Annotated in this window: 39 protein-coding genes and 4 pseudogenes (2 of these 43 only partly in view); 25 read left to right on the top strand and 18 right to left on the bottom strand. The window is 51.9% G+C overall.

Annotated features, from left to right (window positions below; genetic code table 11):
- The 4 genes in view from AA098_RS29350 to AA098_RS29345 are tightly spaced (at most 4 nt apart) and all read right to left on the bottom strand, a layout consistent with a single transcriptional unit that may run on beyond the window.
- On the bottom strand, nucleotides 1-2,485 hold the 5' portion of the coding sequence (locus AA098_RS29350) for a zinc ribbon domain-containing protein (RefSeq protein WP_155737843.1). It extends 20 nt beyond the left edge of the window; only the first 2,485 of its 2,505 coding nucleotides appear in the window; its start codon is at nucleotides 2,483-2,485; its stop codon lies beyond the left edge, outside the window.
- Nucleotides 2,482-3,435: a TniB family NTP-binding protein gene (locus AA098_RS21565; protein ID WP_169725160.1), complete on the bottom strand. Its 954-nt coding sequence runs from the start codon at nucleotides 3,433-3,435 to the stop codon at nucleotides 2,482-2,484. Before AA098_RS21565 ends, AA098_RS29350 begins: the two co-directional genes overlap by 4 nt.
- A gap of 4 nt (nucleotides 3,436-3,439) precedes the next feature.
- Nucleotides 3,440-5,353 (bottom strand): DDE-type integrase/transposase/recombinase, encoded by a 1,914-nt coding sequence (locus AA098_RS21560; RefSeq protein WP_063424745.1) that lies wholly within the window; start codon nucleotides 5,351-5,353, stop codon nucleotides 3,440-3,442.
- 1 nt (nucleotide 5,354) lies between these two features.
- The gene (locus AA098_RS29345) at nucleotides 5,355-6,005 is read right to left on the bottom strand and encodes a hypothetical protein (protein WP_155737842.1); all 651 of its coding nucleotides are present in this window, start codon (nucleotides 6,003-6,005) and stop codon (nucleotides 5,355-5,357) included.
- Between the two features lie 398 nt (nucleotides 6,006-6,403).
- Between AA098_RS29345 and AA098_RS21550 the strand changes: the two genes are divergently transcribed.
- The 3 genes from AA098_RS21550 (at nucleotide 6,404) to AA098_RS29595 (ending at nucleotide 8,904) form a co-directional block, all read left to right on the top strand.
- On the top strand, nucleotides 6,404-7,282 hold the full coding sequence (locus AA098_RS21550; protein ID WP_063424741.1) for a hypothetical protein: 879 nt from the start codon (nucleotides 6,404-6,406) through the stop codon (nucleotides 7,280-7,282).
- Nucleotides 7,283-8,421: 1,139 nt separating this feature from the next.
- Nucleotides 8,422-8,610: an antitoxin Xre/MbcA/ParS toxin-binding domain-containing protein gene (locus AA098_RS29655; protein ID WP_081237981.1), complete on the top strand. Its 189-nt coding sequence runs from the start codon at nucleotides 8,422-8,424 to the stop codon at nucleotides 8,608-8,610.
- 135 nt (nucleotides 8,611-8,745) lie between these two features.
- Nucleotides 8,746-8,904, top strand: coding sequence for a hypothetical protein (locus tag AA098_RS29595; RefSeq protein ID WP_169725158.1), 159 nt, complete (start codon nucleotides 8,746-8,748; stop codon nucleotides 8,902-8,904).
- A gap of 90 nt (nucleotides 8,905-8,994) precedes the next feature.
- On the opposite strand, the gene AA098_RS21540 is transcribed toward AA098_RS29595, so the two are convergent.
- Both AA098_RS21540 and AA098_RS21535 read right to left on the bottom strand, forming a co-directional pair.
- On the bottom strand, nucleotides 8,995-9,423 hold the full coding sequence (locus AA098_RS21540; RefSeq protein ID WP_064614985.1) for a hypothetical protein: 429 nt from the start codon (nucleotides 9,421-9,423) through the stop codon (nucleotides 8,995-8,997).
- A 335-nt stretch (nucleotides 9,424-9,758) separates the two neighbouring features.
- On the bottom strand, nucleotides 9,759-10,736 hold the full coding sequence (locus tag AA098_RS21535; protein WP_063424735.1) for a DNA-binding protein: 978 nt from the start codon (nucleotides 10,734-10,736) through the stop codon (nucleotides 9,759-9,761).
- Nucleotides 10,737-10,909: 173 nt separating this feature from the next.
- On the opposite strand from AA098_RS21535, the gene AA098_RS21530 reads away from it, so the two are divergent.
- The 3 genes from AA098_RS21530 (at nucleotide 10,910) to AA098_RS21520 (ending at nucleotide 14,798) form a co-directional block, all read left to right on the top strand.
- Nucleotides 10,910-11,818: a site-specific integrase gene (locus AA098_RS21530; RefSeq protein ID WP_063424733.1), complete on the top strand. Its 909-nt coding sequence runs from the start codon at nucleotides 10,910-10,912 to the stop codon at nucleotides 11,816-11,818.
- 412 nt (nucleotides 11,819-12,230) lie between these two features.
- The gene (locus AA098_RS21525) at nucleotides 12,231-13,217 is read left to right on the top strand and encodes a sensor histidine kinase (protein WP_063424731.1); all 987 of its coding nucleotides are present in this window, start codon (nucleotides 12,231-12,233) and stop codon (nucleotides 13,215-13,217) included.
- A 162-nt stretch (nucleotides 13,218-13,379) separates the two neighbouring features.
- Nucleotides 13,380-14,798 (top strand): GrpB family protein, encoded by a 1,419-nt coding sequence (locus tag AA098_RS21520; protein WP_063424729.1) that lies wholly within the window; start codon nucleotides 13,380-13,382, stop codon nucleotides 14,796-14,798.
- A gap of 148 nt (nucleotides 14,799-14,946) precedes the next feature.
- Here the strand turns inward: AA098_RS21520 and AA098_RS21515 are convergent, their stop codons facing one another.
- Entirely contained in the window at nucleotides 14,947-16,596 is a 1,650-nt protein-coding gene (locus tag AA098_RS21515) for a hypothetical protein (RefSeq protein WP_063424727.1), read from the bottom strand.
- Between the two features lie 553 nt (nucleotides 16,597-17,149).
- Here AA098_RS21515 and AA098_RS21510 point away from each other — a divergent pair.
- Nucleotides 17,150-19,963, top strand: a complete 2,814-nt coding sequence (locus AA098_RS21510) for a TrlF family AAA-like ATPase (protein WP_063424725.1) — start codon at nucleotides 17,150-17,152, stop codon at nucleotides 19,961-19,963.
- Nucleotides 19,964-20,076: 113 nt separating this feature from the next.
- Nucleotides 20,077-20,952: a hypothetical protein gene (locus AA098_RS21505; RefSeq protein WP_063424723.1), complete on the top strand. Its 876-nt coding sequence runs from the start codon at nucleotides 20,077-20,079 to the stop codon at nucleotides 20,950-20,952.
- A gap of 849 nt (nucleotides 20,953-21,801) precedes the next feature.
- On the opposite strand, the gene istB is transcribed toward AA098_RS21505, so the two are convergent.
- The 5 genes from istB to AA098_RS21480 form a co-directional block, all read right to left on the bottom strand.
- A complete protein-coding gene (gene istB, locus AA098_RS21500) occupies nucleotides 21,802-22,602 on the bottom strand; it encodes an IS21-like element helper ATPase IstB (RefSeq protein WP_013970780.1) in 801 nt (266 codons plus the stop codon).
- Nucleotides 22,595-24,094 carry an IS21 family transposase gene (gene istA, locus AA098_RS21495; protein WP_169725187.1) on the bottom strand — a complete coding sequence of 500 codons (1,500 nt, stop codon included), beginning with the start codon at nucleotides 24,092-24,094 and terminating at the stop codon, nucleotides 22,595-22,597. The genes istB and istA overlap by 8 nt, the downstream gene beginning before the upstream one ends.
- Nucleotides 24,095-24,358: 264 nt before the next feature.
- A complete protein-coding gene (locus tag AA098_RS21490; RefSeq protein WP_024087626.1) occupies nucleotides 24,359-25,105 on the bottom strand; it encodes a hypothetical protein in 747 nt (248 codons plus the stop codon).
- 580 nt (nucleotides 25,106-25,685) lie between these two features.
- Nucleotides 25,686-26,084: a nuclear transport factor 2 family protein gene (locus AA098_RS21485; protein WP_024087625.1), complete on the bottom strand. Its 399-nt coding sequence runs from the start codon at nucleotides 26,082-26,084 to the stop codon at nucleotides 25,686-25,688.
- Between the two features lie 284 nt (nucleotides 26,085-26,368).
- Nucleotides 26,369-27,085, bottom strand: a complete 717-nt coding sequence (locus tag AA098_RS21480) for a TetR/AcrR family transcriptional regulator (protein ID WP_024087624.1) — start codon at nucleotides 27,083-27,085, stop codon at nucleotides 26,369-26,371.
- Between the two features lie 1,203 nt (nucleotides 27,086-28,288).
- Between AA098_RS21480 and AA098_RS28815 the strand changes: the two genes are divergently transcribed.
- Both AA098_RS28815 and AA098_RS21475 read left to right on the top strand, forming a co-directional pair.
- Nucleotides 28,289-29,389, top strand: a complete 1,101-nt coding sequence (locus AA098_RS28815) for an AraC family transcriptional regulator (protein WP_082916920.1) — start codon at nucleotides 28,289-28,291, stop codon at nucleotides 29,387-29,389.
- Nucleotides 29,299-30,327, top strand: a complete 1,029-nt coding sequence (locus tag AA098_RS21475; RefSeq protein ID WP_011911495.1) for an IS30-like element ISPsp7 family transposase — start codon at nucleotides 29,299-29,301, stop codon at nucleotides 30,325-30,327. The genes AA098_RS28815 and AA098_RS21475 overlap by 91 nt, the downstream gene beginning before the upstream one ends.
- Before the next feature lie 739 nt (nucleotides 30,328-31,066).
- Here AA098_RS21475 and AA098_RS29945 read toward each other — a convergent pair.
- Nucleotides 31,067-31,555, bottom strand: a pseudogene (locus AA098_RS29945) (IS5/IS1182 family transposase); the annotation flags it as partial.
- A gap of 1,194 nt (nucleotides 31,556-32,749) precedes the next feature.
- On the opposite strand from AA098_RS29945, the gene AA098_RS21470 reads away from it, so the two are divergent.
- The 7 genes from AA098_RS21470 to AA098_RS29335 all read left to right on the top strand — a co-directional run bounded on the left by AA098_RS21470 (nucleotide 32,750) and on the right by AA098_RS29335 (nucleotide 40,190).
- On the top strand, nucleotides 32,750-34,156 hold the full coding sequence (locus AA098_RS21470) for an FAD-binding oxidoreductase (RefSeq protein WP_013973884.1): 1,407 nt from the start codon (nucleotides 32,750-32,752) through the stop codon (nucleotides 34,154-34,156).
- Between the two features lie 11 nt (nucleotides 34,157-34,167).
- Nucleotides 34,168-34,515, top strand: a complete 348-nt coding sequence (locus AA098_RS21465) for a cupin domain-containing protein (RefSeq protein ID WP_013973883.1) — start codon at nucleotides 34,168-34,170, stop codon at nucleotides 34,513-34,515.
- Between the two features lie 108 nt (nucleotides 34,516-34,623).
- The gene (locus AA098_RS21460) at nucleotides 34,624-35,796 is read left to right on the top strand and encodes an aromatic amino acid transport family protein (protein WP_371914707.1); all 1,173 of its coding nucleotides are present in this window, start codon (nucleotides 34,624-34,626) and stop codon (nucleotides 35,794-35,796) included.
- Between the two features lie 61 nt (nucleotides 35,797-35,857).
- Complete coding sequence (locus tag AA098_RS21455; protein ID WP_047934606.1) at nucleotides 35,858-37,354, top strand: PucR family transcriptional regulator; 1,497 nt, start codon at nucleotides 35,858-35,860, stop codon at nucleotides 37,352-37,354.
- A 630-nt stretch (nucleotides 37,355-37,984) separates the two neighbouring features.
- Nucleotides 37,985-38,497, top strand: a complete 513-nt coding sequence (locus AA098_RS21450) for a RidA family protein (protein ID WP_024087621.1) — start codon at nucleotides 37,985-37,987, stop codon at nucleotides 38,495-38,497.
- A gap of 60 nt (nucleotides 38,498-38,557) precedes the next feature.
- The gene (locus tag AA098_RS28805; RefSeq protein WP_013973880.1) at nucleotides 38,558-40,006 is read left to right on the top strand and encodes an NAD(P)/FAD-dependent oxidoreductase; all 1,449 of its coding nucleotides are present in this window, start codon (nucleotides 38,558-38,560) and stop codon (nucleotides 40,004-40,006) included.
- 31 nt (nucleotides 40,007-40,037) lie between these two features.
- Nucleotides 40,038-40,190: a hypothetical protein gene (locus tag AA098_RS29335; protein ID WP_156747530.1), complete on the top strand. Its 153-nt coding sequence runs from the start codon at nucleotides 40,038-40,040 to the stop codon at nucleotides 40,188-40,190.
- Here the strand turns inward: AA098_RS29335 and AA098_RS21440 are convergent.
- Both AA098_RS21440 and AA098_RS21435 read right to left on the bottom strand, forming a co-directional pair.
- Complete coding sequence (locus AA098_RS21440) at nucleotides 40,179-41,207, bottom strand: IS30-like element ISPsp7 family transposase (RefSeq protein ID WP_011911495.1); 1,029 nt, start codon at nucleotides 41,205-41,207, stop codon at nucleotides 40,179-40,181. The two genes, AA098_RS29335 and AA098_RS21440, sit on opposite strands and share 12 nt — an antisense overlap.
- A gap of 441 nt (nucleotides 41,208-41,648) precedes the next feature.
- Entirely contained in the window at nucleotides 41,649-42,677 is a 1,029-nt protein-coding gene (locus AA098_RS21435; RefSeq protein ID WP_011911495.1) for an IS30-like element ISPsp7 family transposase, read from the bottom strand.
- Nucleotides 42,678-42,721: 44 nt separating this feature from the next.
- Here AA098_RS21435 and AA098_RS30290 point away from each other — a divergent pair.
- The 3 genes and pseudogenes from AA098_RS30290 to AA098_RS28800 form a co-directional block, all read left to right on the top strand.
- Nucleotides 42,722-42,814: pseudogene (locus AA098_RS30290) on the top strand (twin-arginine translocation signal domain-containing protein); the annotation flags it as partial.
- Between the two features lie 21 nt (nucleotides 42,815-42,835).
- On the top strand, nucleotides 42,836-44,191 hold the full coding sequence (locus AA098_RS21430) for an NAD(P)/FAD-dependent oxidoreductase (protein ID WP_256544964.1): 1,356 nt from the start codon (nucleotides 42,836-42,838) through the stop codon (nucleotides 44,189-44,191).
- Nucleotides 44,184-45,608, top strand: a complete 1,425-nt coding sequence (locus AA098_RS28800) for an aldehyde dehydrogenase family protein (protein ID WP_013973878.1) — start codon at nucleotides 44,184-44,186, stop codon at nucleotides 45,606-45,608. Before AA098_RS21430 ends, AA098_RS28800 begins: the two co-directional genes overlap by 8 nt.
- Nucleotides 45,609-46,725: 1,117 nt before the next feature.
- On the opposite strand, the pseudogene AA098_RS21425 reads toward AA098_RS28800, so the two are convergent.
- The 3 genes and pseudogenes from AA098_RS21425 to AA098_RS21415 form a co-directional block, all read right to left on the bottom strand.
- Nucleotides 46,726-47,181 (bottom strand): annotated as a pseudogene (locus tag AA098_RS21425) (IS5-like element ISPa41 family transposase); the annotation flags it as partial.
- Nucleotides 47,182-47,253: 72 nt separating this feature from the next.
- Nucleotides 47,254-48,759, bottom strand: a complete 1,506-nt coding sequence (gene ltrA / locus AA098_RS21420) for a group II intron reverse transcriptase/maturase (protein ID WP_035834956.1) — start codon at nucleotides 48,757-48,759, stop codon at nucleotides 47,254-47,256.
- 604 nt (nucleotides 48,760-49,363) lie between these two features.
- Nucleotides 49,364-49,888 (bottom strand): annotated as a pseudogene (locus AA098_RS21415) (IS5-like element ISPa41 family transposase); the annotation flags it as partial.
- 206 nt (nucleotides 49,889-50,094) lie between these two features.
- Here AA098_RS21415 and AA098_RS21410 point away from each other — a divergent pair.
- The 5 genes from AA098_RS21410 to AA098_RS21400 all read left to right on the top strand — a co-directional run.
- A complete protein-coding gene (locus AA098_RS21410; RefSeq protein ID WP_080956995.1) occupies nucleotides 50,095-52,500 on the top strand; it encodes a xanthine dehydrogenase family protein molybdopterin-binding subunit in 2,406 nt (801 codons plus the stop codon).
- Nucleotides 52,500-53,333, top strand: coding sequence for a xanthine dehydrogenase family protein subunit M (locus AA098_RS28795; RefSeq protein ID WP_080956996.1), 834 nt, complete (start codon nucleotides 52,500-52,502; stop codon nucleotides 53,331-53,333). The genes AA098_RS21410 and AA098_RS28795 overlap by 1 nt, the downstream gene beginning before the upstream one ends.
- A complete protein-coding gene (locus AA098_RS28790) occupies nucleotides 53,330-54,508 on the top strand; it encodes a 2Fe-2S iron-sulfur cluster-binding protein (RefSeq protein WP_082916918.1) in 1,179 nt (392 codons plus the stop codon). The genes AA098_RS28795 and AA098_RS28790 overlap by 4 nt, the downstream gene beginning before the upstream one ends.
- A 112-nt stretch (nucleotides 54,509-54,620) precedes the next feature.
- The gene (locus AA098_RS21405; protein WP_013973875.1) at nucleotides 54,621-55,955 is read left to right on the top strand and encodes an MFS transporter; all 1,335 of its coding nucleotides are present in this window, start codon (nucleotides 54,621-54,623) and stop codon (nucleotides 55,953-55,955) included.
- 494 nt (nucleotides 55,956-56,449) lie between these two features.
- Nucleotides 56,450-57,671, top strand: partial view of an OprD family porin gene (locus AA098_RS21400; protein WP_064614984.1) — the 5' portion only. It continues 44 nt past the right edge of the window; 1,222 of the gene's 1,266 nt are visible here — the first part of the coding sequence; it begins with the start codon at nucleotides 56,450-56,452; its stop codon lies beyond the right edge, outside the window.

The following is a 57,671-nucleotide window of genomic DNA, read 5'->3' as shown; positions in this document are numbered from 1 at the left end:
AAGATTGAAAACGCTTGATTTGAATGGCGACTGCCCGTTTGCTGATGAATATCCCAGCCGCTAATTGGGGCGGAAGCTTGGTTGCGATGCGTATTGCACCTATGTCTATGAGATATTTAAAACGCCCTTTGGCACCTGCGCGTGAATCTGCCATGGCTAAAGTGCAGTAGGCTTTCAGAAACTGACGAACCTTGTTGTGATCTTCATGAGAGATCCAATCCTTGTCCCTTGCGCGGATGGTGTTCACGTACCCCGTCTTGGTGAAATGCTTGGTAAAATCTTGAAGGGAAATCTTAAGTTTATTGCATGCATCTGGTAGTGATACGAAACCATCTAGATATGTTTCATTCGAACTGTTGGTGACGAGCTTGAAGCCTAGCTGTTGAAGATCTCTGAGAAGAAAAAAAGTTTCAGACGCTTCGTTGGGGTTTCTATGTGTTGGTAATATATTTCTATTTTTTAAAAAGGTTTGTATTTTTGAAGGGCTGATACCAATCATTTTGGAGGCTTCGGTGGCACTGATATGATTGATTAGAAATTCATCTGCCTTCGATTTGTCGATGAATAAGTTGCTCGGTGCACCATTGCAATCGGCAGATATCTCACGAGTTATCAATAGTGTTGTTACAGTGCTTACCGAAAGCTTAAGGTAGCTGCTGGCTTCAAGGATTGTCATCGTTTCGTTATTATGGCTTGAGTTTTTGCGGACTATTTCTTCAATGTCTTCACGGTGAAATATTGTAGTATCACCGCAGCCAGCAAATGGACCTGCTAACGGCTTCAATCCCAAGCTTATAAGCAGCTTGGTTGCTAAATTATGGACGGTGCCAATAATTCTTGCGAATTCCTCCGCTTTTAAGAAATCATATTTTGCTGCCTCAACATCCGTTTTTAGCAAGTATAAAGAGTTCCCCCTCCGTTTTCTTCGTCGAGCGATGAGCCAACCATCTCTAATAAGCTTAGCGATTGTGCAAGGTGAGAGGTTTGACAGCTCTGAGGCTTTCTGCGAACGGCAATACTTATCGATTTCTGCCTCATCAATAAACGCCAGTTGAGCTCTTTGAACTCTTGGGTGCTTTTCATGCGGCACTCGTGCCTCCAGATATGCACCGAGCCGATCGGTAACAGAGCGTTCTAGAGGGACCGCATAAGTGAATTGCTGTGCTGGAAGGGGGATTATATCGAGGGCCTGCATAGCCAATATCACTGAATTTCTATCCGTATTAGTCCTTGAGCAGAACTGCGCTAAGGTTTCGTACCTATCTTCAAAATTTCGAATCTGACGCTCGTTGACGCTATAGGAATTGTCGCCATGAACTGTAACCTCAAGCAGACCCTCTTGGATGATTCGATTAAGCCTATGCCTAGTTACACCGAGTCGTTGTGCTGTAGACCCTAGAGTCATTCCTTTTCTTTCTGGCTCCTTCCTGATTGGGCGATTTCTGAATTCATCAGCTTTTTCTACCAACTCAAGGATAAGGTTTTCAGGAATCATACGTTGGCGGCCAACGCTTTTCCAAATGTGCTGAGTTTCTTTGTAGAGGGCTAGCAGCACACTTCGAGGTAGGTTTAAGAGTTTTCTAATTTGTGTTCTAGCTAAGGAAAACGTTTCTCCTGGTTGTCTGTAAGGTGTGCTGGATGAACCAGAGGTATCGGGATGGCGTGCGTCTTTGTTATCCAAGAACGATTCAACCACCTTTCTTGAAACTTCAGTTTCTACATTGGATAATGCCGCTGCAATGATGCGGCGCTCCAAATGTGGATGGCAGGAGTGAAGCGTGTTGAGAAATTCACTCAGTGTTTTTTGATCATTTTCAACTATCGCCACTGCAATAAGGAGCGTAGCCCTATTAGGGTCACCGCTTGAAACAGGATAGGTGTAATTTAGAGCGTGGAGCGCATGCTCTAGCAAATCAATATTTTCTTGCTTCGACCCACGAAACCAGTTAAGTAGTTTCTGTTCTAGATTTGTATCTTCGATAGTGCATGGTGGAGAGATCAATTCATTCTCGCAGGCTCTGCAGTGTAGCGTCAGTGCATCAAACCACGAGATGAGAGCGCCGCAATGCGGGCAATTAAATAAATAAGCTCTGGTGTGGAGGGGGCAATGGAAGCAAAATCGAATGTCCTTAAGAAAGTGCTCCATGCCTTCATGCCAGCAGTCGGAGCACAATCCTCGTCCCGACCAGCGTATCATCGAGTTCTTGATCAGAAGGTTGTTAACAGAGTAATGCCTATTTGATCGAAATGCAGTTAAAGGGGCATAAAATCCTGATAGTACTTTATCTTTATAAATGCCGGACCTGTCGGCGAGCCATACTGCCGGTTCCCCATTGCGGCTGAGTGCATTAAATACAGATAATGGGATGCCGAGACTCGAAAATTGAGCGCGTGTAACGCAGCCGTGCTTTAAAGCGAATCGTTTCAATAAGCTTGTCGGGCTTTCCTCAGGCAAGGGAAACGGCAAGTAAAATACTTCATTCATGGTGAGACCCTATACGATTTTATTTTTTCTTGAACCTCTTTTGATTCTATAAGTCGAAGATTGCTCACTAGATCTGCTGCGAATGGGTTGCGAGATGACAGCTTGGTATCTAAGCTGAGGTGTTCACAGGAATAATGCAGATCGGCTAGCTTTAAACCCTTGCCATCATCGCGTAAGAGACATCGCTTCAGCGCAACGAAGAGGATCTTCCTGAGCCAGCCAAGATTACCTGCTGTTGCTATGAAAAGGCCCAAAGCAATGGACGGGTCATGAAGGTTAATGTCACTGGAAAGGCCTGTGACCGTGAAAAGAGCCTCATTGAGCTTTTCTAATGTGCGAGCGTAATCTGAGTTTGGATCGTCACTGTAGGTGAAGAACTCCAAAGTTACTTGATATGGGAAGCGTGTCGCGAATGCGCCGAGATGCGACCGTATGTCAACACATTCTTCGGTGCCGCTAATAATTACTGGCTTACCTAGCTTCGTAGTAAAAGATGCTATCCAACCAAGAGTTTGCGGGCGTATTTTTTGGGCGGCGCCGATACAAAGGCGGTTGATTTCATCTAAGAATACAAGCTCTACACGTAGTTGTTTTAGGAGGCTCACAAGTTGCTGTGTCATTTCCTCAAGACTGCCTCTGGGTTTGCTAATGCCTAGTGCGATTAACATCTGTCGCGGCATGCCCTTTACAGTCACGTCGCTAGGGACTTCGAAGTAGATGACGGGCTTGCATAGGTCGACTCCACCTTCGACAAAGCTTGCATACCTTTCTACGTATTGTTCCATAGCACTAAAACATAGCGTTGTTTTTCCTGTGCCCGTCCTGGCGCACAATATTGCCCCATAAGGTTCTTCTGATACCTTAGTATCCTCGATTGCATCCAGTAGAACCGAATGCGCAGCATTGAATCGTGGGAAGTGAACCCTACAATGCTTGAAGGCATTGAGCATTGAATTAATCCGTGCGGTCTCCATTTCGACGGCCCCCTATTGAAAGCGTAAAGTCTTCAGGAGTTGCAGTGTTGTATTCGTGACAAGGCACTACGTTGTCCAATGGCAATGATGGTTGCTCATAAATTTCTGTCACTTGCTGCGTACTCAACTTCCCATCCTCTAGCGCTGTCAAGAGTGTTTGGTAGCCCTTTTTGTTGGCCTTTGCAATCTTCCAGAGTAGTTGTGTTCGCGCCTCCAGTGCTTTGCAATAACACTGCGTCTTCCTGATAGCCTTTTGCTGCGCTTGGATCAGATGATGAAAATGCAGCGTTAGACCGTTTTGGTATTGAGGGTGCATCGGGATTAGCGGCTGGATATCATGCGGATAGCTCGGGTGGCAGATCCAGGCTTGGCTTACGTCGCCAGCATCAAAATAAAGAATGAGCTTCTTTACTAGGGGGTGCTTTGTGGCTAGATAACTAACCGCAGGCCCATACCAGTGCAGATTCTGATGGCGTACCCGTCCGCTTGGATTTCCCGTTACTTCCGCAGATCGCCAAAAACAGCGACGCAGATCCTCGTCTGAGAATCTTTGAGGCGGAAATTGGTTAGTCACGGCTAGTGACCAAGCTTCGTTGGGGGACATTTCCAACGAACTGTGTTTGTCAGCATGATACGTATCAAGCCATTCGGTGAAAATGCTTTGGACTTGTTCGAGCGTATACATCGCTTGCCCTTCAGAGTCGTAGTCACCTCTCGCCACAATACTTTTGTGGGTCGTGCCGCGCATCATGTGCTCTATTTCACAGGCCCAGGTCTTAAAGAAAGCTTCGATATGCGGTTTCTGATTCGGTTCGTCTTGCTCGCAAAAAGTGACCGCTGAGCCCAAGAAATGAAGAAGTTTTCTCAGGGTTTTAGCGATAAATTCGGCACCGTTATCAAAAATGTATAGTTCAGCCAAGCCACCTCGCGGATTGTTGGAACTTAACGATCTCTGTAAGACATTGATGGTAGTGTCCAAGGACGCCGGATTAAGTGAGATCAGCCATGCGATAATATAGCGGGTCTTAACTTCGATAAAGGCAGTAAGTACAGGCTTTCCTACTGGCTTGCCATGTTTATCCACTACTATGACGTCCAAGGGGCGTGAGTCGGCCTCTACACGCTCAAATAGTCGATCAGGCTCAGGTATCGGCGCTCCCCAGTAATGAGTTTTCTTGGCAGCTTTTCGGCCGCGCTGATGAAGTATGGTCTCGTGGGCGTTAACCTCGTTGATGATTCTATAAAGAGTTGATACGGATGGAACGCGAAACTGCTCAGTGAGCCGGCGCCGTTCATTCAATGCTTTCAGCATCAACCTAATGCTGGAGATTAGGGCTGTTTTAGTAAAGGGGGTTGGGTTCCAGAAAAGTGTGGCGATGTTGGACTTTATCAGTTGCTGTACTTCCAGGGGTTGATGAGAAATGTGCTTGTTGATTGGCCTGAAAGTATTAGGTATTAGGGCGATAAAGTTCCTGCCAGCATTTAAAAATTCCCGTTTCCATTCCCATAAAGTAGTGTAACTGGGAGCCTTGTGAGGCCCGATTTTTTTGATCATGATTTCGACAAAATCATGATGAGTCCGGCGTGTGACCCACCCGCAGTCCCCTAAGAAGGCTTCGACATAGGCGGCGCGAGTTTCGAGAGCACGAGCTTCCCTCTTGGGTAAGCGGGAAATTATTAAGTGGGGATCAGTTTTTATTGGTGCTTCCTGCAGTTTAATCATCTTGCCCTGGTCAATGGCTCGACGAAGGGTGGTGACATATTGATAAACAACTTGAGCAGGCCCGTAGATCGTACGTAGTTGGACGCGTTCACCGTCAACTTCCATTACCTGATAATCTTTGCCGCTGTAGTGGTAACGCTCTCCCGTCCGAATTTCAATCAAGGCGCGCATGTTAAGAACTACGCAGGCGGGTATCGAGGTTGAATGGTTGGCTGAGATTGACAGAGGTCATCTGGTAGAAAATTGAATAAGCAATGTCGTTAGCCGGATGGCCACTGCTGAGCAGATGCTGGACTGATACCTCATCAGAATCGAAATTATTAATTGTTGCAACTACCCGGCGCGCGCCTTCTGATGTGCCATGCAGGGCGTGATGGTAAAGATGCCTAAGGTTATGAGTTTTCGGGGATTGGCTAATGCTGGCGAGCATGATTATTTCCAGGTTTAGCCCCGCTTCGCTAAAGAGTGCGCGGAGCCCGCTCTGCCTATCTTTTTCTACTTGAAGAATGACAGTTGTAGGCTTCAACAGTTCGTAGAAGACCATATGCCCTTCGTCGAACAAGGCGCAGAAGTCAGGGCTGTAGCACTGATTAGTTTTTTCGAAACGAATTTTTCCGGGCCGACTGCAGTAGCCTGTGACTCTGGGTTCATATTCTAAATGAATACAAAAATCGGAATGCTGCAGTACCGTGCAGCCCACAGCGGACTTGTTTTTATTCGATGGGAAGTGGGTGATTCGCCTATGGTGTTGACCAGTCGTTAATTCAGCACGCGCAGTGATCGTAACCGTGCCTGGCAGATGGCGTTTCAGATCAAGTTCCATAAAGTCTCCGTATAGACGGGCTTTGGGCTCTCTAATCAAAACTGTGATCTTCCCCTGCCTCAGGCACTGACTGTGGGCTTGACGCGGGTCAGCGGGGAAGGCATCCCCGTTGACTCAATTTTCACCCGGCTCGGCTCTCCTTGACAGACCATGATATGAATAAAATCTATTGGTCTGACGTAGGCAGTTTTTCGAAAAATCAATAGGTTAACAAATGCGAAAACTTCTGCATTTGTGAATAGGGACGGCAATGACCGCTCCTTGTAGTGCCGCAAGTCCGTCATGTAGTGGTAAGGCTTGATGTGTAGTGCTGCTACATTTTTTGTTGCGACACTACATTCAGATGCGATCCGTGTCCTCCTCATGGGTTAGGGCGACACTGGAAAGGAGTTCTTGTTATGAGGGATAGCCGGTTGGATTTGCCCGAGCTCAGACGTGCTCGAGGCGTCGCTTTTTCCGTTTCGGTGGCTGAATGCTATGGGTGTCAAGACAGTGCTGCAGCGGTAGCAGCCTGTGAAGCTGCCCACGACATCACAGTTCTCCCGCAAACGGGAACACCTCTAGAACTGCTCAAGCTTTGGCGACGCCGATTCAAGGGCGCCGTTGCGTCTGAGATAGCTCGAGTGAGTTTGTATGAGCGCTTTCCCGACCTCCGCAGCGTTTTTGATTCCTCCTTGTGGAGCTTGCTCAAGCCAGATTTATTGCCCACACGCGCTGAAGAGTTAGCGCAATCGGTGCGCGTGAATGGCAAGCAGTTGGCAGGCTTCAGCCCGAAGTCATTGGCAATACTCTCTGGCTGCCCTCATTGGCAGCGGCTCGCACCGCTGCTCGCGATCCTTCGCTCGAAATCGAGCACGTTCCTTATGCAGCGCTGCTGGTTGAGAAAGTCCTTTGCCGCTTTTTGCTGCTTGATGTGTGTGCGACCAGGTCATAGAAAACTGGCAGTACCGCTTTGGAAGGCAATTCATTCACTAGAGGCCCAGGGCAAGCTGGGTGACATAGCGTTTTGGCCGGCGGATGCTGGGTGGTTCGAGCGCCTCTTGGTGAAGCAGATCAAACTGGGTGATCGGCTGATTAGTAACGGATGGGTCGATGGTTGGGATGATGAGTGTCTGCTTTGGCTTTGGTCTTTGGCTCAACCGCAACACACTGAGTTGGTGGAAACGCTGCTATCCGCGGAGGTCTTCCCGCACGGGATGAAACCGCCTGCGTTAACCATCGAAGTGCAACGGGCGTTAGTCAAAAGGGCACGATTTGTTGTCACGCTGTCGATGTGAATAAGGATCAGATTCTCCAAATCACAAAATGATCGCCGAGCGATAGGCTCAGCTCGGTCAACCTTTGTTTGCTGTGGATACCGGCCCAGTAGCAACACTTCGGGCCCTGCCAATATTCCCGCTTGCTCTGGCGTTGATCCATCTACTGGACGAGTCAGTGGTCATCTGCCCCAGACGTAAATGCTAAGCGTCAGTGGCGTGGAGTACATGTGTACTCTAGTCGGAATGTCAGGATGATAGTCTCGTGCCGGCAGATGCAGAGGATTTCTTGACTGGACGGTGTGGGAGGACCGCTTGTGGTACCTGTGAGGCATCGTTTGCCGGTATCGAAACCCGGAGATGGGTCAACAACTCTGCACATTTTTCTGCATAAATTCCTATCCAACCTGAATCAGATAACGCGGGGCTTTCCTCGCTTTCTCATCGGTTGAACATGGCTGTTTTCTACACATTTTTTTGCAGACATTTTCGGACATATCTACGCGCATTACCGCGGCAGTCGATCCGGAGCAAGGGGCCGGCCGGCCTTCGGATGAGTTGAATTTTATCGCCCATTGAAAGGCTGGCCGAGGGACAACTTCACTGAGTCCAGGATGCCACGGGGCTGGACGGATTTTCTCCAGCCTGGATACTTCCGTCAATTTCATCAATGCGCCACGCTACGAGTCAATCGCTCACCCGTTGGTGTCTTCATTGCCGTAGCTGCTCAACGATCTCATAGGAATTGCAAGATTAGCGATCAAATACCTTCTCAGAGCTCCCCTGGCGCAAAGCTCGTTTTCCACTCTTGTTATGCAACGGTGCTCAGAGCAGCTGATGCCCGTTACGATGTTCGTGGCTACGTGTTATCAGAGCTGGTCAGCCTGTGCTTAGGCAATCGCGCTACTGTACCGCTTGTATATCGTGCCCATTACGAACGCTACGTGCAAAGGGAGGCGATGGCGTTCGTGGAGTCTTTCACCGCTCAGTTATTGTTTGGGGCAGGAAGATTCTCTCCTCACGAATACCGTTACAGACCAGAGGCATCCGCAGCGCCTGTGGTCAATCACCAACCGGAGCCGCGCATGACGGCATTTAGAGTTCTCGCACTCAGCTCGCCTTTTCCTAACAGGTGTTGGAGTCTGAACCATCACTGCTTCATGAGACGACGCCATGAGATTTTGATAACCGGTGAGCAGGTGTTTGGAAATCGTGAGCTGGCTGAAGCATGGTTCACCAAGCCGGCGATCGGACTTGGCCGGCGTCTGCCGTGCATGCTGTTGAAAACCAAGAACGGTTATACGGAGCTGGCGGAGTTCCTCGTCCGGCTCGATTACGGTGTTTATTGATCGTCACCCGGCTTCTAAGTAGCACGCCTAGCGTGCTCCGGACTGATACTGTCGAGTATGATGCGAGGACGCGTCTTGTCATCGCCACCGCCCAGCAATCCTATCCACCCGAAGGTCACGACACACGAGGTGTCTATGAGGCAGATCAAGCAGGAACCCAAACCCCTGATGGCCGCCCGCTTTCAAGCAGAAGCACGCGAAGCGCTGGCCAAGCGCAGTAGCCAGGGCCGCTTTATCGATATTGCCGCCTCTAAAGACCGGAGTTGGGAGCCAGTAGGGCGCTTGGCTGGTTGAGTTGTCAGGCGAAAAAATATTGCTTAGGGCTTCATGGGCAGATATGCCCACAGCGTTGGCGACGCTAACGCGAAATGTACAGGCAATTTGTCACCCATGCAGCGCTCCGTACGCCTCACTTCGGGCTGCATCCAGTACCCGCGCGGGGTCGTCCGCCATTACATCCTTCGGCATCTGGCCTCCCAAGTAGCTATTGGATGAGCTGAACCAGAGCGCCATAGCCCAGTCAGGCTTGCTGAAGCCGAGCGTCGCGATGATGGCTGTCAATGACGAAAATGGGCGGAAGCTCGAAGCGGGATCAAAGGCGTAAAGGGGAAAGTATTCCTTGTCCTCATGAACCAGCGAGAAGATGTTGCCCGCGCGTTTCCACTCCTTGAGTTCAGCCATGGATTGCTCTGTGCCCAGCTGAGCCAGCACGGCGAACGCTTCGGCTGTCAAGAAATCACCGCTTCTCAGGAGACGCGCTTTGCCCTTCTCCAGCATGGCCGCTTCACGGGAAAAGGTGGGGCGCGTAGACATGGATATCCGTCCGGTGATCAGTGGCCGCTTACCCTTCCATTCTACGGTGTGATCCAAGGGTCCAACAATCTGGGCTGGGCGGGCAGGACCCCGCTCCGAGCGTAGGGACCGCCAGGTCGCTGTGGCAGGCTAGCCTAGTGCTTGAGTGGCATGAGGCTATCCGGGAATTTTCTGTTCAAACAGACTCAGTCGTCAGTTTTTTCTTAAGCGGCCCATGAAAATCTTCAGATTTGGCGTTTTTCTACATTTTTTCTTAACTTTCCTGCCCCGCATGCGCTGGAAGTACACGGCGACGCTCGCGTGAGGTGGGACGACTCCGCGCCAAGCTCGATCCATCATCGAGGAAGTGGACTGTCGGATGACCCCGGTCCGACCACGCCTTGCAGGCGTGCCAGTTGTTGCGCCTGCGCACGCAGGAGGCGCTGGTCATGACGGTGCACGAGGAGGTAAGACTTGGACTTCTCACGAAGCAAGGTGATCTCACTCGCCATTATTTCTGCCTGCTGATGCGCCTGGTTCATCTGCAGCTTCTCGGCCGCCAAGTGCTGCTGCGCGGCGTTCAATTCCCGCTCGAGCTGACGGAGCTGTTGCTGCTGGTAGCCCTGCGTGCTGGTCGAGCGTTCCAGGTCTCGGTACAGCTGTGTCAGTTCTTCCTGGCGGACAGCGAGTTGTTCACGCAATCCCCGCACCTCGGCTTGCAACTGACTCAACTGCTGATCATGCCGTAGCAGCTCTTCCTGGCGTTGCAGTTGATGCTGTTGGCGAAAGTGCTCCAGAGATTCACGCGCTTGCTGGTGTTTGGTCTCGAGCGACTGAATCGTCGTCGCACGCTCCTCGAGCAGCTGAAGCTGCTGTCGGCACGCTTCCTCAAGACGCTTTCGCTCACCTTCCGCCAGTTGCAGTTGACCCGTCAACTGCACTTCACGCAGACGCAACAGCCGATGGGCCTCCATCTCTGCGGTGTGCGCCACTTGTAATTGCTCGAACCGCGCGGCTTCCACCGCACGCTGCTGCTGATAGGCCGCTTGTTGCCGTTCCAGGCGGGCACGATCGACGGCGACCGTGGCCTGCGCTTCGTTCGCCAAACGCTCAGCTAGACTCTGCAGCAGCGCCTGCAATTCTTCCGACAGATTCACCTGTGGCGGATGGGGTTCTGCTACGTCCAGTTCACGCAGGTAGCGAAGGATGGTGGTCTTCGAGCCCGTGTGGCCGAGTTCTGCACGCACGGCCTCGATACTGGGTGACAGACCACGGGCTAGGAGGGCATCGCGGGCGCGCTGCACGAGGGCTTTATTGATACCGGCGCGGGCCATGCTGATGCTCCCACTTTTTCATACTGTTCAATCAGTATGGAAGTACACGTGTACAGGCGCCTGGTCCGATCCGAATAATCGGACAGACTGACGTTTGAGAAGCCAAGTTTCTCGCACGTGATAGCGCTTATAGCGGTGTTTTGCCGCGTGCGGGGGTACAGACGGAGGCGGTGGTGGACACTTCGCCCGATCGTTATCTCCGGGCGGCGCGTCGCGCCAGTACCGAGCGGCGCTACGCCCAGGCCATCGCGCACTTCGAAACGGAGTGGGGCGGCTTGCTGCCTGCCTCCAGCGAAAGTGTGGTGCGTTACCTCACGCATTACGGCGAGCAACTCACGAGCCGTACCCTGCGCGTGCACTTGGCCGCTTTGGCGCGGTGGCATCAGCAATTGGGCTTTACCGACCCCACCAAATCCTATCGGGTGCGCGATACGTTGAAGGGGATTCAAGCGCTGCACCCGCAGCCGGTGCAACAGGCCGAGGCCCTGGCACTGAACGAGCTGGAAACCTGCATCGCCCAATTGGCCGCTGAACTCGCGGATCCGCAGCCGGCCGTGAGGCTGCGCGCCGCGCGTGACCAAGCGCTGATCCTGCTCGGTTTCTGGCGGGCGTTGCGCAGCGATGAACTGAGCCGCTTGCGCATCGACCACATCCAGATACGTCCAGCGCAGGGGCTGGAGCTGTTCTTGCCGAGTAGCAAAAGTGATCGCAGTAACCGCGGCCGGGTAATAAAGGTGCCGGCGCTCAAGCGGCTGTGCCCGGTCGCGGCGTATGATGTGTGGTTGCAAGAGAGTGGCCTCACTGAGGGCGCGCTGTTTCGTTCCATCGACCGCTGGGGCCATCTCGGGACGCAGGCGCTTAATGCCAACAGCCTTTCGCGTTTACTGCGCCAGGTTTTTCTGCGCAGTGGCGTCGACCCCGAGGGGTATTCGGCTCACTCGCTGCGCCGCGGTTTCGCCACCTGGGCGAGTGAAAATCAATGGAGCAGCAAAGCGTTGATGGACTATGTCGGCTGGCGTGATGTGCAGACGGCTGCGCGGTACATCGAAAGTGACGCTCCGTTCGGCGAGTGGGTGCGCTGAGGGCGCAAGATGGCGAGGGGACAGGCACAGTCCAAGGGTGACTTCAGCTTGCCTACTCAGACAAGCGGATCACAGGTCGCGATAAACAACCCCCACCCTCTACAGGGCAGAGGGGTGGTGGCACACGGCCACGCTTCTGTGCAAGTATCCGCTTGCACAGGGCGCCCCCGGCGCGCTCACCGCCGAATAACAGTGAACGCGGTTGGCCGTCGAGCCCATGCGATGATTAATCTCAAGCGCGAGGCCGGTCCTCGGTGCGATCGTGGCGGGCGGATAAATGTGCCTGACGGTGCGTCGCAACGGCTTTGATTGCTTGCGCTCGGCTGAACCAGGTGATGACGCTGGGTGGCAACCGTGAAACCTATAGTCTGTGGGGATTTGAGCTGCCGCAGCAGGATAAGGAAGGGACACCATGAAAATCGATTTTCCCAAACAACTGGACAAGGATTGCCTGGGTGGTTTTTTTGCTCAGTTGGCCGAGGCTAAGGACCATCCAGAGCGGGTAACCATAAATTTTGGCAGCCTCGAATTTTCCACACCAACCTCAATGCTCGTTGTCGGTGTGGTGTTGCGTAATTGGGTTACTTACCGAAAATCGCGAGGTTTAGAGGTTTGGCGGTCTGAGCTTAACGATGCCAATGGCGCGCAAACTTACTTGATGCATTTGGGCTTCTTCGATTTCATTGGTGTCCAACAGGGTAAAAAAGTCGGTGAGGCCCAAGGCTCGCAGACGTATCTGCCGATCATCGCGATCGAAAAGCCTGCCGATGCAGCGCAAGCGGGTGAATTGGCGGCCTGGTACGATTCGATCCAGACGGTGTCTAGGAAGCTGGCAGGCGTTTTGGCAGGCTCGCACGATGACAGTAACGAACTACGCCTGTACACCTACGCCATTCGTGAAATCATACGGAATGTGTTTGAGCACTCTGGAGCTACCGAATGTTTCGTTTGTGGTCAGCGCTGGTCCAACGGCGTCGCTGAACTGGTAGTCGTGGACGAAGGGATCGGCATCAGTCGTTCGTTGCGCGCGGCCTACGAAATTGCCGATGATCAAGAGGCGCTAAAACAGGCGATCCGACCGGGTGTGAGTCGGACCGCGAACCTGACGGCCGAACAAAATATCTACGATAATTCAGGTTTTGGACTGTTTGTCCTAAGTGAAATCGGTAGTCATTTCGGCTGGTTCCTGCTGGGCAGTGGTCAATCCAAACTGCTTGGAGAGAAAAAAGATTTTTCAACGTCGGTCTCTTCATTTGATGGCACTTATGTCGGCCTGCGCGTGAATAAAACTCCATCTGATATGGCGGGGCTTCTGCAAGATATTATTAGGGCGGGTGAAGAAGAGGCTGCGCTCCAGGGTATTGCGCAAAAAGCTTCTGCTATGTCTAAGTTGGGGTGATTCGATACTGGCTGGTAGCGCGTCTGTGTGTCGGCGCAAAAAATTCTGCGTCTGATTTTCAAGCACGATTGAAGGCCTGGTTCTCAAGTGTAAGAGTCGCTTGCAGCGGTACAATGCGTCACTCCTAGAGTTGACGCTAGGTGAGGTTTAAGGATCGAGATGATGAACACAGTCAGCATCGCTGAGCATAGCGCCTCTTGGAAGCAGCAGTATGCTAAAGAGTATAGTTTGATACGTTCAGTCGTCACTGCCACAACCGTGTATGTTGATCATGTAGGCTCCACCTCTGTAATTGATCTTTCTGCCAAGCCTATCGTGGATATTCTCATCTCGGTGGGCGATTGGGCTGAGGTGGATAGGCTAATTACCCAATTGCAATCGATTGGCTATCGCCTGAGCGAACGATGTGACAGTACGCCGCGATTTTTTTTGACCAAATATACCTATGACGGCACGGGGTCATTCCATGCGCATGTGTGTGAACCACACAGTCGATGGGGCCGTGACATGTTAGTGTTCAAAAGTGAGCTGATGTCTGATGCACAGCTGGCCAAAGATTATGCCAATTTGAAGAAGCATTTGGCGGGTATTTACCATGATGACGTTCAAGCGTATGCGGCAGGAAAGAAAGACTTTATTGAGAGTAGGTTAAAGAAAGTGGGTGGCGAGTTTAGTATTAATGGTCTGCTAACGCGCCAGCGGGCCGAGTCTAATAAATCTGAAAAACTGCAAATTGCCATGATGGTTGTTCAGTTTCTGATTGCGGTGTTTGCAGCGGTTTCTGTATATTTTAACAACAATGCGTATCTGTTTGGGTTGGCTGGGTTAGGGTTTGCCCTAATGTTGATTTGGGTGTGCTTGAGTCAAAAGCAGCTTTCGCATCGAGCCGCGGGGGATCAAGCGCGTCGAGCGGTGCTTTTAATGAGTGGGCTGAAATTAGAGCTTACGGCCGGACAGCAGCTGCGAATTAATGAAGGGTTCAAGGTGCCGCCAACCAGTGGGGAGTCTAGGCGCGAAGAAGAGCACTTTGCGACTCGGGAAGCGCCTGGATTTAAACGTCTCGCTGAAATGATTGAAGAGTCCTCGTACTGGACACGCGACCTACAGACGGTCAGTTCTAAGGTTATGATTTATGTACTGCTAGTGCTGCTGGCTGCGGTACTGGTCGTCAGTGGGGCAGCAGTAGCCTCCCTCGCCTCGGATGGTTTAGTGTCATTGTTAAGGGCCGTTATAGCCATTATGGTTTTTGTGGTCTCATCTGATGCGCTCGGGTTAGTATTGGCATATAGAAGTTCAGCCGCAACGATTGGCGAAATTTTTAAACGTGTCGAGGCCGCAGCGGCTCGGAATTTTGAAGAGTCAGATGTTTTGCTGTTGATGACGGACTATAATGCGGCAATCGAAAGAGCCCCGAGTACTTTCCCCGGTGTTTATAGGTTCACTCAAAGTGGGTTGAACCGTCGCTGGCAAGCTTATGTCGAGGCGAAATTCAGGCGCGAAGTTAAGCCGGACTCGGATAGCAAGCTCTCTACGAACCCGCATGAGCCCGTCGCAGTTGAGCAGGTTACCAGCGAAAATTGAACTGCTGAGTTCAAGATGGCGCGGCTGACGGGGGCACTGCACCGGCCGCCGGACAGGAGTGTTGAGTCAATGCTGGCCCTCCAGGATTGGAGGGACAGCTAGACATTCAGTCAGCAACGCAGCGTCAACTACGTCGCCGATCCCGCGGTTAGAAATTAGCGCGTTGATATCGGATGGATCGGATGAATAACTGGTCTTCGCCGTCGAAGTAGGGCTCCCTCAGTGGGTTGGGCTCGTCGATTTCCAGAGGTTCGAGCGCTGCCGTGTTAGGCGGCAATGTGGGTGCCTCCTGCAATTCTTCGCAGAGACCGTGAACCCGCAGGACCTGTCCTTCACGAATGGCCTTCTTCAAGACCTTCAGAGGCTGACGTTGTATTAGTTTGATTAGAGCCGGTTTGATCTCAAGGTACAGTGTCTGTCCACTCGCATCCCGTTGGATCACACGCCGCCCAATCAGATGGGTGCTTTGCCAGGCAGTCTCTTCGATGATTTTCAGTGACAGGCTGATATCGACGCGGGCGATGGCTGTCGGGAGTTCGATGCGCATGGCATAACTGGCTTCAACACCGGCGCCTTCGTAGCACGTGAACTGACCCATACGCGCACGTTCCAGTACCTCCACGGCCAGATCAGGGTTATCGGTCTGCAAGGTACAAAGCGTTTCATCGGACTCGGGCTTGATCTCTATTCGCAGCTCGTGTTCCAAAGTTTCATGGGAGGCCGGACTCAGAAACAGCAGGTCACCCCACCCTGCTGGTGGCGGGCTGATCCAGCCAGCAGCCGTCGCGCCCCCCAGCAAGTCGCTGCATAGCCGCCGGTGGTAATCCTCATATTCCCAGTCGTGCCGTTCCAGGTGCGGGGGCACGCTGAGCGTTTCCACTTGCATCAGTTGACCCTCGAACAGGACGACTTGATAACGGTTACTGTCTTCGTCTGAAAACTGCACGTATTGCGGGCGCAGAGGTGGGTGGCTGATCGAAGTCGGGCAGGGCATGCCAAACACCAGATAGGCGTGGCCTTGATAGAGAAAAGGAATGAATTCCGCGCCATCATCGTTGTAGCGGCGCTCATGTATCCAGCCTTTCAGGCACTGAGCAAACCAATGCCGATGCTGTTGCATGCGTGAGCATTCAGTGATGATTGGCTCCATGAAGTCCGGGAGATCGTCACATTCATCACCACATTGATACGCCAGCAGATAGTCCCGGCTCGCCTGATACCACGGCTCAACGTCCCACATAATCTTGAGTTCATGGCCAAAAGGCTCAGCCGTGCTTGCTTCGACCGTAATCTCGTCGTCAAAGATAAATAACCGGGGCCAGAAAATACGGGTTCCTACCAGTTGCAACTCGACGCCGTTGATACAGACGCGGCTCTGAATGATTGCCAGCGGATCTGGGCCCATCTCGGCAGGTTGCCATTTACTTGGTGTAATTGACTGCAGCACATCCGTCAGGGTCACTGGCTCACCTGGTACCGCAAATACTTGGCGCAACGCTTCGCAGAGTTCCAGCAGGTTACGGTTAGTGAGGATCAACTGGCTGACCGAGTACGCCAGCCTACGCAGGTTCTTCGCCAGATAGGCTGCCGCGATTGGCGATTGTGGTAATTCCGCCAGCAGCAGAGCATGTTGAAGAGGCAAGTCTTCACTTAACCGCGCGCACAGATCCGACCAATCGGTACAGCCGTACGGACCTCGGGCTAAGATGTATTTAGCGGTGGTCAAATCGATATCAAAGATATCACGCAGGCGCTTAGCCTGAACTTTGATGCTTTCGTGCAAAGTCGCAGGGATCATGAGTTTTCTCCGTTGCTCCTTCTTAGGAGCGACATCGGAGACGCCCACCCGCCATCCCCGATGCCCGGAAGGGCTCAGGTCAAAAGACTACAATGAGGGTCATGGTTCGATTCGGTTAGCTGCGGCCAGCGAGGCCTCTGGGGGTGGGCAGCCCGTCGACCATGTCGCGACGTGCGGCTACGCTATCTTAAAGCTCTGAATCCTGCAAGCGAGGGCATTTCCTTGCACACGTTTCAGGTGCGTACATGGATCCTCCTGCGTGCCAGGCCGGCCGTCCGCCACCCGCGACACCTTCCGGGGTTTCCCGGTATCTGATGCTTAGATTTCGCTGAGCCCCCCGAACTGCGGTCTGCAACCGAACGTGCCATACGAGTGTGTATCCGCGTGCAGGCTCGAACAGCTCATCGTATGGGCGCAGTGAATGGCCTTAGGTTGTATCAAGCTCGCAAACAATATCAACAGCGGTTCAGGCAGCTTCACAGAAACTGTATGCTGTCAATGTGATATCGTGCTGGATGGCCCAGCGAGTAGGGAAACGGACTTGGAGGTTGCTATGGGCGATTATCAAGGCATGCGCTGGTTCAAAACGGACTTTCAAGTTCAAACGCCCGAGGACAACCGCCACTGGGCGGACGACGATCTGCGCTTGCATGAACGACGGCCGCTGGTGGGAGGAAAACCCTGCGAACTCGGGATTCAGGAAAAGGCCAAACGCTTTCTGCGCCGCTGCCACGAGCTCGAGCTGCAGATGATCGGTATCACCGACCATAACTTTTCGGAGCGATCAGAACCACGGGACTGGTTCCTCACTCACCTCGTTGAACAAAATCGATCGGTCGCCAAGGAGCTGAAGCGCGAGCCGCTGGCGATTTTTCCAGGCTTTGAAGTTGACATTGGTTACCACGTTCTCTGTCTCTTTAAACCAGCGAAGAAACAGCGAGACATTCAACGGCTCAACATGATCCTCAGCAAGCTGGGCTTGGCTGAGCACGAACGCTTTCGGGCCGGGGTACCGCTGCAGCTGCGTCGTGATGGACGCACCCTCAGCTTGAAAGAATTGATCGACGTTGTTCAACACCATGATGGCATTGTCATTGCCGCTCACGCTGATCAGAGTGATGGTATTTTGGACTCGCCCAACAATATGGCGGACTACCAAATTCCTCAACTGCTGGCTATTGAGGTCACCACCTATCCGCTACCGCCTGGAATTCGGTCGATTCTGCAGGGTACTAATCGAGAATGGTCCAGACGGGGGCGACAGCCTGCTTACGTCCAATCCTCGGATGCCAAATCCTTGAAAGTGGATGAAGAAGGCAAGCCACTGGCTAATTCATTGGGTTATCGGTCGACCTGGGTCAAAGCCTCAAAGCCCTCCATCGCCGCACTGCGCCAAGCTTTCCTGGATGGCGCTTCGCGGCTCAGAATTCAGAAAGCGCGCCCCTCCGACGAACAGTCACATCCGCGCATCGTGTTCCTGAAATGCCGCGGATTGAGCTTCCTTGCTGATCAGGATGTCCACTTCTCGCCAAACCTGAATACCATCATTGGTGGCCGAGGTACTGGTAAATCAACACTGATGGAATTGCTACGTTTCGCCTTCGCCAGGGATACGGTCGGCCAATTTTCCGCGCCTATCAAGGCGAAATTCGAACGCCTTCGAGGAACGTTTACCGGTGAGGCCGAGATCCAGATCGGGTGGGAAGGCGTAAGCGGTCAAGTTGACGTTATCTCGCTACGACCTGACGGCACTCATCAAATTGTGCAGGGCGAGGTCGTGGATATTGCGGCTTACCTCAAGCAGATTCCCATCCAGTTCTACAGCCAGCAGCAACTGAGCGACCTTACCAGTGTTGGGGGGGAAAGCAGTCTGCTGAGCATGCTAGACGAGGCCTGTAATGCTGAGCTCCAAGCACTCAAGGCACGCGAAACAAACCTTCGGGCCGAAATTGTTCAGGTGTTCGCCGCGTCTGACCAATTAACTGAGCTGCGCAAATCGGAGAAGGAGGTTGCCCAGCAACTGCTGGAGCTTAATCGACAGTGGCAGGCCCGCAGAGAGATCCAAGCTGAGGCTCTGCTGTTCCAGCGGGCAGAAGCGGCGCGCCAGTACTTCGAAAAGTCCAGGGCCCAGTGTGCTGAGGATGTCGACGCTATTGTCGAGGTGGCCGAAAAGCTTGCCCAGCCGGGCGGCTTGAACGATGGCAAGATCGAAGCCTGGCCACGCTCGGAATGGTTCAACGATTACACCGAAAGCGCGAAAGCGTTACGCCAGCGTTATTCAGAGCAGCTGGCTGCGCTGGCATCAGCGCTGCGCAAGGATGTTGCCGAACTGGAGCAACGGCAGGGCGGTTGGGAGGCTGTATCGGCGGAGTTGGCGGCGATCAAGGATGGCTTTATGCAAGCTTGCCAGGACCGCGGGTTGCAGCCGCAGGACGTGGCGCGGTTGCAAGAAATCGACAAAACGCGACAGGTCAAACAGGCGACCCTGGAGCAACTGCAGAAACAAATCGAAGCGTTGGCACCCGGGGTAGAAAAGCTTTCCACGCGACTGGATGAACTGCACGCGCTCTGGGCTGAGCAATTGGCAGTGCGTAGAAGGACTGCCTCGGAGATCACTCTGAAAGCCAATGGCTCGATCAAGATTCTCATTCAGGCGATGGCGAATGAAGCCGAGTTTCAAACGGTATGGGAAGGGTTGGCACCGGATGGTCGCGCTCGCATAGGCAGAGTGTGGACGCGAATAGGCACCGTATTGTTTGAGGACTTTCACAACCATGAGGCCGCTAGTCAGCCGGCGGCCTATTCGCCTTGGCTGCATATCAAGACCGTTTTGAGCGAAGCGATCCCTGTACCGCCGGAGTTGATGGATCTTGTTGGTGATATCCGTAAGCACCTCGGCGAGCAGAAAGACAAGTGGCGGGCAGCACGACTGCACCGCATTGAAGACCAGGTTGACCTTGAGCTGTACCGGGCTGATGGCACCCTGGTTGGCAGCATTCAAAATCGAGCGCTGTCTGAGGGGCAACGCAATACTGCAGTGCTGAAGCTATTACTCGCGCAAGGGGATGGCCCCATTGTCATCGACCAGCCGGAAGACGAGTTGGATTCGAATTTTATTTATCATGAACTGGTGCCACTGCTCCGACAGGTCAAAAACCGCCGGCAGCTCATTCTCGCCACGCATAACGCTAACCTACCCGTAAACGCTGATACTGATCTGGTATATGCGCTGGAAGTAATAAAGGGGCGGGGCGAGCGCTTGGCCGTAGGCGGGCTTGATCAGACCGATACTGCCAATGCGGTTCTAAATATCATGGAAGGCTCTGCGGAAGCCTTCAAGAGACGTTTGGATAAATACCATTTTTAATTGGTGAGGCAAGGAGTGCTCGTTGATTGAATAAATGACAAGGCAAGGGAGCTTTAGTTTGAGGGCGTGGCCAGCAGGTGCGCGTCAATTTTTTGAGGTTAAGGTATTAGCTGATGTCGAAGTTGTCGAGTAAAAATGGGGCGGCAGTCGTCCCTAAAAGCGAGCGTAGAACCGTGTTGGGGTACTTGGGGTTGGGCCTTGCCTATTTTGCAGGGTTCATGATGATCAAGATGTTTTTGTATACCCCGATAATGATGGCCTTGCCTTCATCATGGAGCAACTTTGTATTTCGTCCATCGTTGATAGTGTATCGTCTGTTCGCGGATACCAGCGAGCTCACATTGGAGCTCGGCAAAACTTGTGATCAGGCTGGTGCACAGTGTATCCCGTCCTTTAATTTGGCAGGTTCTATCCAGCCGGGCGACGGCAAGGTATTTCGGGACAAGCTGTCCAGTCTGCTTGCGGAGCATGCGGATGTGAACACGGTGTGCCTGAATTCAAACGGAGGGGATAACGATAGTGCCGCCGCAATCGCTGCAGAGATCAAGAAACGTAAGCTCAATACCTGCGTAGGCGATATGTCGTTCAGCCTGTCCGGACTTCAGCCAGAGTCGGGCGTAAGGTACACAGATACCTGTGCATCGGCCTGCACATTCATTCTACTTGCCGGCACGGAAAGGATCGCAGTCGGAACGCGTTTCAAACTTGGTTTGCATTCGCCTCGTAGTGTTCTCACCACTGAAGACAGTGTGGTTGATGACGAAGAGGCGGCTGCAAATGGCGTCCGCTTCGCTGACGCCAAACTGCTGGGGCCGATCTTCAGCCTTTATGAGGGCAACGTGTCCGTGAGTAACGAACAGCTGCAAGAAATATTTGCTTATGTAAGTCATACGCCGGCCTTTAAGATGTATTCGGCATCAGTGGCTGAGCAAATGGCATTGGGGTTCTTTACGAAACGTTTGAGCAACCAAGTGGTTGAGCTAAATTAAGGCGTCACTCCTGCGACGCTGAATGCAAGCAGCCGCCACTCTGGCGGCCTTTAAATCATTCATCGATATGCCAGTGATGTGATGCATAGGCTCAAGCTACCCATTGCCCATCTACTGAAAACGCTCAGCTACGGTGGGTTGCTTTGAACCCGAAATAGTCACCTGCATACCAGGGATGCTTCGCACGGAAACTTGACTCTCACGGGCACGGCGCGGGTTTGCAGTAATCCTTTCAATGGCAGGGCGCGTGGTGCGCCAGATCATGAGCATTTAACAAGAAATTCAATATAATGTATTCGTATACTAAATTTCATGCAAATTCTTTTGGTGCCTGATGCATGGGGCAATCGAAAGGAACGAGCCCAGGAAAGGCTGATGAATTTGAGATGGCTTGATGGCCGACACAGTAGCCGTAGATCAAGTCCCCATTTCTGAGGGGGAAGTCGGTTTGGGAAGCCGGAAGGTGACTTTATTAATATCTTTTTGTGGTTTTAGAATTGCTGTTTAGATCTAAAATGTCTTTTAGGCACATCATGTAGTGTTTTTTGTTGGGTTGATGTCTATATATTGATTTGTGCCATGGCCTGTCGTAAGGTTTAGCACCTGCCTTCACCTAGCGATGAAGGCGCCCAGGAGGGGACACATGCCAGTTCTGTTGGATGCACTGTATGACCGGGATCTGAAGGCCACGCTGGTGTCGGCGCTGATTGAAAACTGACCCACCCTGCCGATTGAAAAATGACCCAGGGCTGCTTGCCGATTTAGACCCCGGCAATTGTGGATAAGCCTAGCAGTCGACAGCGTCGTGAAAGTGCTGACCCTGCACTCAGCAAGGCCAGCCCAAAGAGGTCAAAACGGGTCGTCCTCCGATTCCTCGACATCCTGCCGTCTGCGCTCCCTCGCCTGGATCTTGGTCTTGGCCACCAAGGTGCTGTTTTGCAGGCGGTATGATTCATTCCCCGTCTCGACGATGTGGCAGTGGTGTGTCAATCGGTCGAGCAAGGCCGTGGTCATCTTGGCGTCGCCAAATACGCTCGACCACTCGGCGAAGCTGAGGTTGGTGGTGATGATCACGCTGGTGTGCTCGTAAAGCTTCGAAAGCAGGTGGAACAGCAGGGCTCCGCCGCTCTGACTGAAAGGTAGGTAGCCAAGCTCATCAAGGATTACCAGATCTGCACGCAGTAGTCCTCGGGCGATACGCCCTGTCTTGCCCTCATGTTTTTCACGCTCCAGCAGGTTGACCAGATCGACTGTGGAGTGAAAACGCACACGCTTGTTATGTTGGGTGATGCCGGCCACTGCCAAGGCAGTAGCGAGGTGCGTTTTACCGGTGCCAGGGCCACCGATGAACACCACATTTTGCGCTGTGTCGGTGAAGGCCAGAGTGGACAGTTCCCTGATCAATCGGACATCGGCGCTGGATACACCGAAGTCGAAGCCAGCCAGGTCACGGTGCATGGGCAGTTTCGCCATGCTCATCTGATGATGCACCGAGCGTACTGCTCGGTCGGCGTGCTCTTGATCAAGGAGATGCTCGATCAGCCATTTCGATGACGCAGTGGAAGATTCGCCTTGTGCGGCCAGCTCTGCCCAGGCATCGGCCATGCCGTGCAGGCGTAAGTCTTTGAGTTCCTCTGTGAGATCACGCATTGCGCACCTCCTCATCCGTGCTGCGCAACCGGTCATAGCGTGCGGTATTGGCAACAGGGGTAACGTTCAGTTGCAGGTTGGTTTCGACCGAGGGTGGTGCTTCACGAGCGGTCAGACGGGCCACGATGTTGAGGATGTGGTCAGCGCTCAGGCTGCCAGACTCCAAAACCAGCTCAACCGCTACGAGAACAGCATCCAGGCCAGCGATGGGCACGGCGGCCAAGACCTGGGTCATAACCCGGTCACCCTGTAGATTCCGCAGCAGCCCGCGCCTGAGCAGGCGTAGTGGCTTAGGCAGATCGGCAAACGGGGCACCATTGCGTAGGGCCCCCGGTTTGCGTTCAATGAGGGGGATGTAGTGTTGCCAGTCGTAGCTGACCTGATCGCGATCAAACAGGCGCTCATGGCTAGCAATCACACCCTCATCGGCAATCACGACGATTCGCGAGGGATAGAGCCGACTGCTGACCCACTGGCCAACACGCTCACAGGGTACTGAATAGCGGTTGCGAGCCACGTTGATCAGACAGGTGCTGGAAACGCGAACCGTGCGTTCTACATATCCGTCGAAAGGCGTCGGCATCGGCATCATTTCGACGCGCTCCAATTCCAAGACTTCTGCGACGGTAAGGCCGTTGTACTGCGGATGAATCAGCTCATGCCAGAGAGCCCGGCAGCGCTGGGCAAGCCAGGCATTCAACTCTTCGAAGCTATGGAAAGTATTGTCGCGGGCGGACAGCCAGATGCGGCGCCGACTGTCTTGGACATTCTTTTCGACGATACCTTTTTCCCAGCCGGACGCTACGTTGCAGAAGTCCGGGTCGAACAGGTAGTGCGAGCACATCACCATGAAGCGAGCATTGACCGTGCGGCCTTTACCCTTGGAGACCTTGTCGACCGCAGTTTTCATGTTGTCGTAGATGCCGCGACGCGGCACGCCACCTAAGGCGGCGAATGAGCGGGTATGGGCATCGAACAGCATTTCATGCCCTTGGCTGGGATAGGCCACTAGCCAGAAAGCTCGGCTGGCACATAGCTTCATGTGCGCGACCTGGACGCGCCTGAAAACACCGCCAACCAGCAGGCCTTCCTCGCTCCAATCGAACTGGAAGGCCTCGCCCAAGGCGAATGCCAACGGCACAAATGCCCGTACCGCCTTGCCTTGCTCTCCGCGCCAATGACGAACGAAGGCAGTGAGCTGGCTGTAGCCGCCGTCATAGCCTTCAGCGCGGATCATGGCCAGCAGCGCCTTGGCACTGCGACGATGTTGCTTGGCCCTTAAGGCATCAGCCCGCAGCGCTTGCTCCAACATCTCGTGAAAGGGACTGAGCTTGTTGAACACGGCTCGACGCTGATAAACCGGCTGTTTGGACTCCGGCGCTCTGACCCATTTTCGGATGGTGTTGCGCGACAGTCCGGTGCGCTTGGCTATCTCATGCAACGACAGCTTGTCGCGGAAATACATCCGCCGAATTTTGCCCATCATTTCCATGCTGATCACCCTGTGTTCTCCTGCTCAAAAATTGAGCAGGTGCAGTGGAACACCTGGGTCAGTTTTCAGTCAGCACAACGGGCGAAACTGGGTCAGTTTTCGGTCAGCGGCAACAGTGTTCCAGTGACGAGTGAGTCTTGGCTGGACATTCTGGTCACTCCTGGCGCTGGTTGGCGCGTGATGGGAAGTAACCTGAATTCAACATCTGAAAGTGAACAATGTCATTGCAACGCAATCAAGAGGGTTGCAGTGCAATACTCCAAATTATGTTCGGGAAAGGCTACGCCTGCCGGCTGCAAATTTCTCGTCCAGCGAACGCTTACTCAACCCTGGCACGCCACTGTAATGTGCAGTTATAGAATCGACGATGGCTGCTTGGTTGTCGAATATCGAATGTCGTCTTCCTGCCTCGGATGAGCTCAGCATCGTGTTTACCAATGCTCCGATCACGTTAAGAAAGCTTGCTTTGCTTTGGTCGCTGAGGTGCTTTCCATTTTCAGCAAGTGCGCGTAGGTTCTCGCGTTCTATACCTGCGGACTGAAGTTCGATCATTAGCGTCTGAAGTGTTGCTTCGGCTGCTTTTAATTGTACTTCTAGCGCTTCTCTATCTGCTTGCAAGGTCAGGTATGTCTCGTAGCGTATATTTTCCTGCTCAGTAGGGAGGCCAAATAAAAAAAACGGTCGCTGATCCGGATGGTGGTTGAACATCCACCATTTCAGGTCCGAATGCCTGATGGTCAGCAGTTTGTAATCAATTGGCGTGCCTGAGGGAACGGTCGTACCTAAAGCGCCATAACGTAGCTCATGATTTCGAATCGCGTCGAGAATTTTTTCAGTAGTAGCGTGTAGGCATGGCCACTGCGGGAAAGCTTTGGCGAGTAGAGCAGGGCACTCCCACGAGGACCCGAGGATCTGGGTTTCAAAAGCGATTAAGTCGCACCAGCGGATTGCAACGTCAATGGGTCTATAGAACAGCTTGGCAAGAGGATTGAATCCGTTCGATGTGTACATAGGGCAGCCTTTTAAAAAGGGCAGGCCCCGCTAGGTACAGTCTAAATGTTGGCGGTCATGGCCAAGGCTTCCGTGCGGTTGCTGTCCTAATATCGCAGTGAGTAACTAAGTCGTCATTGTCTCTTTCTTTGCAGTTCAAATAATTAAACGTTGTAGAGGTATTGCCTCGACTAGGGCGATTTTCTATCAGGGAATAATTCACGAAAAATGATGTAATTTGTAAATCGCGGATATTGATATGAACTATCGGCCTGGCATCGTTTCTGGTTTTTTTATGTGTCCAAGCAGCTGTGCAGTTGGGACGGTTTAGGAAGAAAATGATTAGTCCAGTGCATGTCGAAAAGTCTCGCTAATAAAACTGGTCATCTGTCAGAAGTGAGCATTTGTCTTCCGACGCTAGCATCTTAAGACTGACAGCTTATTTCCTAGTCGGACCAGCGTGGCACTCATCTTCTAGCCGGTGAGTGCCGCCATCTAGCACAAGTAGGAGCGTATTCGGAGCCCATTCTATCCGTTAATAGTCTAGAGTCGTAAATGACGCCAAGGTATGAAGCGATATATGCTGGTGGGAAGGACAGACTCAAGACTGAAAGAGCGCTTCCTTAGCCTTGCTATAAGCAAGTTTCGCAATAATTTTACCTTCACGGAAATGTAGAAGATCTAGCCCTCGCAACGATGTGGATACTCCATTCAGATGCATATCGCACCGCCACCGTATCATTATTTTGCTCGAATCAGCATCAACGAAAAGATCCTCTCCTACATACTCAATTTTTCCGAAAGAACCGTCAAAAAAAGGTGCCAAGGCCTGACGTATTTCCACCTTACCGATATGGCTCCCACCATAGATATCTTCGTAGACTGCGTCATCGCTAAAAAAAGCCATGACGACCTCGAGATTAACGGCATTATTTGCCTCAACAAACCTCTGGGTCGCTTGCGTCAGCGTTGCTCTTTCGGAAGATGTCGTGTTATCCAATTCAAATCACCTTTGCATTAAAAGTTATTTAACCGCCACTGCGACGGTCTATAATCATAAACACAGTATGTCTGCTGGGGATTGACATCAAACGCCAAATTTTTTGACTCGGCGCGACATTGATTTTTTGTGGTTGGTGCAGAGTTCGTTATATTTGCAGATGGAGAGGGTGAAATACCAAAAAAATTGCATATGAGCGTCGAGTGCAGTATGAGTAGTAAATTTCAGGGGGCGGAGTTGTCTGCCCCTTGAGTGGCACTTGGGAGATCTATTGAAGTGAAATTTTATTTATACTTGTCTTGAGTTGCTTGCTTGAGAGAGTTGATGCCGCCCGTGATAAATATCGTCATTCTTTCAACAATGTCATCTTCTGATTCTGCGTGAAGGTGTCCGTCAGTAAGCTCACCAATACGATCAACGCCTCTCAGCATATAAAGAATCATGGAAACCATAAATACTGCTCCCCAACTCACGGCAGCTGCGTCGTCTTCACCCTCACATTCCATAATTTCATGAATGAAGGCCTTTAATGTATGATCATATAGCTCTTTCCTCAAGGGTACGGCCACCTCTTCAGGTTCGCTAGCTAGCCGGGACTGCAAGCGTGCAAAATGCATCCATGCTTGTCCTCCTTCCCTGTGTTCAAATTGTGGTCTTAAGTAGGTTCGCACGATGTCATAGGTATTATAGCCTTCAGGACGGGATTTAAGTTCATCAAGGTAGTTCTGACGCTTCTTGTCTATATCGGACAATCCCCGTCGATATACTTCCATAAAAAGATTCTGTTTCGTTCCGTAGTAATAAGTAATTAGTGCTTGAGTAACGTTTGAGTTTTGCGCTATTTGCTTAAGGGTCGCTCCTAGGAACCCGTGCATAGCGAAAACCTTTTCAGCCTCATTTAAGATGAGCTCTTTATTAACGACCTCGCCGAGTTCAGAGAATCGGCGCCTACCGAGTTTAGGCCCAACTGCGGAATTTTGTGCTGATTTCGAGTCTGCCATAGGATTTTCCAGCTGGATTATAAAATAATCAGGGGATTATACATTGAAAATTTAGGGTTTTAAATACCCTCGGTTGACATGGTGAGATTTGGGGGGGGAGGATGTTTAACTAGGAAGTATGAGCATATTCTAATCTTGCATTTCACCAGAACGCTTGCGCTAATAGATTGTCGGGCTAATGTTGTTGCTGTTAGGGTGTAAGTCATTAGCTGGCAGGATGTGTAATTTAAGTGTGTCTCTCGGTGGGGGGGACTGCTCTAAAGTAAAGCATAGCCCGTACTGCTCGGGCTTGATTATATTTTTAGAAAGCTTGCCGATACTCTTGGCTATTAATTATTTATACTTCGCGGATATCGAGCTATCTATACTCGTTCAATTGTTCTGATATGTCTTTTGTTGGTTATTCGAACGTCGAAGCTTTTGTTGCGAGCATCACCTGTCAATGTACGGGGCTGGATATCTAGCTTGAAGGTGGGAGGGCTCTAAGACCTTTCGCGAGAGGTTCTCAGATTGAGGCAGTACCACGCGGGGACGCAGCACGCAGGTCCGGTTCGGGGAAGCGTAAGAGCTCTAGTGATGAGTCCAATTGAGCGCATAGCTGTAGCCGGGGGTATGGCGTGCGGTAGGGCGCGAGTCTCACCAGTTTCTCATTCGTCCCAGATAACAGCGGAATGAGCTGAGGCTCCGGGAATGGTGAGACGTCTGAAGGCCGGACTCGTGTGGGATATTGCTGTGTGGTCTAGTGACGTCATTCACCAGTCTCCTCTCGTCTCCCGAACGTCCCAGGACCGGGACGTGCATTGAGTTTTGAGGCTGAGGGATGTTGATTGTCAACATTCAGTGAGGCACCAGAAAACTGGTTCGATGCATTCGGGCTGGTTTGATGCGTCACGAGGTGCAATTAGCCGCTGGCATCATCTAGGATGTTGAATTTACTAAGGTATTGATAACACTGTGATCTGTGGCGCATTATCTCACAGGTGATGCGAGCGTTGCGAAATGACGCCCATGGAAGCGCTAGAGCGGAATTCACGACGTTAGCTGCTGAAGCAGAGAGCTCGCCAGCTTGGGGGAGGATTTTGGCCCCTCGCGTAGGTCGGCCTGGCACCAATATTCTCGTCTGAGAAAAAATACTCAATGGACTTAATCGTATAAACGTCAGTCACGATACATCTAGAAATAACAAGAATTCGGAGCTGCCAAATGAGTGGAAGAGACACAACCCAGATCGCGGAGACAGTACTCAGTCCTTTTCAAGAGCTCATTGAGCCTTATCTTGAACGGGTCGGTCTCGAAAAATCAATATTGGCAGATCCGGATATGGAAATACCGGATCGAAAATTCGTCGAATTATTAGAGCTGATTTCCAAAGAGCAAGATGATTTTATTGGCATACATATGGCAATGAAGCTTCGGTCACGTAACTGGGGGATATTTGGCCACGCGGTTCGCAATGCTCCAGATGTAGCGACTTTTCTGAACGTTATGGCTGGTTTTGTCAATGTTTTCTCCCAAGCTGTAGAAGAAAGGTTCGTCGAGACAAGTGACGCTATTGGGCTTAGCTATCGTTTGATCGACTCTTCTATAGGGTATCGTCGGCAAGATTCTGAGTTTTCTATAACGGCAATTATTATAATGCTTCGTGAAGCAACAGGCATGGAAATAAAAGCGAAACAGGTCCGATTTGAACACTCCGGATCTGCTGGGGCGAAACTATATAAAGAGGTTTTTGGTGTAGCTCCCAAATTCCAACAATCTATAAATTCGATCATGTTTAGCCGTTCGGTGTTGGCCATTCCAATCGTTGATGCCGATCCCAGATTGTATCGCCTTTCTATGCAATATTTAAAGGAAAGGCTATTGGAGCGCCGGGTGGAACGCAGCGTAATTGTCAGGGTATCACATATCGTCGGGCGCAAGCTGGCTGACGGGGTGCCGACATTGGCAGAGGTGGCGGACGCTATGCATATGAGTGAGAGAACGCTACAGCGCCGCTGCAGAGAGGAGGGTGTCGATTTCCTGCACCTTGTTGACGATATACGGAGAAACACGGCTATTGATCATCTTAAGAATAGCGAAAAAAACCTTACAGATATAGCTTCTGAGCTTGGTTACTCTCAACTAAGCGCATTCAGTCGGGCGTTCCGTCGCTGGACTGGGCGGCGGCAAAAACTGAGTGCAACACCTGACCTTTCCGGTACGGTGCTGCCCCTATGTCTTATACCGAACTCAGCGTTGAAGAGCGCGCCACCATTCAAATCGGTCGTACCCAAGGCTTCAGCCTGCGCAGGATTGCCTGCTTGATCAACCGATCCCCTTCGACCATCAGCCGTGAGCTGCGCCGTAACCGAGGTGCTTGCGGTGGCTACTCGGCCCGTCTGGCTCAGCAGCAAATGCAGGCCCGCCGCCAGGTTTGTCGACCGATGCGAAAACTGTTGCCGGGTAGCGAGCGCTTCGAACTGGTGACCCATATGCTGCGTGAGCGTTTGTCTCCCGAGCAGATTGCCGGCAAGCTGCGCAGCATGAACATACCCAACCTGCGAGATGCCTACGTCTGTCGCGAGACGATCTACAACGCGATCTATGCCCTGCCAGTGGGTGAGCTGCGTAAGGAGCTGATCATCTGTCTGCGCCAAGGCAAGACGACGCGCCGGCCGCGCTCTGGTGGCGTGGATCGGCGCGGCCAGATCCCCGAGATGGTCAGTATTCATGTGCGCCCGCCGGAGATTGAAGACAGGCTGATGCCGGGGCATTGGGAAGGCGACCTCATCAAGGGTAAGGCCAACGCCTCGTCCGTCGGTACGCTGGTGGAACGCACCAGTGGCTACCTGATGTTGGTGAAGATGAACGACGCAACGGCGACTTCGGCGCTGGAAGGCTTCAGCGCCGCGCTCAATAGCATGCCGCTGGAGATGCGCAAGAGCATGACTTACGACCAGGGCCGGGAGATGGCGCGACACGCCGAGATCACCCAAAGAACCGGCGTGGCGATCTACTTCTGCGACCCGCACAGCCCCTGGCAGCGCGGCAGCAACGAAAACATCAACGGCCTGATTCGCCAGTACTTGCCCAAGGGCACAGACCTGTCGGTACATAGCCAGGAGGAGCTGGACGCCATTGCGCTGCAACTGAACATGCGACCGCGCAAGCGCTTCGACTTCAAATGCCCCATCGAGGTGATGGGAGAGGTCATGCAAAATGCCATGGCAATGCGGCATGATGCTCCGGTTTCAATTCAATAACCGTGTTGCACTCAGCTCCTGCAACCGCCCTGGATTAACGCCGATGGAGTACCGAAATACTTATAATAAACGCATGCTTTGATATCTAATGGCATTTTTAATTTGATACTTGTCCTGTTGTAGGCTGTTATAGATTGAAAGATTTCCTTTGTTTTACGGTGTTGGTCTTGGAGGTTGCTTTTTGGATAAAAAATATCTACTTATGCCCGCTTAAGCGCGTAATAAATCGGCGCGCTTGGCAAGGTCGCTTTTATCAAGTAAAATAAGCTACCGTATCGACCAGCGAGCGAGTGTCATCGATCCGTCTATTATGTAACCACGGAAGTCGTATCTATCCGTTCAGACTTGGCGGGTAAGTCAGGCTTTCATTCGCTCAAACAAAACCACTCCAGTTTCTGCCGCGCTTATGGCTCTCCAAAGAATTGCGACGTCCACTGTTACATCTAGCGAACGCACCTTGATCGCTTTAATACGGTAAATCAGCGTTTGCTTGTATACAGGTGTTTAGGACCATTTTGCCAAAAAAACGGTTTTGTCAAGAAAAACTCTCAGCATATTCTGCAACAGGCCTCCGTGTAATGCATCTTGTTCAATTAATGCACCTAGAGATGCGCCAATCAACTTGGCACATTTTATCGGCAAGTTGAAGAATCACCCAGCAAACCACGTTATTCGCTGAAAAACGCACCATGATTAGTACAGGGAAGGAGTTTGCGCCCGCCCTTTGGCGCCAGGAGCCTCACTCACCCATGCCCGTGAGCTGTTTTCGAGCCATCCACAGATTTGACTGGGCGAACAGCGTGGACAGCTGCGCTGTGTCGTTCATCAGCCCACGACAGCGCGCGTTCACGTAGCCGAAATGACGCTTGATCACCCGAGCGGATGCTCGACTGCGGCCCTTGTCTGAGCTTTTCAGTGCTCGAGCTTGCGCTTGGCCTTGTAGAGCACGCTGCGTTTATTTAGCATGAAATACGTGCTGTGCCGTGCATCGGCCATTATTGTCCGCCGCGCCATGAAACGTGATTAGTCAGTCTCGACTCGGGATCGGTGCCGATATGAGCCTTCAGCCCCAAGAAATGCTGGTTACTTTTCTTGGTCTGATGCATTTCGGGATCGCGCTGTCCATCTTCGTTCTCGGTCAAACTGCGGTATGAATAACGGTGGCATCGACGATCGTGCCCTCACGCGGCGACAGACCTCTCTCCTGCAAGTAGCCATTGATGACCGCAAATCGATCTAGAGCACGTCCTGATCCATCTCGGCAAGGAAGCGTTCCCGGGGGCTGCTTACGCTTGCCGGCGTATTCAAAGCCGAAAAAGCCCATCTGGCTGATAGGTAGCTCGAATCAAGGATCGACAAAGTTCAGTGCGTCTACTGAATTGTTCAGAGAATTCCTAAATCTCACCAATCACCCCACGATGGCCAATCTTGCCATCACATTCAGCGTAACGGTACGAGGAGGGGTAGGGCATGAGAAATCGTCAACAAATGATCGATTCCATGGCGCTGCGATGATGGCTCGACATCAAACTCTGTGTGATATCGCTTTGATATCGTAACGCCTGGTCACACATGCTGAAGCTATGGATATTGCGACTGCTTTTGTTAAGTTTGTCTTAAGTCTCTCAGTAAAATGTGTTATTGGAAGAGTGAGCGCCGCTTGAGGCTTCCGCGATATGGGGCTCCCAACTCAGCTGGAGGCCGTCCTGGCTGCAGTGGGCGTCAGCTTGAAACATGGAGGTCGCGATTATTCGATATTTCTACTGATGACTCGCCTCTGCCGGGTCGCAAGTCCAGGCGACCAATAAGTATTAGCTCAAACCTCTCGGCGACTCTGTTGGCAACCATGACTGGTAGACTCATAGAGTCTGCCCCCTAATTGTCGATATCCCTTAACGTCTTGCCACCGGATACCAGTTAAAATTATGTGTTGATCGATATCCTATCTCGGAGATTGACCGCACGTGGCGGCGGGCCGTGGATTCCGCCATTACTTTGCAAGCTCGTGCGTCAACAGTAGAGGTTGCGGTTTGGATGTCGACCACGCCTTATTGGCCGCTGAGGTAAGATCACAAACCCATCCGCTTGGCTTGTTGCTGGCTCTGGTGCATTTCAGGCATACACATACAATAGGGCTGGCTGCTCCTGATCGGATATTCCGGATTTGGAATCCCCTCCCACGCGGTCGATGCGAGGGCAGCCATCGATCCAGGCTCTGGGGAAAACCTGACTAACAACGGAAGTGCGCGCTTCTATGCAAAAGCCGTCAACGGTCAAACCGCTCCTTCATCAACTCTGCAAAAGCAAAACGATTCACTTGTACGATCGTATGAGCGTCTAACGTGTTTTCCTAATTGAGTCTAATTGTCGCCCTGCTCAAGCTCATCGAAACTGGCCCAAATTCCACTGACCAGGGCTCAGAATGAAGCTAAATATTACCCCGCCCTTGAAACCAAGCCACTGGATGGCAGCGACTGCCTTGACCGACGGCGCAACGCTGCCTCTTAAGGGCGAGCATGCCGTTGACGTTGCCATAATTGGTGGCGGGTTTGTTGGGCTCTGGACTGCGATAACGATCAAGGAACATGAGCCGGACGCCCGCGTGATGCTACTTGAACAGCACGTCTGCGGGGGGGGCGCCTCAGGTCGCAACGGTGGTTTTGTCATGTCTTGGTGGCCGAAGATTGGCACCCTGCGCGGCTTCTGTAATGACGAGCAAGCCCTCTTCCTGGGGCGTAGTGCCGAGCAAGCAATCACGGAACTGGGCGAATTTTGTGAGCGATATGGTATTGATGCCCATTTCCAGCAGAGCGGCTGGCTATGGACCGCAACGACCCAACAACACGTCGACACATGGAACGGCACCCTTGCCGCCTGCGAGCGCCTCGGCGTACGTCCATTCGAGCGTCTGGATCCCCGCGAGGTGGCGCGACGCAGCGGTTCGGCGGTACACCTAGCAGGTGTATTCGAGCGTAGTAATGCCACCGTGCAGCCCGCGTTACTGGTTGAGGGTATGCGGCAGGTTGCGTTGGCCAATGGCGTCGAGATTCATGAAGGGACGGGGGTGACCGACATCGAGCCGGGTCAACCAGCCTTGGTAAAAACCGCTCATGCCGCTATTCGTGCCCGTTCGGTCGTGCTTGCGGTCAATGCTTGGGCAGCAACAATACCAGCTCTGGCGAAAGTGGTCGTGCCGGTCAACAGCTCTATCGTGACCACCGAGGCTATCCCGCAACGCCTCAAGCAAATCGGCTGGACCGGAGGCGAAGCCGTAACCGACTCGCAATTGATGGTGGATTATTACCGCACCACGCGCGACGGCCGCATCGTCTTTGGTAAAGGCACAGGCGCCTTGAGCTTCGGTTCGAAAATCGGCGATGTGTTCAGCGAGGATATGCAGAGTTTGGCACTCGTCGAAGCGGACCTACGCCGTACCTATCCCATGCTCGACGATGCATGCATCGCCGCGCAGTGGTCTGGCCCGATTGACCGAACCTACGACAGCCTGCCGGTGTTCGGTCGGCTCAATAGCCAAGAGAACATACATTATGGCATCGGCTGGAGCGGCAACGGGGTCGGCCCGAGTCGAGTGGGCGGACGCATTCTCGCCAGTTTGACCCTGGGGCGCACGGATTTCTGGAGCTCCTGCTCGCTGGTGGAGCGTAGCTGCCGCACGTTCCCGCCTGAGCCGATTCGTTATTGGGGCGGCTCTCTTGTGCGCAACGCCGTAATGCGCAAAGAACGCTCGGAACTAGCCGGTAACACTCCAGCCGCTCTCGATCTTTTCCTGGCTCGCTTTGCACCGGCTGGACTCGAAGACAAAGCCTGAGGAAGTAAACCATGTCGATTGTTCGTATCCCTGCCAGTGCGCCGCTGACCTTCGGCGAAGCTATTACTCTCGGCAGTTCGGAGCAGGAGCTCGTAGCACAAGCACGCATCGCTGCGCACCTGGAGCTGCCGGACGCCCGTGGTTCTGTTGGTGTCTGGGAATGCAGCCCTGGCAGCTTCCGACGTCAAGTGGTCCAGGCCGAGTACAGCTACATCGTCAGCGGCGCTGGCTGTTTTACGCCAGACACTGGTGAGTCTGTCAATTTCAGCGCAGGTGACGCGCTGTACTTTCCTGCCAACAGCCAAGGCACTTGGGTCATTCACCAGAACCTTCGCAAGACATACCTGATTCTTGAGTGAGTCATTTGTCTGCCACTCCTCCCACATAACAAGACGAGGTAACAAGAAGTGGGTACACAACAACACATTGAAGAATCCTCGGGGTTGAAAGCTCATGCCCTTGGCCGGATGGAAACCATTGGCATCATCATCGGCACCAACATTGGTGCAGGCGTACTCAGCATGGCCTTCGCTGCGCGCAAAGTCGGCTATGCGCCCCTGCTGGTGTGTCTGGCGATTACGTGCCTGTTCTGCATCATTACCATGCTTTATGTCGCCGAAGCGTGCCTTCGCACCTGTGAGAACAAGCAGCTAAGTGGCCTGTCACGTAAGTATCTCGGAGCTTTCGGCGGCTGGCTGATTTTCATCGCCGTTGCCGCCAATAGCTATGGCGCTCTTGTTGCATACATGACTGGCAGCGGCAACATTCTTACCGACTTCTTCAGTCGGTTCGGTTTGAGCCGGCAAATGGGCAGCTTGCTGTTCTTCATACCTTCGGCGTTGGTGCTGTATCTGGGACTGAAGGCCTTGGGCGTTGCGGAAAAGTTGATCAGCGTCGGTATGGTGATGATTGTCTGCTTGCTGATAGGCGCAACCGTGGTCCATGACGACACTCGTTTCATGCATCTATGGCAAAGCCAGTGGCAATACGTGGTGCCGGTTTTCAACTTAGCTGTATTTGTTTTCGGCGCGCAATTCCTGGTGCCAGAACTAGTGCGCGGTAACCTGGATTCACCCAAGCGTGTCCCACGCCTGATCATCGGCGGTATGCTGCTGACTTTCGTTGTGGTGGCCGCCATTCCTGCTTCAGTGATCGCGCTAGTAGGCACTGAAAACCTCAGTGAAGTGGCTACGCTCAGTTGGGGGCGGTCGCTGGGTCAGTGGGCCTACTATGTTGCCAACACTTTTGCCTTGCTTGCGATGTTGACCTCCTACTGGGGGCTTGGTGGATGCCTGTTCACCAACATTTTCGACCACTTCCGGCTCGGTGACGAAAGCCATCGTGGCAAGCGACTCATGGTATTGGCTGTGGTGGCAATCCCGCCGTTCATCCTGGCATACTCGGGTATCAGCGGCTTTGTCAACGCGCTGTATTTTGCTGGAACCTTCGGCGGCGTACTCATGGGTATTATTCCAATCCTTTTGCTTAATGCCGCACGCAAACGTGGCGATAAGGAACCGGCGTTCAAGTGTGGCTGGTATGCTCATCCACTCATGCAAGCCGGTATTATCCTGGTCTTCGCCTCGAGTGGCGTCTACGCCGTGCTATCAGCCATAGGAATGCTGCCTGCCAGTTGGTAATGACTCGAGGCAAGGCGGGATGAGCCTGAAACCTCGAGTCATCCAATGGAGCAGCCCGCACATGTCTCATCACGTCCGTGACTTGATTGCCCACACCGAGCTCCGCTCACGCCTCTTGAGCGGTGCTGAAGGCCTTGACCGCGAAGTGCGCTGGGCACATGTCTGCGAATTGCCCGACCCCACCGAATGGCTGGGAGAGGGCGATGTGTTGATGACCACGGGGCTCGGCATTCCTGCTGACCCCCTGCAGCAACGCGAGTACGTGCAACGCCTGGCTGAAGCGGGCTTGGCCGGGATGATGATCGGTGAACATATGCAGGCGCCGGCCAACCTCCATGCCCTCTGCGAGCGGGCCGAGCAGATGAATTTCCCGGTAATCCTCACAGAATATGGCGTGCCTTTCGCTGCGGTGACCCGGGCGATCATCGATGCGAACCAGAAGGAAGAGTACCAACGCCGCAATGCGCTGGTGCGGGTATATGAGAGTGCCCGGCTGAGCATGTCTGGCCTGAGCCTGGCGGGGTTGGTCCTACGCCTTGAGGCTGATATCCACTGTCGTCTTCATGTGCTTTTGCTCGAAACATTAGAACCTTGGGCGGACGACCTTGCCCCGCTATCCGAGTCAGTCCGTTTGGCACTCCTAGGCAGCCGCCGCAAACAGGTAGAGCAGCAGCCCATGCTGCGCCGCCTTACTTTGGCGGATGGCGAAGCGCTTAGTATCGAACTGCATACCGAACAGAACTGCTTGTTGGTGGTGACCGGCGAGCGACTGCCTGACTATAGCCTGCTGCACCATCTCACCGCTGTGCTTGGGTTGGAAATTCAGCGACGTCAGGCCGAGCGTGAACGCCGTTTGCGCCTCGGCTCGGAATTACTGGACGACCTGCTGCAACAACGCTTGAGCCTTGATCAGGCAATCCAGCGCCTGGACGGTCAACTGTCTGGCCTAGCCCTTGAGCGTGCGGTCATCACCGTGGCGCGAGGACATGGACTACGGAGAAAAACGGAACTGCTGCTCAGGATACTGGACAACAGCGTACTGGCGCGCATTCAGGGTGATGAACTCATCCTAATGCACGCCGACGGCCTACAGCCGTTGCTCGGTGAAAAACTTGACATCAACCTAGGCTCAAGCGCGCCATTGCAGACATTGACACGCAGTGCGGAAGCGCTACGCGAAGCACTGTTAGCCAGCGCTCACACCCATGCACAACGGCGCATCTGCCGTTATGCAGAGCTGGAAACCGACACGCCTTGGTTGCCCAGAACACCGGACGAAGCAAAGCGCGCCTTCCACACGGTGCTGGGTGCAATTCATGATTATGACCAAGCCCAACGTACAACCTTGTTGCAGACGTTGCAGGTATTTCTCGAAGAGAACCGCTCGTGGCTGCATGCGGCGAAACGTCTACATGTGCACAAGCAAACTCTGGTTTATCGCGTTCGCCGCATCGAAGAGATCAGTGGACGCTCTATGGACAGCACCGCTGATGTGGCAGCGCTGTGGCTCGCACTCCAAAGTCGCTGGGTAGTGTCCAAATCGCCCCTAACCTGTTAGATAAATATGAACCTCTGCTTTTGCCGAATTCAACTAGTGCTGACAGGGTGCAGTAGTACGTTCCCAGCGATCAACCGATGACCGTCTAGGGCCTCTGTCCGGTGGCACGACTGGCAGAGGTCAGCCAGAATTCGCCTCTCATGTCGGCAGCAGTCGGGACGCCGCAGACCGCATCATTCTTTCACCGCACCAAATCAAAAGAAAAACTCCGATCAGCTTGCCGAAAATCGTCGACGATTTGAACATCCCTCCCCACAGACTCTAATGAGCTACCGGACAATTGTTTAATATAGACTTGATAGTTAGCACGCCTTTTCTGCATACGGTGACTTGGAAAGCGTTCGGAATAAATTTCACAACCGGCCAATGTGTTGGTGGGTAATAAATATTAAACATGTAGGTTGACTCGGTGATCGTCGTGCCTTCCAAGGATATCTAATAGAACTAAGCGCGGTTCGGAAATATGTAATTCGGCTTGCGAAAGCGTCCAGAATCAGGGCCTAGTCTCAAATCGTGTTCAGTGTTTCCTAAGGCGTTGGCGCGTGAAGGCATGTGAAATGGCGTCTCATGTCAAACGTGCGGTCCAAAGGATCGGGTACCTTACAAAAAACATAAAAAAGGAGTGCCCGTATGATTATCCCGCAAGAACCCCGTCGCCATTTTCCTAAGCATAATAAGTGCAGTTTGAGGCACAGTTTTCTGTTGGTGACGTTCCTGACCTTGCTGTCTCCTCAGTTGTTCGCCAATGATGCTAAGACTGCATTTCATCTGAATCCTGATTTCGAAAAAAAATACAACTTTTCGATCGCAATTAAAGCTGGAAGTTATTTATATATCGGTGGTGTTACCGCAGTTGATAAGGAAGGGAGGGAAGTGTACGCCGGTGACGCTAGTAAACAGATGCAGCTAATCTACGAGCGAATGTCAGCCATTTTAAAAGCACATGGCGCTGACTTCAGTAAGGTTGTAAGCGAGACGATTTATTATAAGACTGATAATGATACTTATTATAAGGCTCTCGAAGCGAGGGCCGCTGCATATAATGGAGTAGTAGCGCCCAGCGCGTCGGGCGTAAGGGTAGCAGACTTTGCTAGCGATAGCGCACTAGTTGAAATAACGGCAGTGGCATATTTGGGGGAGTAGCCTAGATATAGCTGATTTTGGGTTTACAACTACTACGACCTAACTAGAAGGCGCCGGGACATGAGTGATAAAACAAAAACAAATGAAGGCTTTAGCCGCAGGTCTTTTATCGGAAGCGCGGCAGTCGTAACAGCAGGTGTTGCGGGATTGGGAGCTATTGATGCGGCTTCGGCTACGCAAAAAACGAACCGAGCAAGCACCGTCAAAGGTGGCTTCGATTACGATGTGGTAGTAGTTGGTGGAGGGTTTGCTGGCGCGACAGCCGCCCGTGAATGTGGTTTGCAGGGTTATCGAACGCTTTTATTGGAAGCGAGGTCCCGCCTAGGTGGTCGTACGTTTACCTCGCGCTTTGCAGGTCAAGAAATTGAATTTGGCGGGGCATGGGTGCACTGGCTGCAGCCGCATGTTTGGGCAGAAATGCAGCGTTACGGTCTGGGTGTAGTGGAAGATCCACTTACTAATTTAGATAAAACCTTAATCATGTATAACGACGGAAGCGTCGAAAGTATTTCGCCCGATGAATTTGGCAAAAACATTCGAATAGCTTTTGAAAAGCTTTGTCACGATGCCTGGGAAGTATTTCCTCGTCCGCATGAGCCGATGTTTACTGAGCGCGCTCGGGAATTGGATAAATCTTCTGTTCTTGATCGCATCAAAACTTTGGGCTTAAGTCGGCTGCAACAGGCTCAAATCAATAGTTACATGGCCTTGTATGCAGGTGAGACAACTGACAAATTTGGCCTGCCTGGTGTACTTAAGTTGTTTGCATGCGGCGGTTGGAACTATGACGCCTTCATGGACACTGAAACTCATTATAGAATTCAAGGGGGCACGATAGGCCTCATTAATGCAATGTTGACCGATAGCGGTGCCGAGGTCCGCATGTCTGTGCCCGTCACTGCTGTTGAGCAAGTCAATGGTGGCGTCAAAATCAAGACCGACGACGACGAAATTATTACCGCCGGAGTAGTCGTAATGACAGTTCCACTCAATACGTATAAACATATCGGTTTTACGCCTGCCCTTTCTAAAGGTAAACAACGATTCATCAAAGAGGGGCAGCTTAGCAAAGGTGCTAAGCTTTATGTTCATGTTAAGCAGAATCTCGGACGGGTTTTTGCGTTTGCGGATGAACAGCAACCTTTAAACTGGGTCCAGACGCACGATTACAGCGACGAGTTGGGGACAATACTGTCGATCACCATCGCTCGCAAAGAAACAATTGATGTGAATGACCGAGATGCTGTAACTCGCGAAGTTCAAAAAATGTTTCCGGGTGTTGAGGTTCTTGGTACAGCGGCTTACGACTGGACAGCTGATCCATTTTCCTTGGGGGCATGGGCGGCTTATGGAGTAGGTCAACTAAGTCGTCTCAAAGATCTACAGGCGGCTGAAGGACGTATTTTATTTGCAGGAGCTGAAACCAGTAACGGTTGGCACGCGAATATCGATGGTGCTGTTGAAAGTGGACTACGTGCCGGTAGGGAGGTTAAGCAGCTCTTAAGCTAGTACGTAAAACTACAATAAATGAGGATAAAAAATGAAACAAGCGTTGCAAGTTGTTACTCGTCATTTTGGTTCGTTAGTTCTTCTAGCATTATCTGGTGTAGCTGTAGGTGCAGATAACTGTGATCCGGAAAATGGGAAAAAGGGGCGGTTGCAGGAGCTGAGTGCAACACGGTTATTGAATTGAAACCGGAGCATCATGCCGCATTGCCATGGCATTTTGCATGACCTCTCCCATCACCTCGATGGGGCATTTGAAGTCGAAGCGCTTGCGCGGTCGCATGTTCAGTTGCAGCGCAATGGCGTCCAGCTCCTCCTGGCTATGTACCGACAGGTCTGTGCCCTTGGGCAAGTACTGGCGAATCAGGCCGTTGATGTTTTCGTTGCTGCCGCGCTGCCAGGGGCTGTGCGGGTCGCAGAAGTAGATCGCCACGCCGGTTCTTTGGGTGATCTCGGCGTGTCGCGCCATCTCCCGGCCCTGGTCGTAAGTCATGCTCTTGCGCATCTCCAGCGGCATGCTATTGAGCGCGGCGCTGAAGCCTTCCAGCGCCGAAGTCGCCGTTGCGTCGTTCATCTTCACCAACATCAGGTAGCCACTGGTGCGTTCCACCAGCGTACCGACGGACGAGGCGTTGGCCTTACCCTTGATGAGGTCGCCTTCCCAATGCCCCGGCATCAGCCTGTCTTCAATCTCCGGCGGGCGCACATGAATACTGACCATCTCGGGGATCTGGCCGCGCCGATCCACGCCACCAGAGCGCGGCCGGCGCGTCGTCTTGCCTTGGCGCAGACAGATGATCAGCTCCTTACGCAGCTCACCCACTGGCAGGGCATAGATCGCGTTGTAGATCGTCTCGCGACAGACGTAGGCATCTCGCAGGTTGGGTATGTTCATGCTGCGCAGCTTGCCGGCAATCTGCTCGGGAGACAAACGCTCACGCAGCATATGGGTCACCAGTTCGAAGCGCTCGCTACCCGGCAACAGTTTTCGCATCGGTCGACAAACCTGGCGGCGGGCCTGCATTTGCTGCTGAGCCAGACGGGCCGAGTAGCCACCGCAAGCACCTCGGTTACGGCGCAGCTCACGGCTGATGGTCGAAGGGGATCGGTTGATCAAGCAGGCAATCCTGCGCAGGCTGAAGCCTTGGGTACGACCGATTTGAATGGTGGCGCGCTCTTCAACGCTGAGTTCGGTATAAGACATAGGGGCAGCACCGTACCGGAAAGGTCAGGTGTTGCACTCAGTTTTTGCCGCCGCCAGGTTTACCAAATTTGCAGTGTGTGCCACTCAAATGACACTACTGGTGTTCACGGCGCAGCGGCGCCCAATCTACACGGTCTGGAGGGCCGGAAAGTCGGCTCGGTGCCGGGTTTCAAATTTTCTTCAGCGCTACGTGATTCTGGGGACACTTGGACCCCGCAGCATTTAGATAAGTTCCTGGAGAATCCTATGGCCGTATATCCCCTAACCCGTATGGCTTTCTCAGGCCTCAAAAATGAAAAAGATCGACGCGACGTGCTTTGTTTTTTGAGCAAATCCTCTAACTGAAACTTTTGAAAGTCTATCGGGGTTTCCACAACATGACAAAAGATGGTGATGAAGGCAGCAAAAGCGGGGCGGTTGCAGGAGCTGAGTGCAACACGGTTATTGAATTGAAACCGGAGCATCATGCCGCATTGCCATGGCATTTTGCATGACCTCTCCCATCACCTCGATGGGGCATTTGAAGTCGAAGCGCTTGCGCGGTCGCATGTTCAGTTGCAGCGCAATGGCGTCCAGCTCCTCCTGGCTATGTACCGACAGGTCTGTGCCCTTGGGCAAGTACTGGCGAATCAGGCCGTTGATGTTTTCGTTGCTGCCGCGCTGCCAGGGGCTGTGCGGGTCGCAGAAGTAGATCGCCACGCCGGTTCTTTGGGTGATCTCGGCGTGTCGCGCCATCTCCCGGCCCTGGTCGTAAGTCATGCTCTTGCGCATCTCCAGCGGCATGCTATTGAGCGCGGCGCTGAAGCCTTCCAGCGCCGAAGTCGCCGTTGCGTCGTTCATCTTCACCAACATCAGGTAGCCACTGGTGCGTTCCACCAGCGTACCGACGGACGAGGCGTTGGCCTTACCCTTGATGAGGTCGCCTTCCCAATGCCCCGGCATCAGCCTGTCTTCAATCTCCGGCGGGCGCACATGAATACTGACCATCTCGGGGATCTGGCCGCGCCGATCCACGCCACCAGAGCGCGGCCGGCGCGTCGTCTTGCCTTGGCGCAGACAGATGATCAGCTCCTTACGCAGCTCACCCACTGGCAGGGCATAGATCGCGTTGTAGATCGTCTCGCGACAGACGTAGGCATCTCGCAGGTTGGGTATGTTCATGCTGCGCAGCTTGCCGGCAATCTGCTCGGGAGACAAACGCTCACGCAGCATATGGGTCACCAGTTCGAAGCGCTCGCTACCCGGCAACAGTTTTCGCATCGGTCGACAAACCTGGCGGCGGGCCTGCATTTGCTGCTGAGCCAGACGGGCCGAGTAGCCACCGCAAGCACCTCGGTTACGGCGCAGCTCACGGCTGATGGTCGAAGGGGATCGGTTGATCAAGCAGGCAATCCTGCGCAGGCTGAAGCCTTGGGTACGACCGATTTGAATGGTGGCGCGCTCTTCAACGCTGAGTTCGGTATAAGACATAGGGGCAGCACCGTACCGGAAAGGTCAGGTGTTGCACTCAGTTTTTGCCGCCGCCCGGAGTATCACGCCGAAAGTTCCTTGGTAGCGCCGCGGTCGGAGTGGCAACAGCGGGCATAGCCTCGCAGCTTCTGACTCTGTCGGCGCCCGCGGAAGCGGCGGTGAAGACCAATGTTGGTCCATCACGCGCAGGCGTGGGTTATGACGTTATTGTAATCGGTGGAGGCTTCGCGGGTGTTACTGCGGCGCGAGAAGCAAGCCGTTCTGGCTTGAAAACTCTAATTCTTGAAGGTAGAAGTCGGTTGGGCGGCCGAACTTTTACGTCTAAGCTTCAGAATCAAAAAGTTGAGTTGGGAGGTACCTGGGTACATTGGACCCAGCCGAATGTTTGGACTGAGATTATGCACTATGGCCTAGAGGTGGAGGAGACGGTCGGTCTTGCGAATCCAGAGACCGTCATTTGGGTAACAGAGGATAATGTCAAAAGAGCACCTGCAGCAGAGGCGTTTGAAATTTTTGGCTCTGCCTGTAACGAATACTACAAAGAAGCACGGAATATTTATCCGCGCCCGTTTGAACCATTTTTTGAGCGAAAGAAGCTGCAGCATGTTGATGGACTTTCCGCGGCAGATTATCTTGAAAAATTGCCTTTGACCAGGGAGCAAAAGGATATGATGGATTCCTGGCTCAGTGGAAATGGACATAATTATCCGGAAACTATTGCATATAGCGAGATTATGCGTTGGTTTGCACTCAGTAACTTTAATATGCCCACAATGTTCGATTCCATTGCGCGGTACAAAATTAAAACCGGTACGCATAGTCTTTTAGAGGCCATAATGGCGGATGGTAACTCGGAAGTTAAACTTTCGACGCCAGTGACTAAGGTTAATCAAGATAAAGATAAAGTAACAGTTACCACTGAAGACGGTGTCTTCACGGCATCAGCGGTAATTGTAGCCGTCCCTATCAACACTTTGCATGATATTGAGTACTCGCCGAAGTTGTCGGCAGCTAAAGTGGATATGGGATCGCAACGGCATGCTGGTGCTGGTGTAAAGGGCTATATTCGCGTAAAACAAAATGTCGGCAATGTAATGACATATGCTCCTGCCCGGAATAAGCTCACACCATTTACCTCAGTATTCACAGATCACGTGGACGAGAGCGGTACGTTACTCATTGCATTTTCAGCCGACCCTAAGTTGATTGATATCAATGATATCAAAGCCGTCGAAAAGGCTTTGCAACCACTTTTGCCAGGCGTCGAAGTAACTGCTAGTTATGGCTACGACTGGAACCTCGATCCCTTTTCTAAGGGCACTTGGTGCACTTACCGTCCTAACCAGACGACTCGATACTTGACTGAGCTGCAGAAGCGCGAAGGACGGCTATTTTTTGCAGGCTCGGACATGGCCAATGGTTGGCGTGGATTCATTGATGGAGCAATCGAGAACGGTAGAGAGGTAGGGCATCAAGTCGCTACGTATCTAAAAAGAGAAAATGACAATGCGTGATTATCGGAAGTTTTATATAAACGGCGAATGGATAATGCCAGTGGGGGGCGAAGAACTCGAAGTGATTAACCCCGCCACTGAAAGTATAGCTGGTGTAATTACACTAGGAACAGCTGATCATGTTGACCTTGCGGTAAAATCAGCGCGCCTTGCATTTGAAAGCTGGTCCCGTACGAGCAAAGAACAACGACTTGAGTTACTTGAGAAAGTATGTCAGATATTTGAAGCCAGGATGGAGGATATCGCTGGCGCAATTACCGAAGAGATGGGAGCTCCGTTCAAGCAGTTAGCCCGCCCTCTCCAGGCACCATCTGGCTTGGGGCATTTCCTAACGGCAATCTCTGTATTGCGTAATTACCAATTTGAGGAATGTTCGGGAACGACTCGTGTAGTACGTGAGCCGGTCGGAGTTTGCGGGTTAATAACACCTTGGAACTGGCCAATGAACCAAGTGGCGGCGAAGGTCGCACCAGCATTAGCAGCTGGTTGTACTGTAGTATTAAAACCCAGCGAGATTGCCCCATTTTCAGCTTATTTACTTGCGGAAATTTTGGATGAGGCGGGTCTTCCGCCTGGTGTCTTCAATCTTATTAATGGAAATGGTTCCGGTGTGGGCGCTCCTCTGGCTGCACACGTGGATGTGGATTTGATCTCTTTCACTGGTTCTACTACTGCTGGCGCGCTCGTCTCGAAAGCAGCAGCAGATTCTGTCAAGCGAGTAGCACTAGAGTTGGGTGGAAAATCGGCAAACATTATACTCGACGACGCTGATCTCGCATCTGCTGTTTCGCATGGCGTTATGACTATGATGCTCAATACCGGGCAAAGTTGCAATGCTCCATCACGCATGCTAGTTCCGGCATCGAAATTGTTGGAAGTAGAGCGGATAGCAAAGAAGCTATGTGAAGAAATAATAGTCGGGAACCCGTTAGACGAACGCACAAGTCTCGGGCCGCTGGCGAGCGCCGTACAGTATGAGAGAGTTCAGGTCTGTATACGAAATGGCTTAGCTGAAGGTGCAAAGCTAGTCTGTGGAGGTTTAGGCGTCCCGGACGGAGTAAGAGCTGGGTATTATGCTAAACCGACAGTTTTTAGCAATGTTGCGAACGATATGGCGATTGCACAGGAGGAAATTTTTGGCCCTGTACTTTGCATTATCCCCTATACAGATGCTGAAAATGCGATCGCAATAGCAAATGATAGTTGTTTTGGTCTGTCCGGATATGTTAGTTCGGGGAGTCTGGCGCGTGCGCGCGAGGTCGCAAATAGACTGCGTACAGGAAGTGTACATCTTAACGGGGCACCTCTGGATTTTTCAGCGCCGTTTGGTGGTTATAAAAAGTCAGGTAACGGCCGCGAATGGGGTAAATACGGCTTTGAAGAGTATCTCGAAATCAAGTCAATTATGGGCTGTTAACTAAAATAACTATTGAATAATTTAGCGTGTGGTAAGTTGCGCGCATGTTGTAGCTGGCATCTAATACATGTTCACTATTTGATGTGGCTATCGTCGGTTTGTCTTGCGGAGCTTACAATTCGAAATAAGATGAAAGTCCGGGAGCCTGATATCAGTGTATGTCAGGCTGTCTTCAGATTCTCGGCTTCATTCTCCATCTGATATGACTTTGTTTTATGAGTATCCCTTTCTTCCTGATGCTAGATTTGTCAGTTAATTGGTGAGACTTATGTCCCGATTCTGAGCGCTGCGAGCAAATGGCATATATCTGCACGTTGAGATGCTGTAACTATAAATGTCTTGTCGGGGTGGTTTTCAGAATGCACCTAGACTCCCAGAAATTCGGTTTTCAATAAATATCCAGGCTGAATGTTAATTGTGGGTCTTCTAAAAATATTTATGACTCGTGAAACCAATGGTCGGTTTTGTTATTGAACGCTGTTATTTGTTTTTTTTTGGGGTGGGTAATCATTTATATCTTTTCACCTGCGGATACGATTTTGTGGGATGGAGTTTGTCGCGGTTCGTGCACGCGTAAGGAGCGTGCGATTGCAGTTCACGTCGCGGTCAGGTCGAGCTATATCTTAGACGTAAATTTATAAAGTTAAATCGAAGAAGTAGAAGCTGCCGAATATTTGCGAGCCAATATTTCTGGTTTAATTCATGAGGGCGTAATATAAAAACGATATTAAACTCTATTAATGCGCTAATGTTTTTTTTTATGCCAACACGCGCCAACTAGGTTTTTTTCAGACTGCCAGTCGGTGATCAAATTTATGGCGAAGATATTTCGATAGTGGTCAACCGAGCACGTACAGGAATCGCGGAATTCAATGTCCGGATCCAGTGGTTGACGTCATCCAGACCATCATCATCGACCACGGTGCATATACGCACCGCTGTCTTGGTACAGAAGTGCTTCCGGTTGGCTGGGACTGATAGGTGTTCGCTAGGGATGCTCCGATCAACTTGTCGTGCAGCCGCGGCAAGTTGCAATTTTCCAGGCACCTACAGCGTCATTGGACGAAAAGTGACCGAAAAATCATGTACGGAGAGCTTTTTCGACCGGTTCTCCGTGTTAAACGCGAACCTCACCCATACCCATGAGCTGTTTTCGAACCCTCCACAGGTTTGCCAGGGCGAACAGCGTGGTCAACTGAGCCGTGTTTTTCATCAGCCCACGAAAACGTATTTTCACGTAACCAAACTGCCGCTTGATCACGCGAAACGGATGCTCGACCTTGGCCCGTGTCTGAGCCTTGCAGAACTCGATCTTGCGCTTGGCTTTGTACAGTACGCTGCGCTGGTTCAGCTTGGAATAGGTGCTGCGACGCGCTGCAATCTGCCAGATCACCCCCCGATTTTCATGCTCTTCGCGCCTTTCGACACCGGTGTAACCGGCATCTGCATACACGGCGTTTTCTTCGCCATGCAGCAGTTCAGCCACCTGCGTGACATCGGCCACATTGGCAGCGGTGCCATGGACGTGATGCACCAGGCCGGACTCGACATCGGCACCGATGTGCGCCTTCAGTCGGGTAAAGCAGGAGTGTTACCACTCCTGCCTCCCCTAAGAACCGTACTTGAGAGTCACCCCTCATACGGCTCAAGCCTTCCAGCAGCCTGAGTGAGACCGGGCTACCTGACAATGCGCTCTTCGGCGCTCAAGGTAAGACGTCCATGCCGGATCGAACGGGTTCGCTGCACTGCATATTTTGATATGCCGAACAATCGAAACACTGGCTGCGGCAAAAAGCCAAGCGGGTTGACTCATGCCACGTACTTTTTCCTTGCTGGCGAAAATCCAGTGCCGTTGACCCACTACACGAAAGTATCGTTGTTTTACCCAATGGGCACTTTTCATGGCATGCCGGCGGACAGCCCAGCGCCATAACACTCGCCAAATCTGATGGTCGATCCACGCGAAACGCTTGGCAGCGACAACATGACGATGATACATGGCCCACCCCCGGATTACCGGGTTCAGGACCTGAATCAGGTTTGCTTGCATCGCCGCCTTGTTTCCGTTTGTGATTTCCCGGACCTTATCCAGAAGCGCTTTCACACTCTTGCGAGCCGGAGTGATGAGTAGCTTGCCAGCGTACTTACGTACGTTCTGGCCCAGAAAATCGAAGCCTTGCGAGATATGCGTGATGTGAGTCTTTTCATCAGAGAGTTCCAAGCCTCGCTCTTTCAGGAATGCCTCAATTGCAGGTCGAACCTGACTTTGCAGGATAGCCTTCGAAGTTCCCGTGATGATGAAGTCATCGGCATATCTTACGACGTGTATCTTGAATGGCTGTCGCTTTCGGTTCGTCGAAGCCACGCTTGTGTGGACAACATGTTCCAGCCCATCCAACGTCCAATTCGCAAGTATCGGGGAGATGATTCCCCCTTGCGGGGTTCCTGCCTCCGTTGCGAACAAGGCTCCCTGATCGACATACCCGGCTCGAAGCCACTTACGCAGAACCGCTTTATCCATGGGTACGTTGGCGAGCAGCCAATCGTGGCTGATATTGTCAAAACAGCCTCGAATGTCGCCCTCAAGTACCCATTGCGCCGAACTGCGTTTCGCCAGTGCATTGAAGCAATGTGCGATTGCATCGGCCGTGGATCGCTGCGGCCGAAATCCATACGAATTTGGATCCGCACGCGTTTCTGCAACCGGCTCAAGTGCCAGTTTCCACAGTGCCTGCATTGCGCGATCCCGCATCGTTGGAATTCCCAGCGGGCGCTTCTTGCCATTGCTTTTGGGTATGTAGATACGTCTCAGCGGTTGAGGGCAATAGCCCCGATGCTGTAACGCTTTCACTCCCTTCGATTTGGCCACAGGGGTTGACCAGATCTTGCCATCAACTCCCGGTGTTCTCTTGCCTCTATTCTCCGTCACTCGCTTAACGGCCAACATCTTGCCGCGGTACGAGCGAGTCAGCAGCCGCTGCAAGGCTTGCACCTTGCCCCATCTGCCTTCTCGTGTTGCCTTGGCGATACGTACCTGGAGTCGTTTCACTTGCGATTCGATTTGGCACCAGGATAGGGGCCAGACCGACTCGAAGTTCGAAGATGCACCAGTGCCCGCCGGTGCTTGTGCATGGGATGTGAGCACTACCATCTGCTTTCCTCCGTACAACGATTGATCAGGTTGTTTCGCCATGGAAGACCTTGTGGAAGTCTGCTCGCTTTCGCGCCAGATGATCTTTCAACCTGTATTCGCCCCATTACAGGGGCGACCTTCGCTTTTTCCACATTCCTTTACCCGCAGCACCAACAGCTTGCTTTACAGCTCACCTGCCGAAACCGGCAGCGCTACGGGCTTACCCTGTTCCACATGGATTTCCGAACGGGTCGGGCTCCTCGATTTCGCCGGCGGCACCACATCCACGAGGGGGTATCGGTAAGACCCCCTGCCTGTCCGCTTACCTTTTGGTTCAAGCCTGTCAGCATCTTTGGCTTGGCTATTTTGACGACGTTTATATGAGGTTCACGTGTGTTAGCCGTACCCGTTCATCCCTAGCACCTCTCCGCCTTGATGCTGGCAGATTCAGTCTGGCCTCACGGTTCGACCTACCGAAAATCGGCGGTTACATTGTCCCCAGGGCTTCAGACCCAGCTGTTACCGGCCGCGCCTGTCTGGGTAGGGAACGAGTGGTGGAACAATCGGTTCCGTCGGGCGTTAACCTGCGGAACAGAAACCCATGCGACTTTCAGGTCGCACTCCCGAAGAAATACTGACCGCCTTTCTTGGTCTGGTGCATCTCGGGATCACGCTTGCCTTCTTTATTTTTGGTCGAGCTGGGGGCATGAATAATGGTGGCATCGACGATGGTGCCTTGGCGCAGCGACAGGCCTTTTTCCTGCAGATAACCATTGATGACCGCAAGGATTGCCGGTGCGAGCTGATGCTTCTCCAGCAAGTGCCGGAAGTTCATGATCGTGGTGTCTTCGGGGATTGGCGCGCTCAGCGTCAGGCGTGCGAACTGGCGCATGGGCGTGATTTCGTAGAGCGCTTCCTCCATGGCCGGGTCGCTCAGGGAGAACCAGTTCTGCAACAGATGGATGCGCAGCATGGTTTCCAGAGGATAGGGTTTTCTACCGCCGCCGGCCTTGGGGTAGAACGGTTCGATCAGCTCCAGCAGGCCTGCCCAGGGCACCACCTGATCCATTTCGGCGAGGAAGCGCTCTCGGCGGGTTTGCTTGCGCTTGCCGGCGTACTCAAAGTCGGAAAAGCTCATCTGGCTCATGGGCGGCTCGGATCAGGTGTTGCGGGGATTCTCGCATAACTGAAGGCTTGTTCGGAGATTCCCTAGGGTGGTTGAAGTCGAGTGTTCCACGGCATCCCACCCAGTCCCATCCCGCCACGTCTTGAGTTGAGGGAAGGTCGGCAGTGGCGGATCTGGTCAGTGCTTGACAGATTACGGCACTAATTATACCGTCGTACATATAATAAATGGGGGTCCTCAGGCTTGGATGCCCCAATGAGCTTCATTGCATTGCAGGAGATTTAGCCCAGATGACAAACTTCGTTGGATCCAGAGTGACTAGAAGAGAGGATGAACGTCATCTTCACGGTCGAGGGCGCTTCGTCGCGGACATAAAGCTACCTGGAATGCTTGAGGTTGCCTTCGTCCGAAGCCCAGTTGCGCACGGCACTATTCGCGGGATTGGTAAGCCCGAGGGGGCCGAGAACCAAGTATTCACTCATGCAGATCTTGTTGGCGTAAGGCCCATTACTACACCTGTCACTACGCCGGGTTTTCAGCACAGCGAGTGTCCAGTGCTAGCGGCAGATCGCGTGCGTTTTGTGGGTGAGCCTGTCGCTCTATGCGTGGCATCAAACCGTGCTAGAGCTGAAGATCTGGTTGATTCCGTACTGCTTGATATAGACGAGTCAAAAGCAGTGACGACAATTGCAGATGCGCTTTCTATAGGAGCGCCTTTATTGCACGAGGGGTGGACGGATAATCGCTTTGTTCATATGGTAACTGAGGTTGATTTTTCTTCCATAACGGAGGAAGCGCCTATTGTCGTAGATGTAGAACTTGAACTCTCCCGTCAGACAATACATCCGCTCGAAGGTCGAGGTATAGTTGCATATTGGGATTTTGAAGCTGATCAATTAGTTTTGATAATGTCAACCCAAATTCCGCACCCTATTCGCACTGGTATGGCCCAGTTTCTAGGAATTTCTGAATCGAAAATTCGGGTTGCTCCACCCGATATTGGGGGGGGGTTCGGCTACAAGCTTCAACTTCTTCCAGAGGAAATCGCAGTCGCATGGTTAGCTCTGACCCATAAATCGCCTTTTCGCTGGGTTGAGGATAGGCGTGAGCATTTAGTAGCAGGGGCCTGTACGAGACAAGCGAAGTACAAGTTAACTGGTTATGCGACACCAGAGGGGCGCCTAATCGGGCTGGACGCTGACATATTTATCGACAACGGCGCGTATTCCGCTTGGCCTTTTACTGCCGTTTTAGAAGGATACTCTGCTAGAAGCAATTTGCCAGGTCCCTATCAGATTACCCATTATCAATCACGGGTAAGTGTAGTCGCTACAAATAAACCGAGTTTTTGTCCTTACCGCGGTATTGCGCGAGTGGGGACCTGCTTCGCAATAGAATCACTCATTGATGCGGTTGCCAATGCCGTCGGACGTGAGCCTTGCGACGTTAGAGCGTTAAATTTAGTGCCGCCCAGCGCAATGCCCTATAAGGATGTCACTGGAAAAATGTTTGACGTAGGCGATTACGGCAAGAGCTTGCGTCGTGCTAGGCAACTTATCGGGTTCGACGAGTTCAGGCTCGAGCGATCGCGCTCAGGCATAAAACCCACACGAGCCCTCACGGGTATCGGTTTCGCGACATTTTATGAACAGACTGCCAACGGTGCAGGTTTCTTCGCATCATGGGGAATGCCTGTGGTTCCTGGGTTTGATCAAGTAACGTTGAAAGTGGGGCCCGATGGAACATTGAAAGTAAACATTGGCTTGCAAAGTTTCGGCCAAGGACTCGAAACTGCTCTAGCTCAAGTGGCGGCCACAACGACCGGATTTAGCCTGGATAAGATTCGGATTTGTCTGGGTGACACGGAGTGTACACCCCATTCCGTAGGTTCGTTCACATCTCGCTCTGCTGTGATCGGTGCAGGTGCTATAGATGCGGCTTCCAAAATTTTGACACTTAAAATTCGTACACTAGCAGCAGCGCTCTTGGGCGGCGGGGATCCAGACGAAGTGCAGTTAAACGACGGTGTTGCCGCATTGGGAGCTAAAAGCATCGCTTTTGAAGAAATTACTGATATTTTTTATAACAGGCCTTATCTAATCCCTCAGTTGACTCAGGCAATCACCAGTTTGGAAGTGACTGACGGTTATAAGGTGCCCGTAGATAGTGGTATTTTTGCGTACGGAACTCATGCTGTGAAAGTTAGCGTCGATACGGAAACTGGGCACGTTAGTATTCTCGATTATATAATTGTAGAAGATTGTGGACAGCGCATTAATCCGATGATCGTGGACGGACAGACAATTGGTGGTGCTGCTCAGGGCATTGGAACAGCATTGTACGAGGAAAGTCCATATGATGAGAATGGCCAACCTCTTGCCTCGACGCTTCTCGACTACCTTCTTCCGGGCGCTGCGGAGGTGCCACGTTTTAAATTAGATCACATGGCGAATCTATCTCCTCACACGAGTTTCGGGATAAAAGGGGCCGGAGAGTCCGGTACCATCCCAGCCGCTGCTGCTCTTGCCAACGCAGTTAATGACGCGTTATCGCCGCTTGGTGCAACGCTTCGTATGCTTCCAATGAGTCCGTCGCGCATATTAGCGGCAATCACCGCTGCTGGAGATCGATAATGAGGCCTGCCGTATTTGTCTATGAAAAGGCTAACTCGATTGCGGAGGCCATTAAGTACCTTAGTGCCTCCGGTGGATTAGCGAAACCAATTGCAGGGGGGCAATCGTTGGTTCCAATGATGAACCTACGGCTGGCTCGCCCAAATGCTTTGGTATCCCTCCGAAAGCTGCCAGAGCTGTTATCGGTTGTAGAAAGTAAAACTTCAATTCATGTAGGGGCAGCGACAACCCATGCAGATATTGAAGACTGTAAAATTAAGGATGTGACATGCGGCTATCTCCCATATGTTGCGAAAGGTATTGCATACCGTGCAATACGGAACCGGGGTACAGTAGGCGGGTCGCTATGTCATGCTGACCCTGCCGCCGATTGGCTTAGTAGTTTAAGCGCGCTTGGTGCCCGGTGCCATGTCGAGGGTATTAGTGGCAAGCGCGAGATTCCTATTGAAAATTTCATGATTGCACCATTTGTAAGTGCGCTCGGAGTTGACGAAATACTGGTATCAGTAGAACTACCTTGTCTTTCGGTTGAGGCCCGATGGGCTTATGTTAAGTTCTGCCACAAAGCAGGTGAATTTGCCAAATCGATCTGCGCTATTGTTGTTGATCCGAGTAATAAAATTTACCGTATATTCATTGGTGGAACTGATGGTCCGCCTCTCTTTTTAAGAGAGGCATCCTCAGCATTGGCGACGGAGGATTATACCGAAATACTAAGTATCGCACAGCGAGAAATTCGGGCGAGTTTACCTGACGCTCAACCTGATAGTTTGAGTTTTCATTTGACAATGATCGAAAGGGCATTGGCCCGATTGGAGGCTTTCTCTCGATGATAAATATCCTAGATGTATCTGACCAGGAAACTCGTTCTATTACATTGAAGGTGAACGGTCAAAAGTGTGTCGCGCGTGTTTCTTCTCGCGATGTACTGGCGGATGTCATCCGGGAAAAGTTCCGCCTGACAGGGACCCACATTGGGTGCGATCAAGGGGTGTGCGGGGCTTGTACCATTCTTATCGATGGCACCCCTCAACGATCCTGTATCGCCTTTGCTGTAGATTGTGAAAACGTAGAGATTACTACGATTGAAGGTTTCAACGATGACCCGACTATGCAGAGCATGAGGGCGGGGTTCCGAGATAACCATGCGTTACAATGTGGTTTTTGCACATCCGGCATGCTAATAACCGCTCGCGATATGGTTCTAAGATTAGGAGAAATTCAGGAGCCGCAGATCCGAATGGAGCTGGCAGGTAACCTTTGCCGCTGTACTGGCTATACGGGAATTGTTGATGCTATTCGTGCAGTTGGTTTAGGAAAAGAACCAACCGGTAGCGCAGGGCCTGCCACACTTTCTGAACCCGAGATTGTTCAAGCTGGGGTGTTGACAGAGCAACAGCCATTACGTCAACCGCAATCAGAGACGAAACCGCATGGCAATTCCGACGATTTTCCTAATGCGATTCTACAAAGTGTAAAGGTAGACCTGTCGCCCGATGATGCTTGGGCAGTCATGCGAGATTTGAGGACAGCAGCTAGCTGCATTCCAGGAGCGGAGGTAGTTAGCTTAGATCATCATGAGGTGACTGGTAAGATGCACATGGCACTAGGTCCTATTAGAGCCCAATTTACAGGCTCCGGAACTTATGAAATTGATGATGATAACCGTCAGGGATTGATGACCGCAGGTGGACGAGACGCGTTAACTGGTTCCACAGTAACTGGGCGAATTACCTGGACTGTCAAAACAGACGGCTCAACAGGCTCGATAATTGATGTGGGGCTTGCATGGAAACTAACAGGTGCACTCGCACAGTTTGGGCGGGGTGGAATTGTCACAGAAACCGTTAGGCGTCTAGCAATTATGTTTGGAGAGAACCTCGAGCAGCTTTTACGTGAAGGAACATTAGGAGATAATCAAAACCTTCCTGTAGGGCTGAAATCACTAATCTGGCCGGTCATTAAGTCGTGGTTCGCGGGGCTTTTCAAAAGAAATGACTCTAAGTGACCAATCTCTGTAGATTTTATGGAAGATTAAATCTATTTAGCAGGAGGTATGGTATCTAAATATCTAAAAAAATTTCTGTGAAACCAATACCAATAAGAAGCGGAGCAGCATCATGACTGTTACAACTACACTGAATAGCGGTGGGTCTGAGTTCGATTATAAACTCGGGAGTGTGTTACGGAAGCGCTCGATGATAGCGACCGGTCTTGGAAATTGTCTGGAGTGGTTTGATTGGACAATTTACGCGATTTTCGCGTCCTATATCGCAAAAGCTATGTTTGATCCTAGAGATCCCGCCTCAGCGCTATTAGGAACGTTGGCTATATTCGCTGTCGGGTTTATTTCACGGCCGCTAGGCGGGATTGTATTTGGCACCCTTTCGGATTCTCGAGGCCGCAAAGCGGTGCTCCTTATCTCGATGCTGCTTATGGGGATCGGCAGCCTTGTCATCGCAGTTGCACCATCGTATGCATCAATTGGGGGTGTTGCGTCGTTTATTATTTTATCTGCCAGATTGCTCCAGGGCTTTGCACACGGGGGTGAGGCTACAGCTTCTTACACCTACCTGGCTGAAATTGCACCTAAAGGGCGGCGTGGCTTATGGTCCAGTAGTATGTATTTTTTCGCTGGTATGGGTAGTCTCTTGGCTTCATTGGTAGGCGCTTTTCTTACTCACATTATATCCCCTGAAGATATGAGCATGTGGGGTTGGCGTATCCCCTTCTATTTAGGAGCTACGCTAACCGTAATTGTCCTTTTTTTACGAAGGAATATGATTGAAAGTGAAGTCCTAGAAGATTATGCCAAGAAGTCTGATCCTGTAAGCCCAGGGGCTGCCAGGGTGGTCGAGTGGTCAAATAAGAAGATACTCCAGCGTTCACTTGGAATTTTTTTCTATCAAGCGGGAGTGGGTATTCCGTTTTATATCTGGACAGGCTATGCAGTAGTCATTGCCATCACCCAGCGAGGTATGGATCCCGGTGACGCCTTCGTGGCTACAGTACTTGCCCAGGTGGTCTATATCGTCGGGGTGCCATTTTGGGGATATGTATCTGACCGCGTGGGACGTAAGCCAGTCACCCTGTTTTACTTCGTAGCTGTTGCGTTATTGACCTTCCCAGCGATGGCCATGATCACGAATCAGGGCTGGACGCTATTCGTTGCACAAGGCGGGATGTTGGCGCTTGTGGCTTGCATAGGGGGAACAATGCCAGCCACCATAACTGAGCAAATTCCCACTCGATATCGAGCACGTGTTATGGGGGGGGCATTGTCTATCGGGGTAGCGGTTTTCGGAGGTACTGCACCTTATCTAAACTCTTGGCTTTCTGGATCAGATCGCGGGTGGGTATTTAACATTTACGTAATCACAATAGTTCTGGTGGCTGCTGCTGTCGTCGCGACTTGGCGCGAAACTAAGGGTATTGATTTGCGGGACGTTAACTAATAGTGACTTGTGCTGAAATGACTTAAGTTGCTGTCCCGTACGAAATGGTGATGAGTCAGGATGGGGCGGTGCACTCGGTTCTATCTTGCACTTATTTAAATATAAACAAGTTGCCTGGCAGTTTCTTTGACTAAGCTCTTTGTGTCGATTAATGATGGAGTCCAGTTTGCATAAGGGTTTCGCTATTCTCTATGAGGAAAGGGTGTGGTGCTTGGTGGCGTGTCTTGTTCTCTATTTCGGTTGTTAATAATTTAATGCTCTGAAATATTGAAGTTGTAGAGAAGTATCATGCGGTGTTTCGTGCTTTTTATATGAATAAGCGTCTCCCACGCCAATTCACCTCAGCTCTCCTCAATTCGTTTGATATGGTCTTCGGGTGCGGTCGTAGCGGAGGCGTTGTTGAGTGAATGGAAGTGATTCGATGCTTGCATGATAATTAGCTGTTTAAACTTCTTTGCTCTGATTTACTGCTGATAATTCTGGAGAAAACAATAATGAAAACTTACTCTATGGCACTCGTAACATCTATCTGTACTCCGGGTTTGATTACAAGTCAGATTGCCAGCGCTGAACTAATAAAAGATAGCAAAGCTAGTGTCGAAGCGCGCAACTTTTACTTTAATCGTGATCTGCATGATACTATGGATGCACAGCAATCAAAACGCGAAGAATGGGCGCAGGGATTTATCCTCAAGGCGGAATCCGGATATACCTCTGGAGCCGTCGGCTTCGGTTTGGATGCTTATGCTGGTCTCGGTTTAAAACTTGACTCTTCAGACGAGCGGGCCGGCACTAACTTGCTGCCCAGTAAATTCGGAGACGATGGTCCTGGTGGATATTCAGAGACAACCGTCACGTTGAAAGCGAAAATTTCCAAAACAGCGGTCAAACTCGGCGGCTTGATGCCTCGGCTGCCGACCGTAACTGCAAATGACTCCCGCCTTTTACCTCAGAATTTCCTTGGGGGGCACGTTAACTCCCAGGAAATAGCGGGGCTAAATTTCGATGTGGGTCAAATTAGAAAGGTCAATCAACAGGACTCTAGCGACTTCCAGGACTTGAGTCTAAATTCTGTTGGGGGTAGGCGTAACTTCAAATTTGGTAGTAACGGCAATCAGGGGGAAGACTTCAGTTTTGGTGGTGTGTCTTACAAATGGCATAGTGGTCTCACAACTGCATACAACTATGGAGAGCTAGAAAAACTTTATAAACAGCATATTATCAACATGACCTACGTACTTCCTATTGCCTCCAATCAGTCACTGAAGTCCGATCTTCGTTATGCATATTCGACTGATGACGGCGGGAGCAATGTTGATAATAGGGCTTTCGGTGCAATGCTTTCCTACTCGCTGAGCGGTCACATTCTTGGTTTGGGTTATCAAAGGATGAGTGGGGACACTGGCTACGCCTATCTCAATGGTGCAGGTGCTTTTTTGGTGAACTACGTTCAGATAGGTGACTTTGCAAGTAAAGATGAGTTTTCTTGGCAAGCGCGCTACGATTTCGATTTTGCTTCCGTTGGAGTACCGGGCCTGACATTTATGACTCGGTATATCAGAGGTACTAACATCGACCAAGGCACAGGGCTTGCTGAGGGGAAGGAGTGGGAACGGAATATGGATATAGTTTATGTTGTCCAGCAAGGGCCTTTGAAGAACCTCATGTTGAAATGGCGCAACGCTACAGTACGTAACAACTTCGCAAATGACTTTG

The organism is Pseudomonas sp. JY-Q (assembly GCF_001655295.1).
GTDB lineage: Bacteria > Pseudomonadota > Gammaproteobacteria > Pseudomonadales > Pseudomonadaceae > Aquipseudomonas > Aquipseudomonas alloputida.
The sequence above is the reverse complement of the archived record's forward strand: the minus strand, read 5'-3'. Positions and strand labels throughout refer to the sequence as shown.

What these genes read in the sequence shown, in the direction of transcription:
- AA098_RS21565 (WP_169725160.1), bottom strand. Translation starts at nt 3,435, where the DNA reads ATGCTCAATGCCTTCAAGCATTGTAGGGTTCACTTCCCACGATTCAAT.
- AA098_RS21560 (WP_063424745.1), bottom strand. Translation starts at nt 5,353, where the DNA reads ATGCGCGCCTTGATTGAAATTCGGACGGGAGAGCGTTACCACTACAGC.
- AA098_RS29345 (WP_155737842.1), bottom strand. Translation starts at nt 6,005, where the DNA reads ATGGAACTTGATCTGAAACGCCATCTGCCAGGCACGGTTACGATCACT.
- AA098_RS21550 (WP_063424741.1), top strand. Translation starts at nt 6,404, where the DNA reads ATGAGGGATAGCCGGTTGGATTTGCCCGAGCTCAGACGTGCTCGAGGC.
- AA098_RS29655 (WP_081237981.1), top strand. Translation starts at nt 8,422, where the DNA reads ATGAGACGACGCCATGAGATTTTGATAACCGGTGAGCAGGTGTTTGGA.
- AA098_RS29595 (WP_169725158.1), top strand. Translation starts at nt 8,746, where the DNA reads ATGAGGCAGATCAAGCAGGAACCCAAACCCCTGATGGCCGCCCGCTTT.
- AA098_RS21540 (WP_064614985.1), bottom strand. Translation starts at nt 9,423, where the DNA reads ATGTCTACGCGCCCCACCTTTTCCCGTGAAGCGGCCATGCTGGAGAAG.
- AA098_RS21535 (WP_063424735.1), bottom strand. Translation starts at nt 10,736, where the DNA reads ATGGCCCGCGCCGGTATCAATAAAGCCCTCGTGCAGCGCGCCCGCGAT.
- AA098_RS21525 (WP_063424731.1), top strand. Translation starts at nt 12,231, where the DNA reads ATGAAAATCGATTTTCCCAAACAACTGGACAAGGATTGCCTGGGTGGT.
- AA098_RS21520 (WP_063424729.1), top strand. Translation starts at nt 13,380, where the DNA reads ATGAACACAGTCAGCATCGCTGAGCATAGCGCCTCTTGGAAGCAGCAG.
- AA098_RS21515 (WP_063424727.1), bottom strand. Translation starts at nt 16,596, where the DNA reads ATGATCCCTGCGACTTTGCACGAAAGCATCAAAGTTCAGGCTAAGCGC.
- AA098_RS21510 (WP_063424725.1), top strand. Translation starts at nt 17,150, where the DNA reads ATGGGCGATTATCAAGGCATGCGCTGGTTCAAAACGGACTTTCAAGTT.
- AA098_RS21505 (WP_063424723.1), top strand. Translation starts at nt 20,077, where the DNA reads ATGTCGAAGTTGTCGAGTAAAAATGGGGCGGCAGTCGTCCCTAAAAGC.
- istB (WP_013970780.1), bottom strand. Translation starts at nt 22,602, where the DNA reads ATGCGTGATCTCACAGAGGAACTCAAAGACTTACGCCTGCACGGCATG.
- istA (WP_169725187.1), bottom strand. Translation starts at nt 24,094, where the DNA reads ATGGAAATGATGGGCAAAATTCGGCGGATGTATTTCCGCGACAAGCTG.
- AA098_RS21490 (WP_024087626.1), bottom strand. Translation starts at nt 25,105, where the DNA reads ATGTACACATCGAACGGATTCAATCCTCTTGCCAAGCTGTTCTATAGA.
- AA098_RS21480 (WP_024087624.1), bottom strand. Translation starts at nt 27,085, where the DNA reads ATGGCAGACTCGAAATCAGCACAAAATTCCGCAGTTGGGCCTAAACTC.
- AA098_RS28815 (WP_082916920.1), top strand. Translation starts at nt 28,289, where the DNA reads ATGAGTGGAAGAGACACAACCCAGATCGCGGAGACAGTACTCAGTCCT.
- AA098_RS21475 (WP_011911495.1), top strand. Translation starts at nt 29,299, where the DNA reads ATGTCTTATACCGAACTCAGCGTTGAAGAGCGCGCCACCATTCAAATC.
- AA098_RS21470 (WP_013973884.1), top strand. Translation starts at nt 32,750, where the DNA reads ATGAAGCTAAATATTACCCCGCCCTTGAAACCAAGCCACTGGATGGCA.
- AA098_RS21465 (WP_013973883.1), top strand. Translation starts at nt 34,168, where the DNA reads ATGTCGATTGTTCGTATCCCTGCCAGTGCGCCGCTGACCTTCGGCGAA.
- AA098_RS21460 (WP_371914707.1), top strand. Translation starts at nt 34,624, where the DNA reads ATGGAAACCATTGGCATCATCATCGGCACCAACATTGGTGCAGGCGTA.
- AA098_RS21455 (WP_047934606.1), top strand. Translation starts at nt 35,858, where the DNA reads ATGTCTCATCACGTCCGTGACTTGATTGCCCACACCGAGCTCCGCTCA.
- AA098_RS21450 (WP_024087621.1), top strand. Translation starts at nt 37,985, where the DNA reads ATGATTATCCCGCAAGAACCCCGTCGCCATTTTCCTAAGCATAATAAG.
- AA098_RS28805 (WP_013973880.1), top strand. Translation starts at nt 38,558, where the DNA reads ATGAGTGATAAAACAAAAACAAATGAAGGCTTTAGCCGCAGGTCTTTT.
- AA098_RS29335 (WP_156747530.1), top strand. Translation starts at nt 40,038, where the DNA reads ATGAAACAAGCGTTGCAAGTTGTTACTCGTCATTTTGGTTCGTTAGTT.
- AA098_RS21440 (WP_011911495.1), bottom strand. Translation starts at nt 41,207, where the DNA reads ATGTCTTATACCGAACTCAGCGTTGAAGAGCGCGCCACCATTCAAATC.
- AA098_RS21435 (WP_011911495.1), bottom strand. Translation starts at nt 42,677, where the DNA reads ATGTCTTATACCGAACTCAGCGTTGAAGAGCGCGCCACCATTCAAATC.
- AA098_RS28800 (WP_013973878.1), top strand. Translation starts at nt 44,184, where the DNA reads ATGCGTGATTATCGGAAGTTTTATATAAACGGCGAATGGATAATGCCA.
- ltrA (WP_035834956.1), bottom strand. Translation starts at nt 48,759, where the DNA reads ATGGTAGTGCTCACATCCCATGCACAAGCACCGGCGGGCACTGGTGCA.
- AA098_RS21410 (WP_080956995.1), top strand. Translation starts at nt 50,095, where the DNA reads ATGGGGGTCCTCAGGCTTGGATGCCCCAATGAGCTTCATTGCATTGCA.
- AA098_RS28795 (WP_080956996.1), top strand. Translation starts at nt 52,500, where the DNA reads ATGAGGCCTGCCGTATTTGTCTATGAAAAGGCTAACTCGATTGCGGAG.
- AA098_RS28790 (WP_082916918.1), top strand. Translation starts at nt 53,330, where the DNA reads ATGATAAATATCCTAGATGTATCTGACCAGGAAACTCGTTCTATTACA.
- AA098_RS21405 (WP_013973875.1), top strand. Translation starts at nt 54,621, where the DNA reads ATGACTGTTACAACTACACTGAATAGCGGTGGGTCTGAGTTCGATTAT.